Below are 54,728 nucleotides of genomic sequence, written 5' to 3' on the forward strand. Positions count from 1 at the left end.
GGTATAAGCCCGTTGCGATGCTTTGCGCGTTGTTAGCGTATGTGCGCCATCCCAGGATTGATGTCCCATTTCCACGCCGTTAGACGGGGCGAGCTGCATCGCTTTTATCGTGACGAAATTGTCGCCGCAAAGCGTCTTTGCGATTTCCGGCCGCGTAACAATTGCGCATGCTGCGCCATCGGAAACGCCGCAGCAATCGAAGACGCCCAGCGGATAGGCGACCGTCGGCGCGTCAAGAATTTGTTCCATGGTCAGCTTTTTTTGCAGATGCGCCTTTGGATTGAGTACGCCGTTCTCATGGCTCTTCCACGAAACATGCGCCATAGCGCGCTTTAGATCCCGCATATCGATATTGTGTTTCGCCGCATAGGCGGCGGCGAGCTGGGCAAAGGCGCCGGGCGGGGTAAAGCTGGGCTGATAAAGATCCTCGAACGTGCCTTTGGTGCGTTCGGGCAGGCCGGCGAAACCTGTGTCCTTCAGCTTTTCGCAACCCATGGCGAGCGCAATATCACACGCGCCGGCGGCGACAGCATAAGCTGCGCCGCGCAAGGCTTCGGCGCCGGTTGCGCATAAGTTTTCAACTCGGGTCACCGGAATGTTCGGCAAACGCAGATATTGCGACAACGGGTAGGCGGACTTTCCGACATTCTGTTCATCGTAAAAAACGCCAAACCAGCCGGCTTCAATTTGTTCGCGATCGATGCCGGCGTCGCCAAGCGCCTCTTCAAATGCTTCGGTCACGAGGTCTTCCGGGCCCGCATCCCAGCGCTCGCCGAATTTGGTGCAGCCCATGCCGACAATGGCGACCTTATCGCGGATGCCCTCAGCCATGAGCGCCTCCTGGGATAAGTGCGGCTTTCCAGAAGTACCGGTGGAATCCGCGCGACGGATCTTTATCCTTGATCCGGAAATTCATCTGCACAGGCGCGCCGACTGTAACTTCGCCTGTATTGAATCCGGTCATTTCCATGAACACATTACCGCCGCCTTCAAATGAAATATTGCCGTAAATCAATGGCGGCTCGCGCGTGAAAGCGAGCCAGTCTTCGGTGAAAGTTTTGACCTTGGCGCGCCGGTCGGCGAAACGATAGTCGGTTTGCGTATCAAGTTCAGCGCAATCCGGATTAACACACCGCCGTGATTTCGGGAATTGCGGCGTATCGCAGGCTTCGCAAAGCCCGCCGACAAAACCGTAAAGATCGCGGCTTTTCGCAAAGGCGACCGTTTGCGCGGTTCTGTTATCGCGTTCCGCGCGCATGCCCCAGCTGATATCAAGATTGCCTGCGGCGGAAAGAAATTTTGTATAATTGTCTTCGATAATTTTGTCTTCCATGCCTGATGCGAACGAGCCCCGGCATTGCGCATCGTCTATACCGCCAGTGGCGCGCAGCAGAACGGCGTCGCATCCCTGCCCAAAGGCCGTAACGAGAATCCATTCGCCCGGTTTGGCGATATCGAGAACATTCGCCAGCATCAGCAATGGATGCGCTGCGCCGGCGTGACCGCATCCTTCGAACAATGAATCGGCGATGGCGTTTTCTTCAACGCCGGCAGCCGCCGCGACAGCGCGCGCCAGATGCGGGTTAGCGGTGGGCGCGATGAGATGCGAAATATCGCCCGGTTTGACGTTGTGCGATTCCAGGAGCGGCTGCACCGCCGCCGGCGCGTGCCGGGCAAGTCCTGCTTCGCGAAACCATCGCTCTTCGAGCATGTAGTCGAATTCAGACTCTGCCGTGCGATAGTGGTCGACTATATCCGCGTAAATGGTGTGAACGCCGGCAATTTCAGCGATAATATTGTTTTCACCAAGCAGGAACGCGGCGCCGGCGTCGCCGGAAAGCATCTCCATGGGGCTTGCCGGTTTTACCGGCCGGTTATCGGACGCCACAACCAGCGCGTTGCTTTTCCGGTCTTTGCCGGCGGCGATCAGCGCAGACAGCCCCGCACGCTGCGAGCCTGCAAGATCATAACAATGCGTGTCTACAGCAAGGTCGAGCGCAGCCGCGACAACGCCGGCGTTCTGCCGGTCCAGAAACGGCGCCGTCGTGGAGGCGAAACAAAGCGAGGTGGGGATATCTTTGACGCCGGCGAGGCAACGGCGCGCAGATTCGACGCTCATCGTAATCGCGTCCTCGTCCCATGAAGCAAACGCGCGCGCGCCTTTCGCAAGACTTTTCAATGAAGGCTGCGCCCAGCCAATGGAATCGAAAATCGCCTGACGGGATATCCGTTTGCGCGGTATGTGCGCGCCGTAACTGATAATCCCGTAAGCTGACATACGACTAAGGTTCCAATCCGATACTTATTCAGCAGCGTTACGCGCTTGCGGGCGTTCGATATAATTTGAAAGCATCGGCTCGACGCGCGCGGTTTCAGGTACGTTGTTTCGGCCAATACGCCGGTCGAGCTCTTCATGCCAATGGTAAATTCGGCGTTCCTGATAGGACAGCGGAATCCCCTTAAATCCATCGGATTCGACAGAGGCCTGAATTTGCGGCGCAAACTGCGTGTCTTCTTCTAGAATCCGCTCAAAATTATCGAGACGGGTCTCCCAGATTTTTGGCAATGGCCCGTCGCCCCAGTCGGGTGAAAACCAGATGCATTCCAGCGTCATGGTGTTCAAGGTTTTCGGCCAGAATATTATAAACGGCATTCCCGTGGGCGAGGGCGGGCAGACAATGTTCGGATAAATATTATACGAAACATTATTGTCGCGCGCGATCTCGCCGACCGAGTCGAGCTCGGGCAGGCCTGCAGCGCCCGGATCTTTCCATTCAGGCCGGCGGTTCGGCGTTGTCATGCGCGAATGTCCATTGGGCCATAACTCTATATATGTGCCGAGATGGTCCAGAAACCGGTCCACCGTTTGCTGATGGATGGATTTCAGATGATATGTTTCCAGGAAGGCGTCCAGCAGAACCTTTACATTGCAGTTGATTTCATATTCCGCCTTGTTCGCCAGGCGGATCTTGTCCGGTTGAAATTCCGCCATCTGTTCCGCGACAGGACCGAGATAATCCATCAGCGGTTCTGCGTCTTCGTCGCAATTGATAAACACCCAGGCGCCGAAATTCTCACACCGCACGGGTATGAGTCCCAGACATGATTTATCAAAATCCGGGAAATCGCGCGGGTCGCGAATCGCGACGAGATTGCCTTCGTGATCGTAACTCCAGCCATGATATCCGCATACGAACAGGTTTCGCCGTCCTGCGTTGTCCTTGACGAGTGGGCCGCCGCGGTGGCGGCAGGTGTTGTAAAAAGCGCGAACCTTGTCGTCCTTGCCGCGAATGATCAGGATTGGCGAACCGAGCCGCTTCCAGAGAACATAGCTTCCCTTCTCCGGCAGCTCATCCATATGACAGGCGTAAACCCAGCTCTTTTTCCAGAGATACTCCTTTTCAAGCTTGTTGAACTCAGCATCGACGTACCGGGCGGAAGGGACCGGCTTGAGGGCGGGAAAGCCCTCCGGCGGACCGTTTCGCGCCTTCTCATAGTCCATTCCCGCTTTAATTTGTTCGGTCGATTGGGGGTCCATCTGAAGCACCCTTTTCTTTCATTTTTTAGTGAAACCAAGGCTATCACGCACTGCAGGCCATGAAAAGAAAAACAGACATGATTGTTTTTAAATTGGTTTGATCGTAGATTGGCGCCGATCTGGGCGAGATTCGGTTTGATGGCAATTAAGTAATTGAAAATGCTCCACTATTTTAGTTTTCCGTCGCCCAACTGCCTGAAAGCGGCGATCATGCTGGAAGAGTGCGCGCTCACCTATCGTGTTCATCACGTAGATATCTTGTCGGGCGCGCAATTCGACCGCGCGTATCTTCGCCTCAATCCCAACAATAAAGTGCCGGCCCTCGTCGATGAGGCGGCGAATGGCGGCCCGGTCACGCTTTTCGAATCGGGCGCTATTCTGGAATATCTGGCTGAAAAAACCGGGCGGTTTTTTCCTGCAGAGCGCCGGTGGGATGTTAAGACGTGGCTTTACTGGCAAATGGCGGGGCTCGGCCCGATGGCGGGGCAGGCGCATCATTTTCGCGCCTTTGCCGGCGAACATGTTCCATATGCAATTAAGCGTTATACAGACGAAGTGAACCGGTTATACGGCGTGCTCGATCGCCGGCTTGAAAACCGTGATTATATCGCTGATGAACTCTCCATAGCCGATTTCGCCTGCTGGCCGTGGATCAGCCACCATGAGCGCCAGGGGCAGGCGTTGCCGGACTTTCCAAATATAGATCGATGGTATCGCGCGATTGGCGAACGCGAAGGGGTGCAGCGCGCTGTTGCAAAAGGCGCGGAACAGGCGGCGCCGAAAGAAGCCTATAAATTTTTATACGGACAGACCGCGAGTAGCGCGGAGAAGATTTCCAGGGAGAAAAGCGAACCATGACCGATGAGATTTTTTTGCATCACTATGACGCCTCGCCCTTTTCCCAAAAAGCAATAAAGCTGCTGGCGATCAAGCAAGCGCAATGGCGGTCGGTAATCCATCCCATGATTGCGCCGAAACCTGAATTGACCGCGCTCACCGGCGGCTACAGGGGTACGCCGGTCATGCAGATCGGCGCTGATATTTATATTGATGCGCAATTGATTGCAGAAGAACTGGAGCGGCGCCTCCCGTCGCCGACGATTTATCCTGGCGGAAAGGGCCTCGCGCATATGTTGAGCGACTGGGGCGAGGCCTATTTTCGCGCCGGTCTCGATATCGCGATCAGGGAGCTTTCGGGAGACTGGCCGGAGGATTTTTACAAGGATCGCGATCAGGTTTTCCCGGATCTCGATTTTTCAAAAGCGGAGGCGCGTTTCCCTGCGGCTTGCGCAAGATTACGGGCGCAGGCGCGTTTCATTGATGATCAGCTGTCTGACGGGCGCGCCTTTTTGATGGGGGATGCGCCGGGTCTGGCCGATATTCAAAGTTACGTGGTCAACTGGTTTACGCGCGGCGGATTTCCTTTCGTTTCTGATCTGTTTGCGGACTTTGAATACGTAAAGCCTTGGGAAGAGCGGATGGCGGCGCTGGGCGAGGGGGAAAGGCAAGAAACGGAAATTGAAACTGCCTACGACGCCGCAAAAAATGCACGCGCTACTGTAGAAGAAGAAGTCGATATCAACGACCCGCTCGAATTCCGAATCGGCGATACCGTTATCGTTGCGCCGGAAACATCGCAGCGCGGCGCCGCCCGCGGACGGCTGATGCGTCTAACCGCGACAGAAATTGTCATCGCCCCGTCTGAAGCGGCGATCGACGGCATCGCCGTTCATTATCCGCGGCTTGGATATACGATTGCGCATGTTTAAATCACGCTGTCCTTTCGCATGGCGGCCAATGTTTTATCATCATACCCAATCGATTTTAAAATTTCTTCCGTATGCTCTCCAAGTTGCGGCGGCCGCCCCGAAACGCCGGCGTCCAGCGCTGAAAAATCGATAGGCAAATCGGCCACAGGCGCTTCGCGCGGCAAGCCTGGAAAATGCGTGGGTTTGAAAAACGCCATGGCCTGCGCCTGTGGATTATCAAGCGCTTCCTGCATGGTCAGAACGGGGCCTGACGGAACCCCGGCCGCCGCCAGCGCCGCGAGCGCGTCTTCGGTCGTGCGGGTTTTGCACCAATCGGCCATGATTGCGCAAAGCTCGTCACGGGCGTCGCCGCGCGCCTGATCGCCCTGAAGCCGCGGATCATCAACCAGTTCCGGGCGCTCCACCATGGCCGTCCATCGCTTGAAAAGACCATCGCCGACCGTGTGAACCAGAATGTGCCCGTCTTTGGTAGCGAAAACATCCGACGGTCCTGAAGTCTGCACGCGGTTGCCCGTTCCGGCGCGATTGATCTGGGTAACGGCCTGTTCGGCAAGATGTGAATTCATCGCCGCCAGCGCCGTGCCGAGCAGGGTCGTTTCCACATGCTGACCCTCGCCGGTCTTTTCCCGCGCCATCAGCGCCGCCATGACGCCCAGCGCGGAAAATACAGCCGTGGTAAAATCCGCATACGGCGCGCCCGCCTTGACCGGCGCATCCGGCGCGCCGGACAGATACATGGCGCCGGACATGGCTTGGGCGACGCCGTCAAAACCGCCTTTGTCCTTGTCCGGCCCCCTGGCGCCGAAGCCGGTCTGCGTGACCAGAATTGCCTTCGGATTGATTTTTGAAAGCATGCGCCAGTCCAGCCCGAGCTTTTCAAGCGCCTTCGGCGGCAGGTTTGCGCATATTACATCACACTGCGAGGCGAGTTTTTTCAGGGCTTCAAGTCCGTCTGGATGCGAGAGATTAAGGGTAAGCGACTTTTTCCCGCATGCGGTCTGCATGAACAGGCCGCCTTCACCAGGCGCGCCGTCGTCACGCGTGAACAGCGGTGCGATATAGCGGTCTTCGCCGCCGCGCGGGCGCTCCACGCGGATCACTTCCGCGCCGAAATAACCGAGCAGCGTCGCGCAGTAAGGTCCGGCCACATACCGGCCAATATCAAGCACCCGGATCCCTTCCAATAATCGTGTCAAAGCCGCTCTCCAGGTGATGTTTTTTGATGTTTATACTTATCGCAACCACAAAATAAAAACAATCATGTCTGTTTTTCTATTGGCAAAGGCCGCTGCCGCCGATAGTCTGTTTTACAGTGTTGAAACGGGATGAGCGAGCATGGATTTCAGGCTGACGGAAGACCAGATTCAGCTTCGTGAAACGGCGCGGAATTTTGCCCGCGCAGAGTTGCCCGGGATCGCAAAACACTGTGAGGAAAACGCCGAGCCGCCCCCGCACGATCTCATCAAGCGCTATGCGGAAATGGGTTTTCTCGGCGTCAACGTGCCGGCGGAATATGGCGGGCTCGGTCTCGGTAACATAGAGGCGCTCCTGATACTGGAAGAATTTGCAAAGATTTCTTCCGCGGTTGCTTTTCCGATTTTTGAATCCTGCGTTGGTCCTGTTCGCGCCATCGAACATTTCGGTTCGGATGCATTGAAATCCCGCGTTGTGCCCGCCGTCTGCAAAGGTGAGACTGTGGTGGCGATCGCCATGTCTGAGCCGGACGCGGGTTCGGCGCTCACGGATTTGAAGACCAGAGCCGTTCAAAAAGGCGACAAGGTTGTTCTGAACGGCATGAAGCGGTGGTGTTCCGGCGGCGGCCATGCGGATGGTTATGTCGTTTATTGCCGCATGTCAGACGACCCTGGCGCGCGCGGCATCGGCGCCGTTTATGTAGAAAAAGATACGCAAGGCGTCAGTTTCGGACCGCAGGAAAATCTTATGGGTTTTCGCGGCGTGCCCTCGAGCGATATTTTTTTCGACGACGCTGAAATTCCCGCAGAGAACATTGTCGTACCTGCCGGGGGTTTCAAAAAATTGATGGAGGCGTTCGATCTTGAGCGTTGCGGCAATGCAACCATGGCGCTGGGACAAGCCTCCGGCGCGCTTGAGGATGTGCTGGGTTATGTTCAGGAACGCCATCAGTTCGGGAAGCCGATTGTCGATTTTCAGGCCGTCCAGCTGCGTCTCGCCGAAATGCAGATACGGATAGAAGCCGCCCGGCTTTTGATACACCGCGTCGCCTGCAACGCCGAACACGGCTTGCCCAGTATTCTCGATTCGTCGGTCGCCAAATGCTACGCCAATGAAATTGCGCGCGAGGTGACAGGCTCAGCGGTTCAACTGATGGGCGCCTATGGCTATTCGCGTGAGTTCGGCATGGAGCGCCGCATGCGGGACGCATGGGGCTGGGGCATTGCGGGCGGCGCCATCGACATTCAGAAAATCAACATCGCGTCCGCTATGGTCGGGCGGCGTTTCAATCAGCGTAAATAAGGAGCGTGCATGACGGAGGGTTTTGTCAAAGCCGCCAGCGTCAGCGATATCGCGGAAAACGAAAACAAGGCGTTCAAACTTGGCGATGTCGACGTGTTGATCTGCAACACCAAAGAAGGTTTTTTCGCCGTCCAGAACGAATGCACGCACCAGTTGACCGAACTTGAGGGCGGACGGGTCCGCGGCTGTTTCATTTTCTGCCCGTTGCACGGTCAGCGGTTTAACCTGAAAGACGGAACGCCTATCGGCCAGCTGACGGATAAACCGATCAAGACCTATCCGGTGAAAATCGACGGCGACGATATTCTGGTCTGTCCGGAACCGGCTGGCGCCCCTACCGGCGCCGGACCAGGTTAATGCTGCGGCAGGAGAAAACGCACTCATCATGTTGATTGACGAGGCCGTAAAGAAAAACCGCGACGCCGCGAGACGGATCGCTACCGGATTCGCGTTTTTCAAGAACTTCGGACGTCGCGCGAAGCGTATCGCCGGGACGCACCGCTTTCGGCCAGCGCGCGTTTTCCCACGCCACGCCGCATATAAAGTCGACATTTCCGTTTATCTCGTGATCGAGCCGGCGCCAGAGCGCGGCCGTATATATGCCGCTGGCGATCACTTCGCCGAAAGAAGAGTTTTTCGCGGCTTCCGGATCGGCGTGAAACCATTGCGGATCATATTGACGCGCAAAAGCAACCATCTCGTCAAAATCGACCGTGAGTTCAGTCGAGGTCGCCTTTTCGCCGATAACGAGATCTTCAAATTTACGCATGGCCGCATTTGTTCTGTTTAAAGATGAAATATGTTGCGTCTCGAGCATATCAGCAACAGGGAGAAGAAGACAATGAAGAACATGATCGCTATCACTTCAATATTGACCGCCTTGACCGGCGCCGCGTCCGCCAATGACACTATGGATGAAATGATCGGCGCAAGCGTCACCTATACATACGCTGACGGAACAAAAGTGGTCGCGCAGTATAACGCGGACGGAACCTATACGACCGACAGCCTCGGCGGCGGTCAGTGGACCATCGACGGCGATGAGCTTTGCATCACGACGCAAAGCGGGGACACCGGCTGTACGATGCTGGAAAGCGGCCGCGCCGCAGGCGACAGCTGGGAAGCGACGGACGCTTTTGGCAATCCCGTCACGATTGCAATCAATTAAAATGACTGACAAGGCAATTCGCGCGCACTTCATTGCCGGCGGGCAATATCACGATATTGACTACGCCAGACGTACGATCCTCGATTTGCTGAGCGAACACGAGGATCTTCGCGTGAGCGTTGCGCCTGATTATTCATCGCTACATTGCCTTGCGGATTCGGCGTTTCTCGTCACTTACACCTGCAATGTATTGCCGAAGACATCGGAAGTCGCCGCGCTGAAACGGTTTCTTGAGGGCGGCGGGCGGTGGCTGGCGCTGCACGGCACTAACTCAATTCTTGCGCAGAATGAAAAGGGCCGCTGGTACGCGCCCGAAGACGACACGGGGTTCGTTGAATTGCTCGGCAGCCAGTTTGCCGCGCACCCGCCGATCGCGCCTTACGAAGTGAAACGCAGTGATCAGGACGATCCGTTATTGAAAGGCGTTTCAAATTTTGTCGTCGAGGGCGGCGATGAGCTTTACTACATGCGCTTGTTCGGGGAGATCGATGTATTGTTGGAGGCGCAAGCGCAAGGCCCCGCGAAAGGCTTTGTCGAGCGCGACTGGCCGGAAGGGGAAGCGCATCCGGTTTTATACAGAAAGCGCGTCGGAAAAGGCGAAATTCTCTATTTCACGCTCGGTCACCGGCGCGGTCATTATGATATGGCGCCGCTCATCGACTACTACCCGCATCAAGAATTGGGCGCGTGGGAAATCGATCCCTATATCGAAATATTAAAACGCGGCCTGTCCTGGGCGAAAGGCGCGCCTTCGCTACAGGTCTGAACCGGCTTGTTGTGTTGCAAACACAAGCAGGAGATTGCCGGGCATATGATAGTAAAGCCCGTATCCTGAATTCAACACCACATGCCCGTCAGCGACGGCGGCGCCCGGTCCGCTCATGGAGCCGCCGCTTGCGGTCTCGCCTGTGATTGTTTCCACGGGTTTCGTTGTATCATAAGACCACAGGATATCGCCGGTTTCACCGTCATAGGCGCGGAAACGCCCGTCAAGATGGCCGGCAAAAACCGCGCCGGGTATCGCGGTGGCGGCGGCGGATATGCCGGGGTCGCAATATTCACGGCCATTGCAGATGTTATCCGCATGGGCGCGCCAGAGAATGTCGCCGCTCGCCGCATCAATGGCGTGAATACCCGATCCGTTGATGGTTTCATCATACTCGCGGGCGTCGCGGGTGTCCGCCATATCGACAATCGGTACGTATACGGTGGTTCCCTCTGTCGCCATGCCGAAATGTACGCCGCCCTGTGTGCCGCCATGGCCGAGGCGCCGCTCCCACAGAATTTCGCCTGTGTCGATATCGAGACCGTATGTCATGGCGGATTTCTGCCCGATCACGACAATAACGCGTCCATCTTCCAGTGTGACGATCAGCGGCGAGGCGGATAGATCGACATCGGGTCCGTTTTCTTCGGGGCAATTTTCATTGCCCATCATGCAGCCGACATTCCACGCATCGCCCTCGGTGAATTGTGTCTGCCAGATTTTCTTTCCAGACCTGGCGTCAATGGCGAAGACGGCGTCGGAGTTTTCATCCGCGGGGGAGGAATAATTTTCGCCCGAACCCACATAAACGCGGTCGCGCTCCGGATCGTATGTTGGCGATGTCCAGACGGGCGCGCCTGACGGGCCAAGAATCGCCGTGCCGATGGAAGTTTCGTCATGCTGCGCCGGCGGCTCGGGAATGGTGTGGGTTTTCCACTTGATTTCGCCCGTCGCAGGATCGAGGGCGCTGACCGAACCGCGAAACGTGCAGCAGGCGTAATTCGGGTCCGCAGCCGATGTGACTTCCAGCGACGAGACGGGCACAAACAACGCGCCGCCGCCAAGTGTCGGCGAACCTGTAATCGTGGCGTTCGGATGTTCGTCGACCAGCGTGCGCCAGATTTGTTCGCCGGTCATGGCGTCGATGGCGTAGGCGCGGCCGAGAATATCGCCGAAATAAAGGCGCTTTGTTTCCGCATCGGCGACAATAGCCGTTCTGACCTCTGCGTTGGTCTGGAACGTCCATTTCACGCATCCCGTATCGAGATCGAATGCGTAAACCGTTCCGCTTTGACTGCCCACAAAAATAGTATTCCAGCCAATCGCCGGCTGGGAGCGCGCACGCACCGCCGACGGGTAAGCAAACGCCCATTTGAGTTTTAAATCGGAGATATCGTCACGGGTCATACCCGCCGTCTCTGCGGGAATAAATCGCCGCGTATCGTGCCCCCAGCTTTGTTTTGCCGGCGGCGCGCCCTCAAACGCCAGCGCTTCGCTTTCGCATTTCGCCGGCGGGGCGGGGGGCGTGTATGAATCAAGCGCCGTGCGCGTGAGATATTCCGTAATCTGCTCTTTTTCAGTCGTGCTGAGGTGGGAGGCTTGCTGGCTCATAATGCCGTCATCCAGTGACGAAAGAATCGCGTCAGGCGTCATCATTTCGAGCCATACGACCGCCGGCGCCTTTGGAACACGCCCGTCATGACAACTTGCGCAATTGTCTGCAAAGAGCGCGTTGCCGGGATGGGTCGCCGCATCAATGGCGGACCCTGTGCGCGCGACAAATTCATCGGTCGATTTCACGCGCGTTTTAGAGCCGGGCGCTTGTGATGGAGATATAGTCTCGTTCGGCGCGGACATGCCGCCGGGCTGATTGTCGCTTGGGGGTGTTTGCGGATCGGGCTGCTGATTGCCGCACGCGCAAAGTAAAATTGCGATGGTTGCGGCTATGCCGAATTCTATCAGCTTCATAAACGTTCCACCCTTTTATCAACGTTTTGTTCTTTAGCCGGGATTTTTGACCAAGCCCGAAAAAAAATCAATCATGATTGTTTTTATTCTGCGAAAATTATAGAAAACAGAGCGATAGGAGCGCATGAGCGCCGGCGCAAAGGCGATTTGACAAACCGGCGCCGTTGCGCTTTTGCCAAGCTGGAAAAAGGAGATTTGCGTTGAGTGAAAGGGCCGTCATCATCGGCGCCGGCCAGGCGGGAATGCAGGGAGCGGTTTCGTTAAGGCAAGCCGGATTCGAGGGCGATATCGTCCTGCTCGGCGAGGAGACGGCGCCGCCATATCAGCGCCCGCCTCTGTCGAAAGCCTATTTGAAGGGCGAGCTCGATGAAGCGCGGCTGTACTTTCGGCCGCCGGAATTTTTCGCCAAACAGAATATTGAATTGCGTCTGGGCGAGATGGCGACCCGCATCGACAGAGATGCAAAAGCGGTTCATACGCAAAATGATTCGCATCTGTTATATGATAAGCTGCTGATCGCGACGGGCGCCCCGCCGCGCCGGTTGCAAGCTGACGGGTCTGATTTAAAAAACATTCACTATTTGAGAACGCTCGCGCATTCCGACGCATTGCGGCCGGTGTTATCCGTAAAAGGACGGGTGGTGATTATCGGCGCCGGTTATATCGGACTGGAAGTGGCGGCGGTGGCCAGACAGGCCGGCCGCGAGGTTACAGTGCTGGAAATGGCCGACCGGGTGCTGGCGCGCGTCGCGAGCGAGCCCGTATCGGAATTTTATGAAAAGTTACATCGCGACGCCGGCGTCGATTTGCGCCTCGGCGCTGCTGTTGAAAGCTTTGTAGGTGATAAATCCCTTGAGGGCGTCAAGCTGGCTGACGGCGAGATTATCGAATGCGCAGTGGCGCTTGTTGGCATCGGCGCCGCGCCGCAGGCGTCGCTCGCCTCCGAGGCCGGACTGGACGTTGAAAACGGCGTTGTCGTGGATGAACATGCGTGCACGGACGATCCGTCGATCTGGGCGGCTGGCGATTGTACAAACTTTCCGTCGCCGCGTTATAACAGGCGCATGCGGCTGGAATCGGTGCCGAACGCGATCGAACAGGGCAAAGTTGCGGGCGCGAATATGGCTGGCCGCTCACTCGTCTATGATGCGCTGCCCTGGTTCTGGTCCGATCAATACGATGTGAAACTGCAGACGGTGGGATTGTCGGAAGGGTATGACGAACTTGTGCTGCGGGGCGCGCCCGAAACGAAACGCTTCGCGGTCTGGTATCTGAAAGACAACAAGCCGCTGGCGGTCGATGCGATCAATGATCCGGCGTCATTCGCCATGGGCAAACGTCTGATCGATCTCGGGCTGACGGTTGAGCCGGCGGCGCTCGCCGACCCTGCAACCGATCTGAAATCGCTTATTCCCGCCTGAGATCAAGGGTAAAGCCCTCCGGGGTTTCGTGATTTTCATGTTTGTCCCGTTGCAGGCCGGTCAAAAGCGCGCGAAAATGCCTCTGAGGGAACAAGGATTTATTGTGATGTGGAAGCTAACCGTCACGGCGGGGGCCGCGGCGCTTATTGTTGCATGTAGCGCTGAGAACGCTGAATCTCAGGCGCAGGACACAACTGCGACGCCCCGCGTCAGTCTTAAACCGTCGTTGAAACGCAATACGGACCCGTCTGTGGGCCGTGACCTGTTCGTTGCGAAAGGATGCGTTATTTGTCATGCGGTCAACGGTGTTGGCGGTAAAGCTGCGACCCCGCTGGACGCGCAAATTGGTTCGGGGCAGCCGGATTCTCTGGAATTTGCCGCCCGCATGTGGCGCGGCGCGCCTGCGATGATTGAGCTGCAGAAGGCCGAACTTGGTTATACGATTGATCTGAGCGCGGATGAAATCGCCCATCTTGCCGTGTTTGCGTCAGACCGTGAAGCGCAACGCCACTTGACGCCCGATAGCGTACCGGAAGGCGTCGCCGCCGGCTTTCTCGATCAGCGATTCTGGGAAGTGGAAAGCTGGGACGGTTTGAGCCAAGACACTATGCTGAACGAGCCGGTCCCTCCGGCGGATTCACCAGACGACACGAATTAATATTCCGCTTCAGCTTTGTTAAATCTAGTCCGCCAGTGATCTGGCGGCACGCATTTGCGCAATATCAAAACGCCCCGTTTGCAAACGCCTCATCGCGGTTTCAAACCGGCTTGCCGATCTGAAGAGTTTCATATCGTTTGATTGTGGTAGCCGTAACGGGGGACGGATCCGGCTTATCCGCAGGCAATGACGGGGGGCGATGTGAAACATCCGCGTTTTATACTTCAGATTGGCTGCGCAGCGGCGTTCGCGGCCATAAGCGCAGGATGCGCAACTCCGGGCGACGATGAAGAACCGCTGCAAAAGTTCACGGAGATTGACGCAGGCCCGCTCACGACAGACCGCGCAAGCACCGGCGGCGTTTCTTTCGCCGACCTCGATGCGGACGGTGACGCCGATATCATTGTCACCAACGGTTACAATGTGTCAGCGCCGGAGCCGGCCCCGCAGGACAACAAATTTTATGAAAACCGCAGCGGGGTATTCGTCGCCATGAACCCGCCAGGTCTCGCCGACATCAAGGGTTACGGATCCGGCAGTGTCTGGGCCGACTTCGACAATGACGGCGACCTTGACGGTTTTTTATCCAATCAGCGCGATCAGCGGAACTATTACGTGGCGCAGACGCGCCGGCCGGACGGGTCCGCAAACTTTGTTTCTATGGAATCGCCGCCGCTGACGTCAGACGGCGGATGGTCTTATTCCGTCGCCGCCGCCGACGCCGACAATGACGGCTATCTCGATATCTATGTTTCGAATGGCGGGCTCGGCCATTCCGGCGTCAATTATCTATATCGTAATGACGGCGGGGCGCGTTTTGTCAAAATTGAAAACCAGCCGCCCGCGAGCGAGGACCAGCCGAGCGGCGGCGCAGCCTGGGCTGACTACGATAATGACGGCGATCAGGATCTGGTCGTCGCCAACCGCGCCTCGAACGATCCGGCGCTGGGCCGTCTTGCGCTTTATCGAAACGATGGCGGTTTCCGGTTCACGCGCGTCGACAGGCAAGCGCTGGAAGCGGATTCCGACACGCCCATGTCCGTCGCCTGGGGCGATATCGACAATGACGGCGATCTCGATCTTTACGCGGCCAACCTCTACGGGCTCGCCAACAGGCTATATGAAAATCGCGGCGACGGAACCTTCGCCGTGAAGGACGGCGGCGACGCTACGCGCGAGCCGGGTTACAGCTACGCCGCGACTTTCGGCGATCTCGACAATGACGGCGACCTTGACCTGATAGTCGCAAACTGGGGCGCGGTCAGCCAGATTTTCCTGAATGACGGCGAAGGCGCTTTCGAGCGCGCCGCATCCGGTCAATTTCGCTCATCGATCCATCATGGCGCGAGCGTCGCGCTCGCCGATACGGACCTCGACGGCGATCTCGATATTCTCGTCGGCAACTGGCCGAACACGCCGGGCGCCGGTCTTGAAGAAAACGTCCTGATTGAAAACAATTTCGCGCGCGGCGCGTGGCTGCGGGTGGACCTTGCCGGAACGCAGTCGAACCGCTCGGGCGTCGGCGCGCGGCTTGAATTGCGCTACGCGCAGAACGGCGCGCAAAAAATGCAGACCCGCGAAGTCGCCACACAATCAGGCTGGCGCAGCCAGAGCGAGCTTGTGCAGCATTTCGGGCTGGGGCCGGGCGCCGAAGAGATGGAGCTTACCGTCCGGTGGCCCTCCGGCGCGGTGCAGACTGTTCCCGTTGCCGCCGCCAACGCGACGATCCGGGTAACGGAAGCGGCCGGCGCGCCATAGAGCGCGAAAAGCCGCTTAACAGCCCCCAATCCCTGCGGTTTTCGGCCTCACCGGGGCCGAAACGCGTTGCGTTTGACGGCGCAGCTTTCTAGGTTCCGGCCAGCATGACAGCGGGGCCTGCGCGCGTCCCGCACGTTTCAACAAGGAGCAACGCCCATGGCGACGCCTGATTTCCTGCTCGACTGGCTGCCGATCCTGGTTTTCTTCGGGATTGCGACGGCGCTCGCAATCGGTTTTCTCGTCGCGCCGGCGATTATCGCCCCGAACGAGCCGGACCCCGAAAAAGTCTCCACTTATGAATGCGGGTTCAACGCTTTTGACGACGCGCGCATGAAATTCGACGTTCAGTTCTACATTGTCGCGATCCTGTTCATTATCGTCGATCTCGACGTGGCGTTCCTGTTCCCCTGGGCGGTGACGCTGTTCAACCCGGAACTGGGCGCTGACCGGGACTTTCAGATTTTCGCCTTCTGGTCGATGTTCGTGTTTCTTGCGGTTTTCGTCGTGGGCTTCCTTTATGAGTGGAAGAAAGGAGCGCTGGAATGGCGCTAGACCAGTCTAAACTTCCCTATGGCACAGGCGCGCGCGTCGGGGCGCCCGGTTATAACCCGGACGCGAAAGACCCGTTTTTTGGCGAACTGTCCGACCAGCTTGCGGACCGCGGGTTTTTTACCGCGCCCGCGGATGCGCTGATCAACTGGGCGCGCACCGGCTCGCTCATGTGGATGACGTTCGGGCTCGCCTGCTGCGCTGTTGAGATGATGCAGGCGTCCATGCCGCGATACGATCTCGAACGCTTCGGCTTCGCCCCGCGCGCATCCCCGCGCCAGTCCGACGTAATGATCGTGGCGGGAACGCTCACCAACAAAATGGCGCCGGCGCTCAGGAAGGTTTACGACCAGATGCCGAACCCGCGCTATGTCATCTCCATGGGCTCGTGCGCCAATGGCGGCGGTTATTATCATTATTCTTATGCGGTGGTGCGCGGCTGCGACCGCGTCGTGCCGGTGGACATCTACGTGCCGGGCTGCCCACCGACCGCCGAAGCGCTGGTTTACGGGGTTTTGCAATTGCAGAAGAAGATTCGGCGTGAAGGGAGCATTGTTCGGTGAATAGAATGCTCGTTTGGGCGTGCGCTGTAATGGTAATTCTGAGCGCAGTGTTGACGATTTTGTCTCCACTTGGCGGCGTATTGAATGCAACGCCTTCAAAAGGCCAGGGCGATCCACAATTGCTGGCAAGTGCAATTTCAGAAGGCCTAATAGGCATTATACTGGCTTCGCCTTTTATTATCGCTCAACTGGTGTTGGGTGGATGGGCTATCCGTCAACTTCAAAAAACTAAATCCGCAACGAAGAACTCTTCAAATGGCTCAAGCGCATGACTGAAGAACTCAAAGAACTGGGCGAGCACATCGCCGCATCGATTGACGCGGACATTCGCGGCTGGCGCGTTGAATATGGCGAGTTGACGGTGGACGCGCGCGCCGACCGCATCGCGCAGGTGCTGACCTTTCTGCGCGACGACCCGCTGGCGAAATTCCTGGTGCTGATCGACCTGACGGCCGTTGATTACCCCGGCCGCTCAAAACGCTTCGATGTCGTCTATCATCTGCTTTCCATGCACAACAATATGCGCATCCGCATCAAGGCGCAGGTTGCGGAAGATGAATCGATCCCGACCATCACCGGCGTTTACCCATGCGCCGACTGGTTTGAGCGCGAGGCCTTCGACATGTATGGCGTCGTTTTCTCCGGCCATCCGGATTTGCGCCGTATACTGACGGATTACGGGTTCGAAGGCTTCCCATTGCGCAAGGACTTCCCGCTGACCGGCCATGTGGAGGTGCGTTACGATGACGAGCAAAAGCGCGTCGTCTATGAGCCGGTGAAGCTCGTTCAGGAATACCGCAATTTCGATTACCTCAGCCCTTGGGAAGGCGCGCAATATGTGCTGCCCGGCGACGAAAAGGCTGAAGAGAAAGGCGCGTAGAGATGACGGAACAAACCGGACGTTGCCTCTGCGGCTCTGTGAAATTCAGAGCGGCGCCGAAAAAGGCGGAAGTGGGCGTCTGTCACTGTTCCATGTGCCGCAAGAGTTCGGCGGGTCCGTTCTTCGCCATCGATTGCGGCGACACGCTGTCGTTTGAAGATGAAACGACGCTCGGCGTTTACGTATCGTCCGAATGGGCCGAGCGCGGTTTTTGCAATCAATGCGGCTCGACGATTTTCTGGCGGCTGAAAGACGGCTCGGCGAACATCCTCGCCATCGACCTGTTCGACGATCCTGGCGAACTCAAGCTCGACCATGAAGTCTTTATCGATGAAAAGCCGGATTATTATTCCTTCGCGCAAAAAACCCATCAACTGACCGGTAAGCAGGTATTCGAGATGTTCGCCGGGCAACAGGACAACGCATAATGGCTGACGGACAACACCTGACCCCGGAAGATTCAACGTCGGACGCTTCCTCCGAGCGCAACTTCACCATCAATTTCGGGCCGCAGCACCCGGCGGCGCACGGCGTGTTGCGCCTCGTCCTGGAGCTTGACGGCGAAATTGTCGAACGCGTCGATCCGCATATCGGGCTTCTCCATCGCGGCACGGAAAAGCTGATCGAGCACAAGACGTATTTACAGGCGATCCCGTATTTTGACCGGCTGGATTACGTGGCGCCAATGAACCAGGAGCACGCGTTTTGTCTCGCGGCGGAAAAGCTCTTGGGGCTTGAGGTTCCAAAACGCGCGCAGCACATTCGCGTCCTGTTTTCAGAGATCGGGCGCATTCTTTCGCATATCTTGAACGTCACGACGCAGGCGATGGACGTGGGCGCGCTGACGCCGCCGCTCTGGGGTTTTGAAGAGCGCGAAAAGCTGATGGTGTTTTACGAGCGCGCTTCCGGCAGCCGCATGCACGCGGCCTATTTCCGCGTCGGGGGCGTGCATCAGGACTTGCCGCCTGCGCTGATCGACGACATCGACGCCTGGTGCGACCAGTTTCCGGAAAAGATGAAGGACATTGAAACCCTCATCACCGACAACCGCATCTTCAAGCAGCGCAATGTGGATATCGGCGTCGTCACGCGCGAGGAAGCCTTCGCCTGGGGGTTTTCTGGCGTCATGGTGCGCGGCTCCGGCATTCAATGGGATCTGCGCCGGGCGCAGCCATATGAATCCTACGACGAATATGATTTCAAGATTCCCGTGGGCAAAAACGGCGACTGTTACGACCGGTATCTGTGCCGGATGGAGGAGATGTACCAGTCCGTCCACATCATGAAGCAGGCGATTGCGAAATTGCGCGAAACGCCTGGGCCGGTGATGACGACCGACGGCAAGGTAACGCCGCCGCGCCGCGAAAAGATGAAGGGCTCCATGGAGGCGCTGATTCATCATTTTAAACTGTATACGGAAGGCTTTCATGTCCCCGCCGGCGAGGTCTATACGGCGGTCGAGGCGCCGAAGGGCGAGTTCGGCGTCTATCTCGTTTCCGACGGCTCCAACAAACCGTATAAATGCAAGATCCGCGCGCCCGGCTACCCGCACCTCCAGGCCATGGACTGGATGAACCGCGGCCACCTGCTGGCGGACGTCTCCGCGATCCTCGGCTCGCTCGATATTGTGTTTGGTGAAATTGATCGGTAGGCGGCGATATCTTTCTCGATCCTCATCCTGAGGTGCTTTTGCGGAGCAAAAGCCTCGAAGGATGTGCAAGGATTTGGCGCGCCTGCTAAAAACCTGCATTCGCTCTATACAATAAAGACCCCGTCTTTTATCGTTTCTCGGGGATTATTGGAGGGGATTTATGAAACTGTTCGCGGTTATGCTCGCCGCCATCGCCGCGTTCGCCGCCACAACGCAGACGGTTATCGCTGAGGAACCGGAACTTGAAAAGTGGGATGCGGAGCGCCGCGAAACTATGGCCTCGAAAAAATATGAGCGGCAATGCCGGAAATACGCCGAGCGATTTGGAGTTGAGCAGACAGCAGCCGCCCAAATCGGTGAAGAGCCCAAGATCCTCTGCCGTTTTCCTCCCCAATATCCCGGAAAGTGCATGAGAGGCGCGCCGGACGAGAGTTACGTTGATCTTGTTTTTGATGTTTCACCGGACGGCTATACGTTTAATATTCGGCATTCAGGTTCAAACAATGAATGCCTCATCGTTCCAGCGGCAAGTGCGGTCATGCTTTGGCAATATGAATCCAGCGCCGATGGCGCAACCAATCTGCAAGAAACTCTCACCTTCAGATTGAATTAAGCTTAGGCAGGTAGACCAGCCCCCATGAAAGTCCCCTCCGTCACCTGCGGCACGCATGGGAAACAGCCCCAGACATTCGTCTGCGTGCATATCATCGACTCGCTGAAAAAAGGCGAGCCTGTGGGCTTCTGGTGGTCGCGCGGGCCGGATGGCGTGTGGGACGCGGTTTGCGATCAGTGCAACAGTCTCGCGCAGGCAGCGTTCGACAGGCTGGGGCCGGATAATATCGGCGTCATCTGTCTGGGCTGTTTCGAAGACGCCGCGGCGCTCAACGAGGTGGAGCTCGAATAGCGTTTTTCCTCTCCCGTATATGGGTGGCGAGGAATCCCGTGAAGCAGACGGAAAGTGAGGCTACCACCCTCCCTACGCCCTTCGGGGCGCTTCCACCGCAAGCAGGGGAGAAAGTAGCCACCACCATAGCGCGAATCAGCCGCCGAAAAATTCATCAAAAATGTTGAATTCTTCCATATTCGCCAGTGTTGGTGGATAGATATCCACCCCCTCCGGCGCCGGCCTTATGATGCTTCTCACGTTGAAAGGCGGCCTGACACGAACGGCGCCGGCGGGCGTTTCAGGCGCCGGGCGCGATCCCCAAACAGGGCCGTCTTCAATGTCATGCCGCGGGCGGGGCGCTTGTCCCGCGCTGCGGCGGGCTCTTTGACATTGTGGACATGCTGCGCGCGCCGGTCGGCCCCGACACTGGCGAATTCGTCTGGCGCGCGGAGAAAAAAGCGGCCGCCCCCGCAACGGCCCGTTGCGACGCCGCTCGCGCGGCGTCTGCGGCGCGCGGCGCCCTTTCGTTTTGCGGCCAATCGGTTATGTCTTGCGGCCATCACATGCCGATCTGGCGAGGAGAACGACCATGGCGAGCCGACGCCCCGCGAAAGACCAGCCCGCATCCTTTGAGTGGACGCAAGAGAATGAGGACTGGTGCGCCGCGCAGATGAAAAAATATCCGGAAGGCCGCCAGGCGTCCTGCGTCATCCCGTTTTTGTGGCGCGGCCAGAAGCAGGCGGGATGGATCTCCATCCCCATGATGGAGGCGATCGCGCGCCAGCTCGATATGCCTTATATCCGCGTTTACGAGGTCGCGACGTTCTATACGATGTTCAACCTCGCGCCGGTCGGAGAGTTTCACGTGCAGCTTTGCGGCACGACGCCCTGTATGCTGCGCGGCGCGCATGATTTGCGCGAGACCTGCAAGAAAGTCATCGGACCGGAGCATCACGTCTCAGAGGACGGCAAGTTTTCCTGGCTGGAAGTGGAATGCCTCGGCGCCTGCTGCAACGCGCCCATGGTGCAGATTTCAACGAAAACAGGCGATCATTATTACGAGGATCTGACGCCGGAAATTTTCGAAGACCTGCTCGGCAAGCTGCGCCGCGGCGAAGAGGTGAAAATCGGCACCCAGCATCCAAACCGTCACACCTCCGATCCGGAGGGCGAGAATACGACGCTGACGGACGCATCGCTTTATGACGGCTCGGCGGCGCAACCGCTGAAGGAAATTCCGAACGCCAATCCGGCGCCGGCGGAATAAATTTTACAAGAAGGGGAGCGAGAAATGAAAACAATGTTTGCCAGCCTCATTGCGGCTGTAACGCTTGGGCTGTCGCCCGCAATGGCGCAGGAAGACGCGCCAGCCGAAACGTCAGCCGAAGCGCCCGCCGACGCGGAGGGCTGCGAAGATCACGGCGCGCTGACGCGCTATCCGGGCTCTGTCATCGAATGGTGCAAGACGGACAATTATCTGCCGTACAAAATTCCCGTCGGCCCGGTCACGGGCTATCGCGCCATCGGCGATTGGGTCGAGACCGAAGGCCGCGTAACGCGCAATTTTTATTCGTTGAAGGGCGAGCGCACGCACCCGGAAGTCTGGAAGAATTACAAGGACGCGCTGGTCGAAGCCGGGTTCGAGATTATCGCCGAAGGCATGTTTCCCGAAAGCAATGTGAGAGGCGAAATTGGCGGCGGCAACTGGCTCGGCGTCTATTACAGGAACAATGCGTTCGGCAAGCCGGGCGCCGTCAACAAGCTGGTCTCCGGCACGTCGTCGAGCGGCGGCACGGGCGCTGTCTTCGGCAAGAAAGAACGCGCGGAAGATACGATCTATGTGCTGGTCTCGCTGGAGCAGCACTCAAAAGACGAAGTCGCAGCGCTCGTCACGGTGGTTGAAACGAAAGAAGCCGAGAGCGGCCTTGTGGTCGCTAACGCCGAAGCCATGGGCAAGGATATTGAAGAGCTTGGCCGCACGGTCATCGACGGGCTGTTTTTCGATCATGACAAGGCGACGCTGAAAGCGGAATCGAAACCGGCGCTGGACGAAGTTGCGAAACTTCTGGAAACGATGGCGGACAAAAGCTTTTATGTTGTCGGCCACACTGACGCCACGGGAACTTTCGCCTACAACCAGAAACTGTCCGCCGACCGCGCCGCGGCTGTGCGCGACGCCCTGATGCAGGACTACGCCGTCGCTTCGGAAAGGCTGCAGGCCGAAGGCGTCGGCCCCCTGTCGCCCGTATTCACCAATGCCGCCGAAGGCGGGCGCGAGAAAAACCGCCGCGTGGAGCTGGTGGAAAAATAACCGGCGGAGCCGTCGATGGACCCGAATAGGCAAAAAAGACAAGAGGCGATCCGCGCCCTGATCAACATCGCGCTGATGGAAGGCGCGGTGTTGATTATCGTTGTGCTGATCTATCTGCAGACAGAAAACATCACCTATCTTGTGGGCGGCGTCGTCGCCTCGTCGATAATTTTCGCGCCGTTGTTTTACCGCTGGTTCCGCGCCCACGGCCCGGCGTTGAAACCGGCGGCGGAGAAGACGCGCGATGAATGAGAAATCCTTCGGCGGCGGGACGGGAACCGCGCTTGACAATATTCCGCAACCGCCATGCGCCGCTTTTTTGGGCTATGAACTTTTGTCCGTGGACCGCAAAGCGCAGACCATGCGCGTCGGGTTTCAGGGGACGAAAGCCATGCTCAATCCGCGCGGCGGCGTTCAGGGCGGTTTTCTGACGGCAATGCTGGACGACGCCTCCGGCTCCATGGTTGTCGTGCTGACGGACGGCGCGAAAGGTCCGGCGTCGGTCGATATCCACACGCAATATTTCAAACCGGCGGGCGCCGAGCGGCTGATCTGCGAAGCGGAGATCGTTCACATGGGCCGCTCGACCGTATTCACCCGCGCGACGCTCTACAACGAAGCGGGCGAGAAAGTCGCAGCCGCGACCCAGACCGCGCGCCTGCTTGATCTGACGGGGGCGGGATGAGCGAAGAGAAGCGCGAACAAAGCCCGCATTACATTCCGGAGCTGGACCCGGATAGCCCGGAAAGCGGACCCAAGGCGAAGCAGCCGATCATGTGGTTTTTGCTGATTGCAGGGCTTAGCTTGTTGTTTGCAGGCGCGTTCACCTTTATGAGCGGACATGAAAGATTAGGTCTGATCCTTGGCGGGATTGGGCTCCTGCTACTCGCACCTTTTACGCCCGGCATCGGGTGGCCGTAATCGCAGTTAAATGGTTTTATGATGCTCGAAGATAAAGACCGGATATTCACCAATCTTTACGGCCTCCATGACTGGCGGCTGGAAGCGGCTAAAAAGCGCGGCGCCTGGAACGGCACGGCGGATTTGATGGCGCTGGGTCCGGATTGGATTATCCAGCAGGTGAAGGATTCAGGGCTTCGCGGGCGCGGCGGCGCGGGCTTCCCCACGGGCCTCAAATGGTCGTTCATGCCCAAGGAAGTGGGCGAGCGCCCGCATTACCTCATCGTCAACGCCGACGAGTCCGAGCCCGGCACCTGCAAGGACCGGGAGATGATGCGCCACGACCCGCATCTGTTTATCGAAGGGTGCCTGATCGCGTCTTTCGCCATGAAGGCGCACGCCTGTTACATTTATATTCGCGGCGAATATGTGGACGAGCGCAACAACCTTCAGGCCGCGATTGACGAAGCCTATGAAGCGGGACTGCTGGGCCCGAACGCCGCCGGGTCCGGCTGGGACTTCGATCTTTATGTTCATCACGGCGCCGGCGCTTATATCTGCGGCGAGGAGACCGCGCTTTTAGAAAGCCTTGAAGGCAAGAAGGGCCAGCCGCGTTTGAAGCCGCCGTTCCCTGCGGGCGCCGGGCTTTATGGCTGTCCGTCCACGGTAAACAATGTGGAATCGATCGCCGTTGTGCCGACGATTCTCCGGCGCGGCGCCGACTGGTTCCGCAAATTCGGCCGCGACAATAACCACGGCACCAAGGTGTTTTGCATTTCCGGTCACGTCAATCGCCCCTGCAATGTGGAAGAGGCGATGTCGATCTCGCTGAAAGATCTGATCAACACCCATTGCGGCGGCGTCATCGGCGGCTGGGATAATCTGAAAGCCGTCATTCCGGGCGGCTCGTCCGTGCCGCTCATCCCGCGCGAAATCTGCGACGATGTGCTGATGGATTTCGATGCGCTGCGCGATGTGAAATCCGGCCTTGGCACGGCGGCGGTGATCGTCATGGACCAGTCGACGGATATCGTCCGCGCTATCGCCCGCATCAGCTATTTCTACAAGCACGAAAGCTGCGGCCAGTGCACGCCCTGCCGCGAGGGCACCGGCTGGATGTGGCGCGTCCTGGAACGCATGGCGGAAGGCAATTCCACAACGCAGGAAATCGACAAGCTGCTCGACGTCGCCGGACAGGTCGAAGGCCACACCATCTGCGCGCTCGGCGACGCCGCCGCATGGCCGGTGCAGGGACTGATCCGGCATTTCCGCGGCGAGATCGAGGAACGCATCAATAATTACCGCGCCGACCGCGGCCATGTTTCCGTGGCCGGCGTCGCGGCGGAGTAATCACGTTGAGATGGTTTACTTCAGTAAGCCTGTTTTTGACAGTGCTTCTGATCGCGACCGCTCAGCAACCTGCTTGGGCATGCCGATGTTGGGTTGGCAATTCAGAAACGACCGATGAGGAACGACTAGACAGGGCGCGTATTGCTCTAAATCGAGCGCACTTTGCTGTAATTGGACAAATTTTCCCCATTCATTCACTCACCCAATATAGTGACGACGACTTGATATATTCTCCTCGTCGAGGTGCAGCAAAGATTATTGTGGAGAAGGTAATAGTTGGGAATCCGCCGGCAGAAATCATCATTCCTGAACGCCCGCAATCTGGTGATCGAGATGGAGAAGGCCAGTCTTGGAACCTCGGGACCTGCGGAGAGAATTGGGAAGACGGCGAACGGAATTTATGGCTTGTTTTGAAAAATGCTTCCGGCGAGTTCTTTCTTGAGAGTTCATGTGCTCACACACTTGTTCGACGGTGGCTGTACTCTGATTTCTACGTCGAAGTAGATCAATGAGCATCCATCCCGTTATCCGAGAAGCCAGCCCGAACGACGCCGAAACGCTTTCGCGAATCGGAAAGTCCACTTTCATCGAGACGTTCGGCCATCTCTATAAACGGGACGACTTGAACGCGTTTCTCGAAAAATCCCATGACCGGTCCGTCTATGAAAAGCTGATCGCCGACCCGCAGTCGCAGGCCTGGCTGGTTGAACAGGGCGGTGAGACGATTGGTTACGCCAGCGTCGGCCCGTGCGATTTGCCGGCGCCGGACATGCCCGAAAATTCCGGCGAACTGCAGCGCCTTTATCTGCTGGAAAAAGCCCAAGGCGGGGGGACCGGCGCCAAGCTCCTGCAGCTTGCGCTGGACTGGCTCGATGAGCGTTTCGATCATGTTTATCTTAGCGTTTATGCGGAAAACACAGGCGCGCAAAAGCTTTATCAGCGCTGCGGATTTGAAAAAATCGCAGACTATTTTTTTATGGTGGGCGCGCATCCAGACCCTGAATGGATCATGAAGCGGCGCACTTGATTTTGTGTGTTCTCCTAAGGGCTTGTCCAACGTTTCACCCTCATCCTGAGATGCTTTTGCGTAGCGAAAGCCTCGAAGGATATATCGAAGAATCGAAGCGGCCGCACATCGCTCGAGGCTCGATCTAGCGATCTCGCACCTCAGGATGAGGGTTTGTATTTTGGTCAAGCGGTTTAGAAATGCCGATGAAATACGGCTTTCTTGTACGTCGCCAAAAATTTTTTCTTTACAAATTTACACCGAATCAGGGGCAAAAACGCTTGTATCGCAGGCAAACAAGTGATTTTTGTCTGCACTCCGCTTTCGCCGATTATAAAACAAGGAATTTAAAATGGCCGTAAAACGCAAAACAGCGAAGAAGAAAGCGCCGGCGCGCAAGGCGCCCGCCAGAAAAACTGCAGCCAAAAAGACCGCCGCGAAAAAAGCGCCGGCGCGCAAAACCGCTGCAAAGAAAAAAACAGCCAAGAAAGCTTTGCCGGATACGCTTACGCTGAAGCATCTGGCTGCGGAACTTGCTGAAGCGCACGAAATGCCGAAGAAACAATCGGAAGAATTTCTTTCCGACTTCATCGACCGCATGGGCGGCTATCTGAAAAAAGGCAAAAAGCTGCGCATTCCGGGCCTTGGCATCATGCAGGTTCGTCATCGCGCCGCACGCTGGGGCCGCAATCCTGCGACGGGCGAAAAGATTCGCATCAAGGCGTCGAAGAAAGTCGCTTTCCGCGTCGCCAAGGATCTGAAAGAACGCGTTCTTTAAAAACTACAACATAAATGTTGCATATCACGCGCCCGGCTTAGCAAATGTTGCGGCCGGGCGTTTTGTTTCTGTCGGACCTTTAGGCGAGCCTTTTGGCTTCCGGAATTTCGAGCGCAAACTCAAAAACGGCTTTTCATAAAAATAAAAACTCAATCCCGCGACAACGACCGTTCCCGCCAGCGCCAGCGGAAACTCGAACCACAAGGGCGCAAGGCCGGTTTTTTCGATGATGACGCGGGCAATATGCACGCACCACATATGATAAAGATACATGCCGTAGCTCACAGCGCCGATGAACACGATTGGCCGCCATTCCAGCGTTGCGGTTATCGCCGAGCCCGGCTGCAGAACGATGGAAGCGATCCACGCTGTCATCAAGATATGCATCGTCAGGCGGAAAACGCCGGAGATGTCGCTTGCCGGAATGTTCATCAGGACAAGCAACAGCCCGGCGAACACGAATGGCGCGTAGCGAAAGCCTGTAATTTGCGCTGTCAGCCGGAACCAGCGCTCGCGCGCCAGAAGATGCGCCAGCCCGACGCCGAGGAGGATCGGCGTGAACGTCGCATCGAGAATTTCCCGTCTCTGGGAAACGCCCGGACCGAAAACGGAATCGATGGCCGGGTCGAGAACGCCGAAATTGATCAACTGGTTGACGATGAGCGCCGCAATCCAGAAGCCGCCGGCGAGGACAGGCGCCGCCAGCGCCTCGATCAGCGGCCAGATGAGATAAAACTGCTCTTCGGTCGCCAGCGACCAGGTAATCCCCAGATTGTTCGCTTCCGGCTGGATCCAGTTGGAAAGATAGAGCGCGTAGATCGGGAACCCCTCCACCAGGCGCGCCGTATCCGGATCGCCGGGTTTGAAAATTACATAGGCCGCAAGCATGGCGAAGAGGAGGCCGTAATAGGCAGGCATCAGACGCAAAAACCGGCGGGCCCAGAAATTCCGCAGTGAGATGCGCCCGTGTTTTGATTTTTCGCGGATCAGAAGCGTCGTGATCAGGAACCCGCTGAGCACGAAAAAAAGATCGACGCCCGCAAAGCCCCGCGTGAACATCGGCAGGAAATCCGGTCGCACTGAATGATGCCAGACGACGCCGATGATCGCGATGGCGCGCAGCCCGTCCAGACCCGCGAAATATTTTTGCTGCTGAAAGGCGTGGAAATCCTGTTTCACCTCATCCCCCGGAAGGCTGGCGGAATATTACCACGCAGCAAGATTTGCGCCAGCGGCGTGCGGGATTTTCTGCGTGATTGCGGCGCGGACCGGCCGCGGCGGGACAATTGGGCCCCTTGTCTTTGACAAAATCCCCGGTATGTCGGACAGGCAAAGAAATCAGCGCGATCCCTTAGGAAATCCCCCATGGCCGACACACGCACCATCAAGGTCAACAACCGCGAAATCGATGTCCGCTCTGACCTGACGCTGCTTCAGGCCTGTGAGGCGGCGGGCGAAGAGATCCCGCGCTTTTGTTATCATGAGCGCCTTTCGGTCGCCGGCAATTGCCGCATGTGCCTCATCGAAGTGAAGGGCGGTCCGCCCAAGCCCGTCGCGTCCTGCGCCCAGAATGTGAAAGATCTGCGTCCCGGCCCGGAGGGGCAGCCGCCGGAGCTGTTCACCAATACGCCCATGGTGAAAAAGGCGCGCGAGGGCGTGATGGAATTTCTCCTGATCAACCATCCCCTTGACTGTCCGATCTGCGATCAGGGCGGCGAGTGCGATTTGCAGGACCAGGCCATGGCCTATGGCCGCGACGGCTCGCGCTATGAAGAAAACAAGCGCGCCGTTGAAGAAAAATATATGGGCCCGCTGATCAAAACCATCATGACGCGCTGCATCCAGTGCACGCGATGCGTCCGCTTTGCGACGGAGATTGCCGGCGTTGACGATCTCGGGCTCGTCAATCGCGGCGAGGATGCCGAGATCACCACCTATCTCGAAAAGGCGGTGGAGTCGGAACTGACAGGCAATCTCATCGACGTGTGCCCGGTCGGGGCGCTGACCTCCAAACCTTACGCGTTCAATGCACGGCCATGGGAGTTGCGCAAAACGCCGACCATCGACGTTATGGACGCCGTCGGCTCGAACATCCGGGTGGATGCGCGCGGGCGCGAAGTCTTGCGTATTCTGCCGCGCATTCATGAGGGCCTGAACGAAGAATGGATCGCCGACAAATCCCGGTTCATCTGGGACGGGCTCAGACGCCAGCGTCTCGACAAGCCTTATATCCGAAAAGACGGCAAGCTGGCGCCGGCGAGCTGGAACGAGGCGCTTTCGATTGTTGCGGAGAAAATCAAGGCGACGGACAAGAACAAGATTGCGGCGCTTGTGGGCGATCTTGTTCCGGCCGAGGCGGTGAAGGCGCTGAAAGATTTGATGACGGCCATCGGGACGCCGCACATGGATTGCCGTCAGGACGGCGCGAAGATTGGCCATCCTGCGGGAGAAGGGTTCGACAGACGCTCGTATCTCTTCAATACAGGCATTGCGGGACTGGAAGACGCCGACGCGATCTTGCTGATCGGGACCAATCCGCGCGCCGAAGCGCCGATGATCAATGCGCGCATCCGGAAAATCTGGTTGAACAAGCTGGATGTCAAAATCGGCCTGATCGGTGAAGAAAAAGACCTGTCTTACGATTACGACTATCTCGGCGCCGGGCCGGAAACCCTGAGCAGCCTGGCCAAAGGCGAGGGCGCCTTCGCTAATGCGCTAAAAGATGCAAAAAATCCGGCGATTATTGTCGGCATGGGCGCGTTGAAACGCGCTGACGGCGCTGCGGTTTTGAACGCGGCGGCGGCGCTCGCCGATAAAATAGGCGCCATTCGCGGCGACTGGTGCGGCTTTAATGTACTGCACGATGCAGCGGGGCGCGTCGGCGCGCTGGACCTCGGCTTTTTGCCGGGCGAAGCGGGCAAAAATTTCGACGAAATTCTCGAAGCCTGCACTGACCGCGAGATAGAGCTTGTCTATAATCTTGGCGCGGATGAATTTGACCCGGCCCGCCTCAACGGCTCGTTTGTGATCTATCAGGGCAGCCATGGCGATGCGGGCGCGCGGCACGCCGATGTGATCTTGCCGGGCGCGGCTTATACTGAACAGAACGCCATCTATGTGAATACCGAGGGACGCGCGCAGATGTCGGCGCGCGCCTGCTTCCCGCCGGGCGATGCGCGCGAGGACTGGGCGATCATCCGTGCGCTGTCGGACCGCGTTGGCCACACGCTGCCCTATGACGATATGTTCGCGCTGCGTCAGGCGATGTTCGAGGATGCGCCAAGCCTTGGCCGTATCGACCAGATCGGCGGGGCGGAAGACCGTTTCGACGCTTCAGCAGTGGGCGCGGCGGGCGAGATGGACGGGGCTGCGTTTGTCTCCGGCGTTGCCGACTATTATTTGACAAACCCCATCGCGCGCGCGTCGAAAACCATGTCGGAATGTTCCGCAGTTTTGCGCGGGACCAACAAATTGGCGGCGGAGTAGTTCGTTTTTCCCTATACCTTCGAAACGAAATCAAGTTTGCCGTGAAGGTCAGAGATTTATCGCGATATGCGGCGTGTCCCACAAACCATCGAAGCGGAAACCCTCGAACAGATCCGCATGAATATCGCGTTTGAACAGATGATTGTCGCGGTGCTGGCGGGCGCATTTGTCGGCGGCGGATTGACGCTCCTGTTAAAGCTTGCCGATGTTCTGATTGCGGTGGAATTGTCTTTCAACGGATTGATAGGCGTGTTTCTAGATACGCTATTCGTCAGCTTCATGATCTTTCTGATAGGGTTTTTCGCCAGCGTCGCGGTCGGCGCGCCGCTGTTTACGGCGCTCGAAAAACGCAAACGCCGGAATATGTGGCCTTATCTCGCCGCCTCCATGGGCGTGGCGATCGCCGCTTTCATTTTCATTGCGGGCGGTCTGCCTGCGCCCAAAGACGCGACGCTGGCGCGCCTTTCGGCAATATTTATTCCGGCGATCGTCGTCGCCGTTGTATTCGCCCGTCTGATGCAACCGCACTGGCGCGCCGCAGCGCAGCGTGACGCCCGGGCTGAAGAAAATCTCTATCGCCTGCACTGACCGGGCGCAGACAATTGGGGCGGGGTATGGTTAGAATCAATTTCAGCTACGGCCTATAGCAAGCGGCTGCGTCTATTATGCTGGTTTTTGAACTGAACGAATATCATCCGGGGCTCCTGCGCAAGATTGCCGGCCGCTCCGGGCTTAAAGCGCTTCAGGAAATATTTTCCTGGTCGAAGACACGCACCTATACGGACGATACGTACGATTCCGGTTATCTGGAGCCGTGGGTGCAATGGGTTTCTGTCCATACCGGCGCGCCGGCCCGTAAACACGGGATCAAAAATCTCGGCGATGCGCCGTCGCTGTCGTGTCAACAGATATGGGAGCGTTGGAGCGAAGAGGGTAGGGAATCCGTTGTCTGGGGCGTGATGAACGGCGAGCGGCGCCGCGCTGAAAAATGCCGCGCCTTCATGCCCGATCCGTGGACGTTTTCGCAAAAAGCCTATCCCGAAAAATATCAGGACCTGATCGACCTGCCGCGCTATCTGGCGAAAAATTACGTCGATATTTCAAAAATCAAAAGCGCGCGTTCAGGCGCCGCGCTGTTGCGCTCAATGATAAACCACACCTATTGGGCGGACTTTTGCGACAGTATCAAATTGCTGATGCGGGGCCTGCGAAAATTCGGCGGCGCGCAAGTCGTCTTTATCGTCTTTTTTGAACACGTCTCGGCCATGGCGTTTTTGCGCGCAATCGAAGAGACGGAGCCGGAAGAAGCGATTTTGTTCACCAATATGTTCGCGCATGTACAGCATCATTACTGGGAGACGCCGGAAGGCGAGAACTGCCCGCAACTGGAGTTCGCCGCGCGCGCCATAGACGATATCTTGTCAAAGCTCCTGACCCGCGCGCCGGCGGCGCTGCGCGAAAGGTTTTGCGTGATGAACGGGCTGTCGCAAATTTGCACGCATAATGAAAAGCAGTGGTTTTTGCACCGTCAAAAAAACCCTGACGCGTTTGTAAGGTTTCTCGGGCTCAATCCCGTGCAGGTTGAACCGTTAATGACGCATGACGCGCATTTGACGTTCTCCACCGCCGATGAGGCGCGCGAAGCGGCCGGTTTGCTGAAGCGTGTGACGATCGAAGGAAAACCGTTCTTTCATGTTGAAGAGAACAGGGCCAACCCGGCGCAAATTTTTTACCGCCTTGATTTTTTCGACCGCGTGGCGCCGGGCGCGAGTTTTCAGCACGGCGCCCGCAAAAGCCTTTTCCACGAGCACTTCGTGACAATCGTCAAACGAACAGGACGGCATATGCAGAAAGGCGAAGTTATGGCGAACTGGGCCGGCTTGCCGGAAGAATTATACAACCACGAAGTTTTCGCGGCGATGCAAACCCGCGCGGCTGAAGGGCGCGCTTCCGGCGTGAGCGGGCGGGAGGAATTGCGCAACTGATCGTTGGCGCAGAACAACTTCCCATGTCGCGCTTTATCATCCTCATCCCCGCCTATGAGCCAGACGAAACGCTGGTTCATTTTATCGATGATTTGCTTCGCGAGGGCGCGCAGGACGCTGCTTTCGCGGAAATTCTTGTGATTGATGACGGCTCGACAACGCAAGCAGCGCGGGCGGCGTTTGCGAGCCTGAAGACGCACAACCAGGTTAAACTTGTTGCTCACCAGCAAAACATGGGCAAGGGCGCTGCATTAAAAACCGGTTTTCGTGAAATTCATAAAACCGCGCCGGCGGATGTCCGGTTTGTCGTCACCGCCGACGCAGACGGTCAGCATGTCGCACGGGATGTCTTCAAGCTCGCGCGCCAGGCGATCGCATCGGGCGCGCCGAATATCGGTTACCGGAATTTTACCGGCGAGGCGCCGTTGCGCAGCCGTTTCGGCAATCTTGTCACGGCGGCGATCTTCCGGGTCGCGATCGGCCAGCAGGTATACGATACGCAGTCGGGTCTGCGCACATACCGGCGCAGCGACCTGACGCGGCTTTGCGCCATCCCTGCGAACCGGTACGAATTTGAGTTTCATTGTCTTTTTGAAATGGTGAAGAACACCGCCTGCGGTTTTGAACAGATCCCGATAGAAACGGTTTACGAGCCCGGTAATCCGACATCGCACTTTAATCCGTTTCTGGACTCTTTCCGGATCTATGTGGTTTTTTTACGATATGTATCGGTGTCGGCGTTCAGCGGGGCGCTAGATTTTTTATTCTTCACGATCCTGACATTATTTAACCTGCCGACCCTCTGGGCGCTGATCGTCGCCCGCATCGCGACCGCGCCGATTTATTTCTACGGCATGCGCAATATCGTTTTCAAATCGGACGGCGACATTTTACTACAGGCGGCGGGAACCGTTGCGCTTATGGCGCTGCACATCATTTTTCTGTGGCGCTTTATAAACTGGCTGGAAACGAGTTTTGCTGTGAATCCGATCGGGGCGATGCTTGCCGGATTGCTGTTGTTCTACGCGCTGAATTTCCTGGTGCAGAGATACATCATCTATCCCCGACGCCGGCATCGATGACCCTCGACAACAATTGAAAGCATTCAGGCGCCGGCAATCGACGGATCGCGGTCCAATTGCGACGAGGCGACTTCCCTATAACAAGGCAGGCGTGCTACACAGGTAACAACTGGATGGAGGCGTATCATGTTTGAAGTATCAGGCATTGCCGCGGGATTTCTGGCGCTGTCGCTCGCCGGCGGGGCGTTCGCTCATGACGAAGGCGACAAGATCAGCCAGACGCTGGATCTGTCGGGTTTCGACAAAATAAAGATCTCAGGCGTTTATGAACTTGACGTGCGCGTCGGTCCGGAATTTTCAATCGAGCTCACAGGATACGAAGATGAAATGGAGCGCGTTGAAGCCTCCGTCAGAAACGGCGAGTTGCACCTCGGTCATGAAAAGGGGAGCTGGCGCACCCGCCACAAGGACAATGACGATCACGGCGTAGAGGCGGTGATCACCATGCCGTCCCTGACAGGGCTGAAAGTTTCCGGCGTTGTGGACGGACGAATTGCCGGCGTCGATGTCGAGCGCTTCGATATCCAGCTTTCCGGCGTCGGCGATATTCATATTACCGGCGAATGCGGCGCGCTTGACGCTCAGGTTTCCGGCGTTGGCGATCTTGACGCCCGCGAACTTGAATGCCGTATGGCGGACGTGCAGGTTTCCGGCGTCGGCAGCGCAGCCGTTTTCGCCCGCGAAGAGGTGGACGCCAATATTTCCGGCATGGGCGACATTGACGTATTCGGGTCGCCGAACCGGGTGAACAAATCAAGCGGCATGTTCGCGGATATAACCGTCCACTGACGAACAGACTACGGCGAAAACGCCATTGGGGACGCCTTCGGCATAATCGCTGGAGGCGTCTTTTTTAATGACTTTAATGACGCCCTAATTGCGCGATGGCGAAAAGATTTGCGACGGAAAGAGGCGGGGCCGCGCTGTTTCGGCTTCATCAGGCCTGCCGGGAGTGCTATCTTTTGCCGGGGAAAAGGAGGGCGAACCCATGAAAGTATTTTTTGGCGTAATTATCGGGCTGGCGCTGGCGATCGGCGTTGCGGTTGCCGCTGCTTATTATGCGTTTGGCGGCATTGGCGATCTGGGCGGCCGTGATAAATCAAATGACGTTATGCGAACGATTGACGTGACCGGCTTTGACCGCATCGACATCGCCGGCGTTTATGAGATCGACGTCACGGTTGGCGGCGATTATTCGGTGCAAATATCCGGCGCGCCGTCGGAGATGGAAAAACTCGACGCATCCGTTTCGAACGGCGAGCTGGTGCTCGATCAGGACCGCTCGAAAAAAACCAAACGCAGCTGGCGAAACACCGGCCTGACCGCCGTGATCATACTGCCGTCGCTTTCCGCGATTGACATTGCCGGCGTCGCCGACGCGACGGTGCGCGGCGTCGAGGGCGATGAATTCCGGGTCGATTTGTCAGGCGTCGGCGATATCGACGTTTCCGGAACATGCGGCCGGCTTGATGCGGATGTATCAGGCGTCGGCGAACTCAACGCGCGCGCGCTTGAGTGCCGTGATGTAGACGTCGAGGTTTCCGGCATTGGCGAAGCGAAAGTGTACGCCAGCCAGTCGGTGGACGCCGCCGTCAACGGGATCGGGTCGATTTCAGTTTACGGCTCGCCGGAAAATGTCGACAAGAGTTCGACATTTCTGTCGTCGATTTCCGTAAAATAGGTCGAACGGGCGCTGCGCCGGGCCAATCCGCGACCGATTGGCCCGCATTTCACCCGTGACTAAACGCGCGGTCTGGATTAAGACGCGGCCCCATGGAAGAGATCTGGATGAATCTGGTCACGCGCCCCACCGATCAGGGCTGGGGCTGGTGGCTCGCCTCGACGGCGGCCGGGGCGCTGGCGATCCTCGTCACGCTCTTACTGGCGCAGGCGTTCTTGATGTATTTCGACCGCAAGGTCTGGGCCGCCGTGCAGATGCGCAAGGGACCGAATGTGGTTGGCCCGTTCGGATTGCTGCAGTCCTTCGCGGACCTTTTGAAATTCGTTTTCAAGGAAATTGTCATTCCGGCGGGGGTCAACAAGGTTGTCTTCATTCTCGCGCCGATCATCACCTTCGTGCTGGCGCTGGTCGGCTGGGCGGTGATCCCGGTGGGGCCTGGGCTTGTCGGCGCCGACATCAATGTCGGCATCCTCTACCTTTTCGCGATTTCCTCGCTCGGCGTTTACGGCGTCATCATGGGCGGCTGGGCGTCCAATTCGAAATATTCGTTTCTCGGCGCCATCAGATCGGCGGCGCAGATGATTTCCTACGAAGTCGCCATCGGCTTCGTTATCATTACCGTTTTGTTGCTGGTCGGATCGCTGAACCTGTCCGACATCGTGATCAGCCAGGCCCGAGCCGGCGGCGGTTTCTGGCACTGGAACTTCATCCCGCTTTTCCCGATGTTTGTGGTTTTCTTTATCGCGGCGCTGGCGGAGACAAACCGGCCGCCTTTCGATCTGCCTGAAGCGGAATCGGAACTCGTCGCGGGCTATCAGGTTGAGTATTCATCAACCCTCTTCCTCATGTTCATGATCGGGGAGCTCGCCAATATCGTGCTCATGTGCGCCATGTTGACGGTCCTGTTCTTTGGCGGCTGGCATTCGCCGATCCCGTGGGAGCCGCTGATGTGGGGCCCGATGCCCGTCATCTGGTTCATGCTGAAGATCGTTTTCTTCTTCTTCATGTTCGCCATGGTGAAGGCGATCGTGCCGCGTTACCGCTACGATCAGCTCATGCGCATCGGCTGGAAGATTTTTCTGCCGCTCTGTCTCGCCTGGGTGGTGCTGGTTTCCGGCGTCCTCTTGATGTTCCCCGGCGCCGTTGAGTATCTGCAAAGCTGGAGGACTTAAATCCCATGTCGCGCATTGCACAGGCGATCAAAGGTTTTGCGCTCGCTGATTTTGTCGGCGCATTTTTCCTGGCGATGAAATACTATTTCCGCCCGAAACCGACCCTGAATTATCCTTTTGAGAAAGGGCCGCTGTCACCGCGCTTTCGCGGCGAACACGCCCTGCGGCGTTATCCGAACGGCGAGGAGCGCTGTATCGCCTGCAAGCTGTGCGAGGCGATCTGTCCGGCCCAGGCCATCACGATTGAGGCTGAGCCCCGTGACGACGGCTCGCGCCGCACTACGCGCTATGACATCGACATGACGAAATGCATCTATTGCGGTTTCTGCGAAGAGGCGTGCCCCGTCGATGCGATTGTCGAGGGACCGAATTTCGAATTCGCCACGGAAACGCGCGAAGAGCTGTTCTACGACAAGGACCGCCTGCTTGCGAATGGCGACCGCTGGGAGCGGGAGATCGCCCGCAATCTGGAGCTTGACGCGCCGTACCGGTAAGCCGGGGCGCCGTATGACCCGGCGCTGGGGAAAAGCCATTGAAAATCCGCTGATTTGCGGCCTTTCGCCCTTTGCAAAGCTGCTCCAATGCCTCTAAAAGCCGCTCAAGCCTTACCGCGCCGGTGAGTCGCATTGTTTTGACCGGGCGGGCGATCTTAAAGCGCCATTCGGCGCGTTTTTTTAACGAGTCGATCCCGGTTCAGGACTTTCGCGCTGTAGATCAATCATGACGTTCGCCGCATTCGCCTTTTATCTTTTCGCATTCGCCGCCGTCGCTTCCGGGCTGATGGTCGTTGCGTCGAAAAATCCTGTGCATTCGGTGCTGTTCCTCATTTCGGCGTTCATCGCGGCGGCCGGCCTATTTGTGCTCATGGGCGCGGAATATCTCGCCATGGTGCTGGTGGTTGTCTATGTGGGCGCGGTCGCGGTTTTGTTCCTGTTCGTGGTGATGATGCTCGACGTCGATTTCGTCGAGATGAAGCAGGGTTTCCTGCAATATCTGCCCATCGGCGGCGCGCTGGCGGCGATCGTGGTGTTCGAACTCATCATGGTGGTCGCCGTCTGGGCGTTTCCTTCCGATGCAGAATTTGCGCGCGCGCATCCCGCGCCCACGGCGGTGCAGACCGTGGCCTCGCCCAACGGGCCGAATAATATCGAATCGCTGGGGCTGATCCTTTACACCGACTACGTCCATTATTTTCAGATCGCGGGCATGGTGCTGCTGGTCGCGATGATCGGCGCGATCATCCTCACCTTCCGGACGCGCGAAGGCGTCAAGAAGCAGGACCCGGCGAAACAGGTGGGCCGCAAACGCGAAGACGGCTACGAGCTTGTGGACATCAAGCCGGGGCAGGGCTTGTCATGAGGGGGCTGAACTAAAATGCTCGATATCGGCCTTGGACATTATCTTTCCGTCGCGGCGATCCTGTTCGCTATCGGCATGGCGGGCATTTTTCTGAACCGCAAGAATGTTATCGTTATCCTTATGTCGATCGAGCTGATGCTTCTCGCCGTGAACATCAATCTCGTGGCGTTCTCGCAGTTTCTCGGCGATCTCACCGGGCAGGTTTTCGCGTTCATGGTTTTGACTGTCGCAGCGGCGGAAGCCGCCGTCGGCCTTGCCGTGCTCGTCGCCTTTTTCCGCAATCGCGGCGACATCGCTGTCGATGAAGCAAACGTTATGAAGAATTAGAGGCATGGCGGTAATGGAAATCACAACCTTCATCCTGAGGAGCTCATTTCCTTCGTCCTTCGAGACGCGTGCTGCGCACGCCCTCAGGATGAAGGAAATGGACGTCTCGAAGGATGGGCGTCAAGACAAACAGCGCTAGGGGAAGAGCACGCAATATGGACGCGCTTGTCGTTTTACTGCCGCTGTTCGGCGCCATGCTGGCGATGCCGGTGGGCCGTCTCGCCGGTTATCGTGCGGCGGAATTTCTAACGACCGGCCTGTTGCTGGTCGCGGCGATCATCTCATGGTTTTTGTTTTTCGACGTGGCGCTCGGCGGCAATGCGCGCACCATAGAGCTGTTCACATGGATTGCATCCGGCGGCTTCGAGGCGAAATGGGCGGTGCGGCTCGACACGCTGTCGGCGGTGATGCTGGTCGTCGTGAATTCTGTCTCTTTCCTCGTTCACTGGTATTCCATGGGCTACATGAAGGACTACGGCGAGCAGTCGCGGTTTTTCGCCTATCTCTCGCTTTTTACATTCGCCATGCTAACCCTGGTGACGGCGGATAATTTCCTGCAGCTCTTCTTTGGCTGGGAGGGCGTTGGCCTTGCGTCCTATTTGCTGATCGGTTTCTGGTTCAAAAAGAAATCGGCGAACGACGCGGCTATCAAGGCGTTTGTGGTCAACCGCGTAGGCGATTTCGGTTTCGCCCTCGGCATCATGGCCGTTTACTATGTCTTCGGGTCCATACAGTTCGATGAAGTCTTCCAGGCGGTGGCGACGAACGCCATGGTGACGCCATGGAACGCGGGCGCCGGCGCGCCGATCCAGGAACTCACCATCAACTTCCTCGACAATGACTGGCACGCGTTGACGGTGATATCGGTGCTTTTGTTCATCGGCGCCATGGGCAAGTCGGCGCAGTTCCTCCTGCACACTTGGCTGCCCGACGCCATGGAAGGCCCGACGCCGGTCTCCGCGCTGATCCACGCCGCGACCATGGTGACGGCGGGCGTTTTTCTGGTTTGCCGCTGCTCGGTATTTTTCGAATATGCGCCGGGCGCCGCTGCGCTGGTAACAATGGTTGGCGCGGTCACGGCTTTCTTCGCCGCGACCGTCGGTTTGTTGCAGGACGACATTAAAAAGATCGTCGCCTATTCCACCTGTTCACAGCTTGGTTACATGTTTTTCGCAGCGGGCGTCGGCGCCTATGACGCGGCGATGTTCCACCTGTTCACGCATGCGTTTTTCAAGGCTTTGTTGTTCCTCGGGTCCGGCGCCGTCATCATCGGCATGCATCACGAGCAGGACATCAAGAAAATGGGCGGCGTGAAATCGCTCATGCCGTTCACGCATATTCTGATGGTGATCGGCACGATCGCGATTACCGGCGTCGGCATACCGGGCTTTTATCTGTTCGGCGCGCCGTTCGGTACGGCGGGTTTTGTGTCAAAAGATATCGTGCTCGAAGGCGCTTGGCATGCTGGCCATCTTGGGCGAACTTTCGGCAATTTCGCATTTGTAATGGGATTGCTCGCCGCCGTCATGACGGCGTTCTATTCCTGGCGGCTGATCTTTCTTACCTTCTGGGGACCGTCCCGCGCGCCGGAACATATCCGCAAACACCCGCACGCCGTGCCGGATACCATGATGATGCCGCTGGTGCCGCTCGCTATTGGCGCTCTATTTGCTGGTATGGCGTTTTATCCGAACTTTGTTGGCAAGGGGTCCGATCAATTCTGGAATGGCGCGCTTTACACTGCGGAAGCGCATCATGGCGATGAGGCATCTGATCATGGCGATGCGCCTTATGCGGAGGAAGGCGCCGCTGCGCAAGGTTACGGCGACCTGGCGGCGGGCGATCAAGACGCTGACGAGGCCTATAGCGGTTCTGAAGACGATAAAATTCCAATGTGGGTTCTGTGGTCGCCCTTCATCGCCATGCTCATCGGCACATTCTCGGCGGGCTGGCATTACCTGCGCGGCGATCCGTTAAAGCCGGGCCTGTTGCGCCCCGGCGGCATGATCTACGCGTTCCTCAAGAACAAGTGGTATTTTGACGAGATATACGACTTCATCATCGTGAAGCCCGCGCTCGCCATCGGCCGCTTCCTGTGGAAGGACGGCGACGGCAAGACCATTGACGGCATGGGGCCTGACGGCATTTCCGCCGCCGTCGCCTCGGGCGCGCGGCGCATGGTCAAACTGCAGAGCGGCTATCTTTATCATTACGCCTTCGCCATGCTGGTGGGCATTGCGATACTCGTGACCTTCATCCTTATTCGCGCCGGGGGCGGCCAATAATGACCGAGAGTTTTGCAAACCAGCCCTGGCTGACGCTCGTCACCTTCACGCCGCTGATCGGCGCCCTGTGCATCATGCTGCGCCGGGCGATGCTGAAAACGAATGACGACGGCTCCGTCAGCGACGACGAACAGGCGCAAATGGACAATGTGGCCCGCTGGGTCGCCATGGTGTTCGCGGCTGGAACCTTTCTTGTCTCGCTGTTCGTCTATGCGCTCTACGATCCGTCCATCGCCGGCTACCAGCTGGTGGAAGAATTCGCCTGGGTCGGGTCCGGCATTCAATATAAAATGGGCGTCGACGGGATCTCGATCCTGTTCGTTCTGCTGACGACCTTCATCATGCCGATCTGCGTGCTGGCGTCGTGGCATTCCATCAAAACCCGTGTCGCCGACTACATGATTGCGTTTCTGATTCTGGAAACGCTGATGATCGGCGTTTTCTGCGCGCTTGACCTGTTCCTCTTCTATTTCTTCTTTGAAGGCAGCCTGATCCCGATGTTCTTGATCATCGGCGTATGGGGCTCGAAAGGCACGAAAGAATTCGCCGGCGTATCCATGCCGAGCCGGGTTTACGCCGCGATCAAGTTTTTCCTCTATACGCTGCTTGGATCGCTGCTTCTGCTCATCGCCATGGCCTGGATGTATGCTGAAGCCGGCACGACCGACATTCCGACATTGCAGCAATTCGACTTTCCGGCGGGCGCGCAAAAATGGCTCTGGCTTGCGTTCTTCGCCTCTTTCGCCGTGAAGATGCCCATGTGGCCGGTGCACACCTGGCTGCCTGACGCACACGTTCAGGCGCCCACGGCGGGTTCCGTTGTGCTGGCGGCGATCCTCTTGAAGATGGGCGGCTACGGATTTTTACGCTTCTCGCTGCCGATGTTCCCGATTGCGAGCGCCGATTTCGCGCCGCTGATTTACGCGTTGTCGATCATCGCCATTATCTACACCTCGCTGGTGGCGCTGGCGCAGGAGGATATGAAAAAGCTCATCGCTTATTCTTCCGTTGCGCATATGGGTTTCGTGACCATGGGGATATTCACCGGCACGAAGCAGGGAATAGAGGGCGGCCTTTTCCAGATGCTGTCACACGGATTTATTTCCGGCGCGCTCTTTTTATGCGTCGGCGTCGTCTATGACCGCATGCATACGCGTGAAATCGCAGCCTATGGCGGCCTCGTGCACCGCATGCCGCTTTACGCTTTCCTGTTTCTGTTTTTCACGCTCGGCAATGTCGGCCTGCCGGGGACAAGCGGGTTCGTGGGTGAGATTCTCGCCATGACCGGCGCGTTCAAGGTCAATTCGTGGATCGCGTTTTTCGCCGCCTTCGGCGTCATACTCTCGGCGGCCTATGCGCTGCGTCTTTACCGTCAGGTGATCTATGGGGATCTCACCAAGGAAGCGCTGATGACAATACCGGATGTTGACCGGCGCGAGCTTGGCATGCTGGTTGTCCTGATGGCCTTCGCCCTGTTCCTCGGGTTTAATCCGGGTCCGGCGCTTTCGGTGTTCTCGCCGGCGGTCGATCTCCTGATCGATAATTACAACACGGCCCTCGGCCAGACGGGAGGGGCGTAATGGGCCTTTTTGAAACCCTTTCTTTCGCCTGGCCGGAACTTGCGCTCGCAATCGGCGCCATGGTTTTGTTGATCACCGGCGTTTTTCTCGGCGATGAATCGTCGGGCAAAATTTCGATTGCGTCGGTGGTCCTGCTCGCGATTGCCGGCGTGCTCGTTGTGTTTTCGCCGGCCGGCGCACAGGACGCCTCGCTTTTTGACGGCGCCTTCGCCATCGACGGGTTTGCGCGGTTCTGTAAAATCCTGATTTTCGGCGCCGCCGCTTTTGCAATCCTGATGTCCGACCGCTTTCTCGCCGGCGAAAAGCTCGGCCGGTTCGAATATCCGGTGCTGATCGTACTCGCCGCCTTCGGCATGTCGCTGATGGTGTCGGCGACGGATCTCATCTCGCTTTACATGGGGATAGAAACGCAAAGTCTCGCGCTTTACATTCTCGCCGCCTTTAACCGCGACAGCCGCCGCTCCACCGAAGCAGGCCTGAAATATTTCGTGCTGGGCGCGCTTTCATCCGGTCTTTTGCTCTACGGCGCATCACTGGTTTACGGATTTACGGGCACGACGACATTCGAAGGGATCGCCCGCGTCGCGGCTTCAACCGACCAGAACACCGGCCTCGTTATCGGTCTTGTGTTCATGATTTCGGGGCTTGCCTTCAAGATTTCCGCCGCGCCGTTCCATATGTGGACGCCTGACGTCTATGAAGGCGCGCCAACGCCGGTGACGGCGTTTTTCGCGGCCGCGCCAAAGCTTGCCGCCATGGCGCTGTTCGCGCGCGTGCTGACGAGTTCCTTTCCGGGCGTTGTCGATGACTGGCGTCCGGTCATCGCCCTTATCGCGATCGCCTCCATGGCGGTCGGGGCGTTCTCGGCTATCCCGCAAACCAACATCAAGCGCCTGATGGCGTATTCCTCCATCGGCCATATGGGCTATGCGCTGATCGGTCTCGCCGCCGGCACATCGCAAGGGGTTTCGTCGGTGCTGATCTACATGGCGATTTATATCGTCATGACCATCGGGACTTTTGCGGTGATCCTGATGATGCGCCGTCGCGGCGGCATGAGCGAGAATATTTCCGACCTCGCAGGGCTCTCGCGCACCAATATGCCGATGGCGCTGATTTTGACGGTGCTGCTGTTCTCTCTCGCCGGCGTGCCGCCGACCGCGGGCTTCTTCGGCAAGTGGTTCGTGTTTTTTGCAGCCGTCGAAGCCGATCTGATCTGGCTTGCGGTCGCAGGCGTCGTCGCCAGCGCGATTTCGGCGTTTTATTATCTGCGTATCGTGTGGTTCATGTGGTTTGACGAGCCCGCGCCGGTTTTCGAACGCGACGCCGGTCCGGTCCTGACCATCGCCGCCTGGGGATCGGCGGTGCTGATGTTCCCGCTGCTGACGATTTTTATCGGCCCCTTGACGCAGGCGGCAGGGCGCGCAGCCGCGTCCCTGTTTTAAGTGACGAGGCTCGCCTCCGGCGCCGATCTGCAACTTTTCGACACGCTCGATTCCACAAGCCTTGAGGCGAAACGCCGTATCGAGGCCGGCGAAAACGGGCCGCGCTGGATCGTCGCGCTCACACAGACAGCCGGCTACGGCCGGCGCGGGCGCCGGTGGGAACAGCGGACTGGCGATTTTGCAGGCACGCTGTTTTTCAAACCGGAAATTGACGGCGAAGCGCTGGGGCAGGTGTCTTTCATCGTCGCTCTGGCGCTGGCGGCTGTGCTGGAAAATCATGTTCCACCGGAGAAAATCAGCCTGAAATGGCCGAACGATATCCTGACCGGCGGCAAAAAATGCGCCGGCGTCTTGCTTGAAAAATTAAGCGCGCATCTCGCGATTGGCGTCGGCGTCAATATTGTAACGGCGCCGGCGGATACGCCGTATCAAACGGCCAGGCTGCTGGATTATGCAGATACAGCGCCCGAGCCAGCGCCCGAACCGGCGGATTTCGCCGCGGCGCTCGATGCGCATTTCTGGCCGCTTTACGAGGCGTGGCGCGCTCGCGGTTTCGCGCCGGTGCGGGAGGCGTGGCTGGCGCGCGCTGCGGGCCTTGGCCGGGAAATCACGGTGCGCCTGCCGAACCAAACTCTGACAGGCGTTTTCGACGGCCTCGATGCGTCCGGCGCGCTGGTGTTGCGCTCGGGCGGCCAAAAGCGGACAATTGCTGCGGGCGAAGTTTTTTTCGCGCCGGAAGAAAAGAAATAGAAACGGAACGGCTCCAATGCTGCTCGCTATCGATGTCGGCAACACCAACTCGGTCATCGCGCTGTTTAAAGGCGATGAACCGGCGGCGCAGTGGCGCTCGTCGACGTCGACAGTCCGAACGGCGGATGAATACGCCGTCTGGCTGTCGCAACTCATGGAGTTTCACGGCTACAAGTTGTCCGACATCTCAAGCTGCATCATTTCCACCGTGGTGCCGCAATCGCTGTTTCATTTACGCAATCTCTCGCGGCGGTATTTTGATTGCGAACCTTTTGTTATTGGCCACGACAATATTCCGGGCGTTGAGGTGCGCATCGCCAAGCCTTCCGAAGCGGGCGCCGACCGGCTGGTGAACGCCGTCGGCGCGTACACGGCGCATGGCGGGCCGCTGGTCGTCGTTGACTCAGGGACTGCGACGAATTTCGATATCGTTGCGGATGACGGCGCGTTTGAAGGCGGCGTCATCGCGCCCGGCATCAACCTTTCCATGCAGGCGCTGCACGAGGCCGCCGCCCGGCTGCCGCGCATCGCCATCGAAAAGCCGCCCAAAGTTATCGGCACGGATACGGTGGGCGCCATGCAGACAGGCGTATTCTGGGGCTATATCGGCCTGATCGAAGGGCTGGTGGCGCGCATTAAATCAGAATACGGAAAACCGATGCGCGTCGTTGCGACAGGGGGCATCGCATCTCTTTTTGAAGGACAGACGGATGCGATCGACATCTTCGATCATGACCTGACCATCCGGGGACTTTTGGAAATTTCGAAACGCCTGAAGGACGCAAGCTGATGTCGCGCAAGGAGCTTGTCTTTCTCCCGCTCGGCGGGTCCGGCGAGATCGGCATGAACATGAACCTCTACGGGTTCGGATCGGCCGCCAACCGGCAATGGGTAATGATCGATTGCGGCGTGATGTTCGGCGACCTTTCCACGCCGGGCGTCGATCTGATTTGTCCGGACCCGTCCTATATTCTGGAGGAAAAAGAAGCGCTGCACGGGCTTTTGCTGACCCATGGCCATGAAGATCATATCGGCGCCGTCGCGCTGCTTGCGCCGAAGCTCGGCTGCCCGATCTATGCAACGTCCTTCACGGCGGCGCTGGTGGAACGCAAGCTCGCCGAATACGGGGAAACGGGCGTGGAGTTGAACGTGATCGATATGAATGCGCGCTTCAAGCTTGGGCCCTTCGACATTGAATATGTCACGCTTACCCATTCCATTCCGGAACCGAGCGGCGTGATCTTGCGCACAGGGCTTGGAACGATTTTGCATACCGGCGACTGGAAACTCGACGCAACGCCGTCGCTCGGTCCCGTGACCGACAGCGACACCATCAAGCAACTGGGAGATGACGGGCTTCTCGCCATGGTGTGCGATTCAACGAACGTGCTTTCATCGGGCGAATCCGGATCGGAAACCGCTGTCAGGACATCGCTGACGAAGCTGATCGCGGAACAGGAAGGCCGCGTCGCGGTGACCACCTTCGCCTCCAACGTTTCAAGGGTCGTTTCAATCTGCGAGGCCGCCGCCGCCGCCGACCGCAGCGTCTGCCTGCTCGGCCGGTCCATGCTGCGCATCGTCGAAGCGGCGCGGGAGACGGGTCTCCTGCCGGAGGGTTTGTCTTTTGTCGAGCCTAAGGACGCCGGACACTTGCCGCGAGAACATGTGCTTTATCTGTGCACAGGCTCGCAGGGCGAGCCGCGCGCGGCGCTCTCGCGCATCGCCCGTAACGATCACCGGGACCTCACCCTGTCGGAAGGCGATACGGTGATCTTTTCGTCAAAAATTATTCCGGGCAATGACCGGGAAATTTACAATTTGCAGAACGACCTTGTTGAGCTGGGCGTCAAGATCATCACCGAGAAAGACGAGTTCGTGCATGTTTCCGGCCATCCCTGCCGCGAAGAGTTGCGCTCCATGTATGAATGGGCCCGCCCGCAGATTGCGATCCCTGTGCACGGTGAAGCGCGTCATCTGGAAGAGCACGCTGAATTCGCCATTGAACTTGGCGCAGAAAAATCCTTTGCGCCGCGCAACGGCGATCTCATTCGCGTTGCGCCTGACGGGCCGGAACGCATTGACCAGGTTCCTGCGGGGCGCATGTATCTTGACGGCGACGTTCTGCTGCCGGACGGCGCGGCCCCCATGCGCGAGCGTCGCAAACTCTCCTACGCTGGCGTGCTGGCCGTTTCGCTGGCTTTCGACAGAAAAGGCGAGCTTTGCGATGTTGTCGCCGCAGACGGTGCTGGCGTCGTTTGGGAGGAGGGCGCCGGTTCGCAAGATCCCGCGGGCGACCTCGCCGATGAAATAGAGGACGCCGTGACCGACATGCCGAAAGCCAAACGCAAGGATGACGAGGCCGTGGCGCTGGCGGTCAAGCGCGCCGTACGCGTCTATTTCGACGAGGTGTGGGGCAAGCGGCCCGTTATCATCACGCATATATTAAGGCTGGATTCATGAACCCCGCCGGCGCGATCGTTATTTACATTATCTGGTGGTGGGTCGCCTTTCTGGCGGTGCTGCCCCGCGAAGTGGAGGGGCGCTGGGAGCGTCCCGACGACGGCGTTAAGGGCGCCGATCCCGGCGCGCCGGCCGAGCCTAAGATCAAAAAGAAAATGTGGCTGGCGACGAAAGTCTCTGGCGTTCTCTGGCTCGTGACGGTCGCGATTATCCTCAGCGGCGTTTTCAATTTCCGCGATTAAAGTCGTTTAAATTAACGTTTACGCCGAAAATAGATTACCGCGCCAATCATCAAAATGATGAACAGGAGAACAATCGCTGGATTTACCTGGCTGGCAAAGAACGTGCTCATAAAGCGCCATAGCTGCTTGCTAGGCAGATGTAAGGGTTCTTGGATGGCTTTCCAAGCGGGACATCTTACAGCTTCATCATCTCTTGCGTTCGTTTATGGGCTGGCTTAGCAACATGATTATCCAGACTTTCTAACGGCTTTGACCGCCAAATCCGGAAGGGGTTCATGTCTGAAATTGCGCCCGCCGAGAACGAAACGCGCCCCGACGGCACGCCGCCGGAGGAAGATGGTCAGTTTGCGGACGACCAGACGCTATCGCCTGAGTTCGTTCGTTCCATAGAAGACGCCATAGATGCGGAAGACCTGGAAGCTTATGAAGGCCTGACCCGGGAAATGCATCCGGCCGACATCGCCGACCTGTTCGGTCTGTTGCGCGAGGATGAGCGCGATTCCCTGATCGCCCTGCTCGGTGGCGCGATACCGTCTGAGGTGCTGGCGGAACTCGATGAAGACTTGCGCGAGGATGTTATCGACGCCATGGAGCCGGCGAAGGTCGCCGAAGCTGTCATGGAACTCGATACGGATGACGCGGCGTTCGTGCTTGAGGATCTCGACGAGGAAAAGCAGGCGGAAATTCTGGCGCTCGCGCCTATCGAAGACCGGCTTGCCCTGCGCGCCGCGCTCGATTTCGAGGAGGATAGCGCCGGCCGCCTTATGCAGCGCGAGTTTTTCGCGTCGCCCGCTTTCTGGACGGTAGGCCAGATTATCGACCGGCTTCGCGGCACAGAAGAATTGCCGGACAGGTTTTACGAGGTGTTCGTCGTTGATCCGTCTTTCAAGCCGATCGGCTCCGTCCCGCTGTCGACGCTGTTAAAGTCGAAGCGCGAGACGGTGATCCAGGACATCATGACCAGCCGGGACATGCGCAAGGTGCCGGTGACCATGGATCAGGAAGAAGTCGCCTATCTTTTCGAGCAGTACAATCTCATCTCCGCGCCGGTAGTTGACGACGCCGAACGCCTCATCGGCATGGTGACGGTGGACGATGTGGTTGAAACCGTGCGCGAGGAAACCCACGAGGACATGCTGGCGCTGGGCGGCGTCGAGGCTGATACGGGGCTATCGGATTCCGTCGTCGAAACCGTGCGTTCGCGCTTTTCCTGGCTCGCGATCAATCTGTGCACCGCGATCCTCGCCTCGCTGGTGATCGCCATGTTCGACGCCGCCATCGGTCAGATTGTTGCGCTGGCGGTATTGATGCCGATCGTTGCGTCCATGGGCGGCAACGCCGGAACGCAAACCCTGACAGTCGTTGTGCGCTCGCTGGCGACAAAAGACCTGACCGCCACCAATGCGGCGCGGATTGTCTTTCGCGAAGCGCTGGTCGGTTTTCTCAACGGCGTAATCTTCGCGGTGATTATGGGGGCCTTGGCGGGCGTTTGGTATTTCGCCAGCGGCTGGGGCTCACAGGCGGACGCCGCGAACCTCGCCGTCGTTGTGGGCGTCGCGATGGTGATCAATCTTCTGGCGGCTGGTCTCGCCGGCATCCTCATTCCCATCGGATTACAGCGCGCCGGGGCCGACCCGGCGGTCTCGTCCGCCGTCTTTGTCACGACCGTTACGGATATTGTCGGCTTTTTCGTCTTTCTCGGTCTCGCCGCCGCCGTTCTTCTGCCGGCGGCGGGATAGGGATCAGCGAAGGCGGAGCGCCCTTCGCCGATACAGCCAGTAAACGCTGGCGGCGATCATCAGCAGAAAGAGGATGCCGGGTTCGGGCGCATCGACCGGCGGCTCGGTGGGCGGTTCGCAATCCTCATCCGTGTCTTCATCGCAGGGCGGAATGACCGGCGGGATTGTCACCGGCGGCGGAAACACGGGCGGCGATGTCGGCGGCGGCGTGAACACCGGCGTATCCGGCGGAAAGACCGGCGTCAGCGGCGTCGGCGGTGGCGGACCCCGCCTCGGTTCTACTGGCGTTACCGGGTTATATCCGGCGAGCCGAAGAGGAACCGGGCGGGGTGCTAAAAAGAATCGGCGGCGGCCCTCCTCTGGCCTTCGCCTTCGCCGCAGCAGCCGCAATTGACGACAATATCGTTGCGAATATCGCCGACCGCGCGCGCATACCACGCTGAGAATTCTTCCTCGGACATGGCTGACGAGCCGTTTTTCCCGCCAATGCCGCCTGTCAGCACGATCGCGACCGCAATGATTGCGGCGGCGATGATATTCGTGATCCCGTTACCCAACATAAACACCTCTGACGCCCCCGCCTGTTTACTATACCCGAATACACCCCGTTTGGCGCTTGGATCCGGCAAATGGGCCCTGCGGGGCATTCCACCCAAGTCTTGTGCCAGAATCGAGCGCTTGCGGGTGTCGGCCCGCCATTAAAAAACGCAAAAAATTCAATGGAGTACTCATTTTTCCCCCAAGGGCGTCACAATCGGCGTCTGGATGGATGCGGGGTATTCGACCCAAACTGTGCCGTTTTGGCGCCGCTGATCGCGGAAATACGCCCAGGCGCACAGCCAGTCTACCAAAATCAGCGCGTCCATGTTAGGAATCATTAACGATATTCGTCGGGGGAAGCTGCGCGAAGAGCGGAATGCGGCGGGGCCGCCGGAGAATATCGACGAGAGTGAGCGTCGTGTGGGTGATGCGTGAATTAGAGGGGTAGTGCGGGTCTGATGCGGACGGGAGAGACCGGTCTTAATCTGATTAAGGGTTACGAGGGCCTTCGCATGTCGGCGCATTATGCGCCTACAGAGCAATGGTCGGTGGGCTATGGCCATACGGATACGGCGCGCCATGGCATGAGCGTAACCGAGGGCGATGCGGAGCGTCTTTTAAAAGACGATGTCCGGCCGATTGAAAATCTGATCGGTGATACGGTGCGCGCGCCGCTCAATCAGAACGAACATGACGCCCTTGTCTCGCTTATCTTCAATATCGGCGAGGACAACTGGCGGCGCTCCACGGTGCTGCGCAAGTTGAACGCGGGCGACAAGATCGGCGCCGCCAACGCTTTCGAATTATGGAATAAAGCGTTCGTCAACAATGAACTCGCAACGCTGGACGGCCTTGTCAGGCGGCGCGCTGCGGAAAAGTCTCTCTTCCTGATGCCGACGGACGCAGCGCTTGTTGTTCCGTCATCGGACGTTTTGCCGGCGGCGGAGTGTGAGCCTGAATTCGTGTCGGACCGTGTGCTGAATGCAAAACCGCTCGTCGACTTTGAGAAGTTCAAGGACGATTCGAAAAGGGAGCTTGCCCCGGAAGAGCGCGCGGCGCGCACGCGCGCGCTATTCGCCGCGACGCAGGCGTTATCCGGCGATCCGTCCAAAATGATCATCTCGCGCGCCGAAGAGCGCGCCGATATGGGCGTGACCATCGGCGCCCTGCTGGCGGGGCTGCTGGCCTTTGTGATGACGGGCGTCGGCGTGATACTGCTTATCGGGCAGGAAGCGCCGGGCATCGCTGAAGCGCTGGGTCTTTCCTATGACCGCTTTGCAACACTGTTCGAGAATTTACCGGTCTGGCTTTCAGCGATCGGCGCGGCCATGTGTTATTTCATACTTTATATCCTGGTGAAACGCAGCGCCCGCCATGACCTCAAACGCCAGCGGGCGCGCGACCTGGCGAGAATGCGCGTTGCGGAATAGCGAATTTTTCGCGCCGGTTCGTGTTAGCAATTCGCTATGACGCTTCATCTTGTCAAACTTTGCGCCGGCGCGGACGGCCTGGAAGATTTGGTTGCGCGCATCGATTATCGCGTGCGTGCGAACGCTGACGCCGGGCGCGGTCGCGTACACGATCATTTGACGCGCATGCATCCGCGTCGCGAAAAAGAATTGCTGACGGGCGGTTCGATTTACTGGGTGATCAAGGGCGTTATTCTGGCGCGCCAGCGCATTATCGGGTTCGAACGGCGCACCGGAAGCGATCAGATTGAACGAACCGCCATTCTCCTCGATCCGGATTATGTGCGGACCGCGCCCGCGCCGCGCCGGGCGTTTCAGGGATGGCGATATTTGCCCGGAGACGATGCGCCTTCCGATCTGAAAAAGCGCCGGAACAAAAATGCGCCGCCGCCGGAACTGACGCTCAAACTGGCAGAATTGGGGTTATTGTGATGGTTGCCATACGACCGATAATCATGGGTGCGGGCGCTGTTGGCGCCGCGGCGACAGCGTTTGTCGCGCAACAGCAAATTGGCGGCGATGGCGCACCCGAGGCGGGGGCCGGCAACGGCTATGAAATCTGTCTGAAAACCGAAATGCCGTTGTTCTCCGGCGCCGGGAAGGGATGTTACGGCGGGCGGGAGTTATCAGCGCTTCTTGATAACCCTGTGCTGGATCTGCAGGGCGAGGCCGTCCAGATGAGCATGACCCATCCCACCGATACAAGCGTGGCGCCGCAAACTTGCCGAACCTGCAGGGATTATCGCGAGATGAATTTCGACGGCTGGTTTGCGCCCAACAGCCGCGAAATGCGCCGCGAAGGATATTTTGTGCGGGCCTGCGGCGCGCTGGCGGCGATGATGAACGCGCAAGCGCCCTCGCGCAGTTTTTTCTCTGACGGATCGCCGACGGCGGAAGAGGTTGCGGGTCTGAAAGGTGTTTTGCGCATTGGGGAAGTCAAGGATGAGGCGGACCGCGTCGTTGTCTCGCAGCCCGGCGATTACCAGTGGCGGGTCGCGGCGGATTCGCGGTTTGTCGAAATGCAGGAACTGGCGAATGCTGATTTCGATAATGACGGTATGGAAGAAGTCCTCGTGTTTCTGGCGGGGGGAACCGAAGGCGGCACCGCCTTGTTCTATGACGTAGGATTAATGCAAAAAGACGCCGCAGACGCGGATTTAACCTATGCGCCGCTTTCATTTGACCAGAGAAACGCAGGCGGCGCAGCCCGATAGGCGCGGCGCGCTGAAAAGGCCTACGCGCGACGAGGCCCGGCAAATATTCGCGATAATCAACCCGCCCGGCCCGTTAAAGCTTGGACGCGCGCGATTGGGCGACTATCATCGCAGTGATTCTGAATATCCCATAAGCGGCCCTTCAGTTTTTAAGTACCGGAATTCCGGGGCCGAAGAGGGCTTGCCGAAGGATCATGTCTTGATGTCTTTATCCATGTAGCATTCAGAGCCGGAGACGCTTTATGACGCTGACACTGAGATCTGATCGCCGCCTGATGAGGGGCGGGCGCGATGCTTTAAATCAGCTCTTGGGGAAAAACAGGCGAGTGCAAAAAAAATCAGCAATGTCTTCCATGGGCCGGGGTTTTGGCGTCCTTTCCGCGTTTTGCCTGCTTTCGGCCTGCGCAACCTTCAGCGGCGCTGATGAAGATGTTGCCCCTGCCGTCAGCGAAACGGAAACAGCGGCGCAAACCATGAAAGTCGCAGCGCTGGAGGCGGAAGTCGCGCGGCTGCAATCTCAAAACGCCCGTCTCGCCAACGAAGTTCTCGCCATGCAGCGCGAACGCGACCGGACCGCGGCTGCGGCGCAAGCGATGGCGGATGATGAAGCCGATGCGGCGGCGCAGGCGTCCCTGCCGCCGGCGCCTGAAATCGTCGATGATAAAAAAGAAACATCGACTGCGGTGGTTGACGACGCGGCGTCGCCAGCGCTTGAGCAATCCGACGTGCCGGTCCAGACCGCGCCAAGACTCGTACAGCCGACATTTGCATCGAACGAAACTGTATTCGAGAACGAGGCGGACAGCGAGATTGTAACCGAAAGCGTGTTGTTTGGCGTTCATCTCGCCTCTTACCGGAAGATGGACGAGGCCCGCGCCGGCTGGCGCCAGTTGCAGCGGCAAAACCCCGATGAACTGGGCCTTCTGGAGCCTCGTGTCGAAACTATTCAGGTTAAGGACAAAGGATTGTTTTTGCGTCTCATCGGCGGCGGTTTTTCTGAGCGGGACAAGGCCATCTCCCTTTGCGCGCAATTAAAAACCAGGGGCATGTTCTGTTCGGTGGAAAGTTTTGAGGGCGAGCGCCTTTCACTGGCTGAAACCGACAGCTGATTTACTCGCCTTCCAGCGGCGGCTCCAGATCATAAGCGCGTTCGTCGAAAACAATATCCTCATACTCGCCGCCGCCTTCATAGCGCACCACCAGCTCGCCCGCGTTCAGGGCGACAAATCCAAACGGCACGGAAACTTTACGCAATGGCGCGTCCGTGAAACCGGCGACATTTTCCCTGACGCCCAACTGGTGCGTCTGGTCGCCGCCTTCCGGCGTATAGTCGACGACAATTCGTCCGTATGTTGAATTATCGCCCTGCGGTTCGATAGCGGTTTCGAGTTGCAACAGGCCGTCTTCATCGCGCAGTAATCGCGTTTCAGCGATTTTGGCTTTCGCCTTGCCGCCGTTTCGCAATATGACCGGCGCGGAAACGCCAAGCCCGACATCCACCTGCAGGCCGCTGCTGCTCGCTTTTCGGATAGGGGTTCGCGACGCTTCGGTTTCAACAAGCAGGTGCGAGCGGCGTTCGCCCTTCGGTATTTTCACGCCCTCGCGCAAGCGGATTTCGATCTGCATGCGCGCGCCCGGTTTCAACCGGAAGCTGGCCGGTGAAACGATGAGGTAGGGCGCGGCGCTCAACGCAGTGCGCGCCTCCGGCGTCGCGGCCGCATAGCCGGTCTCGGTCGCCGTCAGGTCTATCCATCCGACCCGGCCGTCGATGATCCGGTCCGAGGGATTTGAGACCGTGAATACGGCGTGGGGGTTGTCTTTACTTAGCACGTGGCGAAGCGGATAAAGTCCCATATCGGCATTGGCCGGTGATGCGAACATCGCCAGAGTGCAGATGAAAACAGCGAGAACGCCGACATTTTTGACTATCGCCATAGAAACCAGAATCGTCTCACAATCGAAACTAGCGGGAGATGGTTTCTCATCGGTATGCAAAATTCATGAAATCCGGCGAAACAGCCGCCGGGAGCGAACGTTTCTATGACCCATGTAATTGTACTCGGAAATGAAAAGGGCGGGTCGGGCAAGTCCACCACCGCTATGCATCTTGTGGTGGCGCTATTGCGTTCCGGACACAAGGTCGGGGCGGTAGATCTCGATCTGCGCCAGGGAAGCCTGAAGCGATATATCGAAAACCGCAGAAAGTTCTGTGAAATCAAGGGAAAAGAGCTGCTTTTTCCGGTTGAGGTAGATGTTGAGCCGTCCGCCCTCGACAGCCGCGCCGAGAGCCAGGCGAAAGAAACCGAAAATCTGAAATCCGCGCTGCAATCGCTTGAAGGGTGCGATTTTGTGGTTATCGACTGCCCTGGGGCCAATACGCATTTGTCCCGTCTGGCGCATCTGCATGCGGACACTATCGTCACGCCGCTGAACGACAGTTTCGTCGATTTTGATTTGCTGGCGCGGATCGACCCTGAGACGGGGCGGGTTACCGGGCCCAGCCTTTACAGTGAAATGGTCTGGACTGCGCGCAAGCAGCGGGCGATGACCGGCGTGCCGGGCGGTATTGACTGGGTGGTGATGCGAAACCGGCTATCCGCCACGCGCGCGCGCAACAAAAAGAATATGGGCGACAAGCTGGAAGAGCTCTCCTCGCGCATCGGCTTCCGGCTTGCCCGGGGGTTTGGCGACCGGGTGATCTATCGCGAGCTTTTTCCCATAGGCCTGACTCTGCTCGATCTTGGCGGCGTGGATTCGCCGGTGCGTCTGACCACCATGAGCCATGTGACGGCGCGGCTTGAAATCCGCTCGCTCGTTGCGTCTCTTAATCTGCCGGAAACGCAAAAAGCGGACGAAGCCGACAAGGCCGCTGCCGCCTGAGCGCACAATTGCATTTGAATATTTTCCACAAGCCGTCCGGAGCAGTTTAGACTGTCTTCCATGTGGACTGGATTTATCACCCTTGTCGTCGCCGCCGTTGCAGCCGGATGGCTCTTGTTTCGCCTCGCAGGCAATCAGGAGGGCGACGGGCGCAAATCCGTTGCGATCCTGAAAATAGTCGTGTTGCTGGCGCTGACGGCGGCGCTTTTCGCCGCGAAATTATGGCCGCTTGCTTTCATGGTGCTGGTTGGCGCAGGCGGCGTGATGGCGATCGAATCATGGCGCGCCGGACAAACGCAAGAGGACAATCCGCCGCCCGGTTCCGCCCCGGCGCCGGCGAAACGCATGAGCGAGGAAGAAGCGTTGTCGGTGCTGGGACTTGACGCCGATCCGGACGCGCCGTCGGTGCGGGCCGCTCATCGCAGATTGATTTCGCAACTTCATCCCGACAAAGGCGGTACGGATTATCTGGCGGCGAAAATCAACGAAGCGCGGGACTATTTGCTCGCGCGTATCAGCGAAGACTAGTTTTAAGCGGCGCCCTTCGCCCGCGCGCCGCCGCGGCCGGCAAACTCCTGCTCGTCGATGACGCAATTGCGCCCGGCGTCTTTCGCCG

The 54,728-nt window shown here is 58.1% G+C and carries 62 protein-coding genes (2 of these 62 cut by a window edge); 50 read left to right on the forward strand and 12 right to left on the reverse strand.

Going from position 1 to position 54,728, the window contains the following annotated elements; genetic code table 11:
• The 3 genes in view from ACQK2Q_RS01000 to ACQK2Q_RS01010 are tightly spaced (at most 24 nt apart) and all read right to left on the reverse strand, a layout consistent with a single transcriptional unit that may run on beyond the window.
• Positions 1-831, reverse strand: partial view of an acetyl-CoA acetyltransferase gene (locus ACQK2Q_RS01000; protein ID WP_425407894.1) — the 5' portion only. Its footprint begins 369 nt before the window's first position; only the first 831 of its 1,200 coding nucleotides appear in the window; it begins with the start codon at positions 829-831; the stop codon falls past the left edge of the window.
• A complete protein-coding gene (locus ACQK2Q_RS01005) occupies positions 824-2,278 on the reverse strand; it encodes a 3-oxoacyl-[acyl-carrier-protein] synthase III C-terminal domain-containing protein (protein WP_425407895.1) in 1,455 nt (484 codons plus the stop codon). Before ACQK2Q_RS01005 ends, ACQK2Q_RS01000 begins: the two co-directional genes overlap by 8 nt.
• Positions 2,279-2,302: 24 nt before the next feature.
• Positions 2,303-3,538, reverse strand: coding sequence for an aromatic ring-hydroxylating oxygenase subunit alpha (locus tag ACQK2Q_RS01010; protein WP_425407896.1), 1,236 nt, complete (start codon positions 3,536-3,538; stop codon positions 2,303-2,305).
• Between the two features lie 159 nt (positions 3,539-3,697).
• Between ACQK2Q_RS01010 and ACQK2Q_RS01015 the strand changes: the two genes are divergently transcribed.
• Entirely contained in the window at positions 3,698-4,396 is a 699-nt protein-coding gene (locus ACQK2Q_RS01015) for a glutathione S-transferase family protein (protein ID WP_425407897.1), read from the forward strand.
• Positions 4,393-5,307, forward strand: coding sequence for a glutathione S-transferase family protein (locus tag ACQK2Q_RS01020; RefSeq protein ID WP_425407898.1), 915 nt, complete (start codon positions 4,393-4,395; stop codon positions 5,305-5,307). The genes ACQK2Q_RS01015 and ACQK2Q_RS01020 overlap by 4 nt, the downstream gene beginning before the upstream one ends.
• Here ACQK2Q_RS01020 and ACQK2Q_RS01025 read toward each other — a convergent pair.
• Positions 5,304-6,503 (reverse strand): CaiB/BaiF CoA transferase family protein, encoded by a 1,200-nt coding sequence (locus ACQK2Q_RS01025; RefSeq protein ID WP_425407899.1) that lies wholly within the window; start codon positions 6,501-6,503, stop codon positions 5,304-5,306. The genes ACQK2Q_RS01020 and ACQK2Q_RS01025 overlap by 4 nt on opposite strands.
• Positions 6,504-6,642: 139 nt before the next feature.
• On the opposite strand from ACQK2Q_RS01025, the gene ACQK2Q_RS01030 reads away from it, so the two are divergent.
• Both ACQK2Q_RS01030 and ACQK2Q_RS01035 read left to right on the forward strand, forming a co-directional pair.
• Positions 6,643-7,803: an acyl-CoA dehydrogenase family protein gene (locus tag ACQK2Q_RS01030; RefSeq protein WP_425407900.1), complete on the forward strand. Its 1,161-nt coding sequence runs from the start codon at positions 6,643-6,645 to the stop codon at positions 7,801-7,803.
• Between the two features lie 9 nt (positions 7,804-7,812).
• Positions 7,813-8,160, forward strand: a complete 348-nt coding sequence (locus ACQK2Q_RS01035; protein ID WP_425407901.1) for a Rieske (2Fe-2S) protein — start codon at positions 7,813-7,815, stop codon at positions 8,158-8,160.
• Here the strand turns inward: ACQK2Q_RS01035 and ACQK2Q_RS01040 are convergent.
• Positions 8,138-8,572: a MaoC family dehydratase gene (locus ACQK2Q_RS01040; RefSeq protein ID WP_425407902.1), complete on the reverse strand. Its 435-nt coding sequence runs from the start codon at positions 8,570-8,572 to the stop codon at positions 8,138-8,140. The genes ACQK2Q_RS01035 and ACQK2Q_RS01040 overlap by 23 nt on opposite strands.
• A gap of 72 nt (positions 8,573-8,644) precedes the next feature.
• Here ACQK2Q_RS01040 and ACQK2Q_RS01045 point away from each other — a divergent pair, with 72 nt between their 5' ends.
• Together ACQK2Q_RS01045 and ACQK2Q_RS01050 are read left to right on the forward strand one after the other, a co-directional pair.
• A complete protein-coding gene (locus ACQK2Q_RS01045) occupies positions 8,645-8,971 on the forward strand; it encodes a hypothetical protein (RefSeq protein ID WP_425407903.1) in 327 nt (108 codons plus the stop codon).
• 1 nt (position 8,972) lies between these two features.
• Positions 8,973-9,737 (forward strand): ThuA domain-containing protein, encoded by a 765-nt coding sequence (locus ACQK2Q_RS01050; RefSeq protein WP_425407904.1) that lies wholly within the window; start codon positions 8,973-8,975, stop codon positions 9,735-9,737.
• Here ACQK2Q_RS01050 and ACQK2Q_RS01055 read toward each other — a convergent pair.
• Positions 9,726-11,705, reverse strand: a complete 1,980-nt coding sequence (locus ACQK2Q_RS01055; protein WP_425407905.1) for a PQQ-binding-like beta-propeller repeat protein — start codon at positions 11,703-11,705, stop codon at positions 9,726-9,728. The genes ACQK2Q_RS01050 and ACQK2Q_RS01055 overlap by 12 nt on opposite strands.
• A 200-nt stretch (positions 11,706-11,905) precedes the next feature.
• Here ACQK2Q_RS01055 and ACQK2Q_RS01060 point away from each other — a divergent pair, with 200 nt between their 5' ends.
• The 20 genes from ACQK2Q_RS01060 (at position 11,906) to ACQK2Q_RS01155 (ending at position 26,416) form a co-directional block, all read left to right on the forward strand.
• A complete protein-coding gene (locus tag ACQK2Q_RS01060; protein ID WP_425407906.1) occupies positions 11,906-13,126 on the forward strand; it encodes an NAD(P)/FAD-dependent oxidoreductase in 1,221 nt (406 codons plus the stop codon).
• Between the two features lie 106 nt (positions 13,127-13,232).
• Positions 13,233-13,784 (forward strand): hypothetical protein, encoded by a 552-nt coding sequence (locus ACQK2Q_RS01065; RefSeq protein WP_425407907.1) that lies wholly within the window; start codon positions 13,233-13,235, stop codon positions 13,782-13,784.
• A gap of 201 nt (positions 13,785-13,985) precedes the next feature.
• Complete coding sequence (locus tag ACQK2Q_RS01070; protein ID WP_425407908.1) at positions 13,986-15,542, forward strand: CRTAC1 family protein; 1,557 nt, start codon at positions 13,986-13,988, stop codon at positions 15,540-15,542.
• 156 nt (positions 15,543-15,698) lie between these two features.
• Positions 15,699-16,094, forward strand: coding sequence for an NADH-quinone oxidoreductase subunit A (gene ndhC / locus ACQK2Q_RS01075; RefSeq protein ID WP_425407909.1), 396 nt, complete (start codon positions 15,699-15,701; stop codon positions 16,092-16,094).
• Positions 16,085-16,654 (forward strand): NuoB/complex I 20 kDa subunit family protein, encoded by a 570-nt coding sequence (locus tag ACQK2Q_RS01080; protein ID WP_425407910.1) that lies wholly within the window; start codon positions 16,085-16,087, stop codon positions 16,652-16,654. The genes ndhC and ACQK2Q_RS01080 overlap by 10 nt, the downstream gene beginning before the upstream one ends.
• Complete coding sequence (locus tag ACQK2Q_RS01085) at positions 16,651-16,926, forward strand: hypothetical protein (RefSeq protein ID WP_425407911.1); 276 nt, start codon at positions 16,651-16,653, stop codon at positions 16,924-16,926. The genes ACQK2Q_RS01080 and ACQK2Q_RS01085 overlap by 4 nt, the downstream gene beginning before the upstream one ends.
• A complete protein-coding gene (locus tag ACQK2Q_RS01090) occupies positions 16,923-17,534 on the forward strand; it encodes an NADH-quinone oxidoreductase subunit C (RefSeq protein ID WP_425407912.1) in 612 nt (203 codons plus the stop codon). Before ACQK2Q_RS01085 ends, ACQK2Q_RS01090 begins: the two co-directional genes overlap by 4 nt.
• A gap of 2 nt (positions 17,535-17,536) precedes the next feature.
• Entirely contained in the window at positions 17,537-17,962 is a 426-nt protein-coding gene (locus ACQK2Q_RS01095) for a GFA family protein (protein ID WP_425407913.1), read from the forward strand.
• Positions 17,962-19,185, forward strand: coding sequence for an NADH-quinone oxidoreductase subunit D (locus ACQK2Q_RS01100; RefSeq protein ID WP_425407914.1), 1,224 nt, complete (start codon positions 17,962-17,964; stop codon positions 19,183-19,185). Before ACQK2Q_RS01095 ends, ACQK2Q_RS01100 begins: the two co-directional genes overlap by 1 nt.
• Before the next feature lie 160 nt (positions 19,186-19,345).
• Positions 19,346-19,798, forward strand: coding sequence for a hypothetical protein (locus tag ACQK2Q_RS01105; protein WP_425407915.1), 453 nt, complete (start codon positions 19,346-19,348; stop codon positions 19,796-19,798).
• A gap of 24 nt (positions 19,799-19,822) precedes the next feature.
• Positions 19,823-20,089, forward strand: a complete 267-nt coding sequence (locus tag ACQK2Q_RS01110; RefSeq protein ID WP_425407916.1) for a hypothetical protein — start codon at positions 19,823-19,825, stop codon at positions 20,087-20,089.
• Between the two features lie 571 nt (positions 20,090-20,660).
• Positions 20,661-21,338 (forward strand): NADH-quinone oxidoreductase subunit NuoE, encoded by a 678-nt coding sequence (gene nuoE / locus ACQK2Q_RS01115; RefSeq protein ID WP_425407917.1) that lies wholly within the window; start codon positions 20,661-20,663, stop codon positions 21,336-21,338.
• 24 nt (positions 21,339-21,362) lie between these two features.
• Complete coding sequence (locus ACQK2Q_RS01120) at positions 21,363-22,382, forward strand: OmpA family protein (protein WP_425407918.1); 1,020 nt, start codon at positions 21,363-21,365, stop codon at positions 22,380-22,382.
• A 15-nt stretch (positions 22,383-22,397) separates the two neighbouring features.
• Positions 22,398-22,634: a hypothetical protein gene (locus ACQK2Q_RS01125; protein WP_425407919.1), complete on the forward strand. Its 237-nt coding sequence runs from the start codon at positions 22,398-22,400 to the stop codon at positions 22,632-22,634.
• On the forward strand, positions 22,627-23,067 hold the full coding sequence (locus tag ACQK2Q_RS01130; protein WP_425407920.1) for a PaaI family thioesterase: 441 nt from the start codon (positions 22,627-22,629) through the stop codon (positions 23,065-23,067). The genes ACQK2Q_RS01125 and ACQK2Q_RS01130 overlap by 8 nt, the downstream gene beginning before the upstream one ends.
• Complete coding sequence (locus ACQK2Q_RS01135) at positions 23,064-23,303, forward strand: hypothetical protein (protein WP_425407921.1); 240 nt, start codon at positions 23,064-23,066, stop codon at positions 23,301-23,303. Before ACQK2Q_RS01130 ends, ACQK2Q_RS01135 begins: the two co-directional genes overlap by 4 nt.
• Positions 23,304-23,324: 21 nt before the next feature.
• The gene (nuoF, locus tag ACQK2Q_RS01140; RefSeq protein ID WP_425407922.1) at positions 23,325-24,632 is read left to right on the forward strand and encodes an NADH-quinone oxidoreductase subunit NuoF; all 1,308 of its coding nucleotides are present in this window, start codon (positions 23,325-23,327) and stop codon (positions 24,630-24,632) included.
• A gap of 5 nt (positions 24,633-24,637) precedes the next feature.
• Complete coding sequence (locus ACQK2Q_RS01145) at positions 24,638-25,144, forward strand: hypothetical protein (RefSeq protein ID WP_425407923.1); 507 nt, start codon at positions 24,638-24,640, stop codon at positions 25,142-25,144.
• Positions 25,141-25,659, forward strand: coding sequence for an N-acetyltransferase family protein (locus ACQK2Q_RS01150; RefSeq protein WP_425407924.1), 519 nt, complete (start codon positions 25,141-25,143; stop codon positions 25,657-25,659). Before ACQK2Q_RS01145 ends, ACQK2Q_RS01150 begins: the two co-directional genes overlap by 4 nt.
• Before the next feature lie 331 nt (positions 25,660-25,990).
• Positions 25,991-26,416 (forward strand): HU family DNA-binding protein, encoded by a 426-nt coding sequence (locus tag ACQK2Q_RS01155; RefSeq protein ID WP_425407925.1) that lies wholly within the window; start codon positions 25,991-25,993, stop codon positions 26,414-26,416.
• A gap of 24 nt (positions 26,417-26,440) precedes the next feature.
• Here ACQK2Q_RS01155 and ACQK2Q_RS01160 read toward each other — a convergent pair whose 3' ends face one another.
• A complete protein-coding gene (locus ACQK2Q_RS01160; protein WP_425407926.1) occupies positions 26,441-27,595 on the reverse strand; it encodes an acyltransferase family protein in 1,155 nt (384 codons plus the stop codon).
• A gap of 186 nt (positions 27,596-27,781) precedes the next feature.
• Between ACQK2Q_RS01160 and nuoG the strand changes: the two genes are divergently transcribed.
• The 18 genes from nuoG (at position 27,782) to mgtE (ending at position 48,009) form a co-directional block, all read left to right on the forward strand.
• Positions 27,782-29,902 carry an NADH-quinone oxidoreductase subunit NuoG gene (nuoG, locus tag ACQK2Q_RS01165; protein WP_425407927.1) on the forward strand — a complete coding sequence of 707 codons (2,121 nt, stop codon included), beginning with the start codon at positions 27,782-27,784 and terminating at the stop codon, positions 29,900-29,902.
• Between the two features lie 66 nt (positions 29,903-29,968).
• Positions 29,969-30,490, forward strand: a complete 522-nt coding sequence (locus tag ACQK2Q_RS01170; RefSeq protein WP_425407928.1) for a hypothetical protein — start codon at positions 29,969-29,971, stop codon at positions 30,488-30,490.
• A gap of 77 nt (positions 30,491-30,567) precedes the next feature.
• Positions 30,568-31,887 (forward strand): hypothetical protein, encoded by a 1,320-nt coding sequence (locus ACQK2Q_RS01175; RefSeq protein ID WP_425407929.1) that lies wholly within the window; start codon positions 30,568-30,570, stop codon positions 31,885-31,887.
• Between the two features lie 23 nt (positions 31,888-31,910).
• The gene (locus ACQK2Q_RS01180; RefSeq protein ID WP_425407930.1) at positions 31,911-32,969 is read left to right on the forward strand and encodes a glycosyltransferase; all 1,059 of its coding nucleotides are present in this window, start codon (positions 31,911-31,913) and stop codon (positions 32,967-32,969) included.
• A 126-nt stretch (positions 32,970-33,095) separates the two neighbouring features.
• Positions 33,096-33,758: a head GIN domain-containing protein gene (locus ACQK2Q_RS01185; protein ID WP_425407931.1), complete on the forward strand. Its 663-nt coding sequence runs from the start codon at positions 33,096-33,098 to the stop codon at positions 33,756-33,758.
• Between the two features lie 199 nt (positions 33,759-33,957).
• A complete protein-coding gene (locus ACQK2Q_RS01190; RefSeq protein WP_425407932.1) occupies positions 33,958-34,650 on the forward strand; it encodes a head GIN domain-containing protein in 693 nt (230 codons plus the stop codon).
• 92 nt (positions 34,651-34,742) lie between these two features.
• Positions 34,743-35,822, forward strand: a complete 1,080-nt coding sequence (nuoH, locus tag ACQK2Q_RS01195) for an NADH-quinone oxidoreductase subunit NuoH (RefSeq protein WP_425407933.1) — start codon at positions 34,743-34,745, stop codon at positions 35,820-35,822.
• A 5-nt stretch (positions 35,823-35,827) separates the two neighbouring features.
• Positions 35,828-36,316, forward strand: coding sequence for an NADH-quinone oxidoreductase subunit NuoI (gene nuoI / locus ACQK2Q_RS01200; protein WP_425407934.1), 489 nt, complete (start codon positions 35,828-35,830; stop codon positions 36,314-36,316).
• A 226-nt stretch (positions 36,317-36,542) separates the two neighbouring features.
• On the forward strand, positions 36,543-37,181 hold the full coding sequence (locus tag ACQK2Q_RS01205; protein ID WP_425407935.1) for an NADH-quinone oxidoreductase subunit J: 639 nt from the start codon (positions 36,543-36,545) through the stop codon (positions 37,179-37,181).
• A 15-nt stretch (positions 37,182-37,196) separates the two neighbouring features.
• The gene (nuoK, locus tag ACQK2Q_RS01210; RefSeq protein WP_425407936.1) at positions 37,197-37,508 is read left to right on the forward strand and encodes an NADH-quinone oxidoreductase subunit NuoK; all 312 of its coding nucleotides are present in this window, start codon (positions 37,197-37,199) and stop codon (positions 37,506-37,508) included.
• Between the two features lie 155 nt (positions 37,509-37,663).
• Positions 37,664-39,793 carry an NADH-quinone oxidoreductase subunit L gene (gene nuoL / locus ACQK2Q_RS01215; RefSeq protein ID WP_425407937.1) on the forward strand — a complete coding sequence of 710 codons (2,130 nt, stop codon included), beginning with the start codon at positions 37,664-37,666 and terminating at the stop codon, positions 39,791-39,793.
• Positions 39,793-41,373: an NADH-quinone oxidoreductase subunit M gene (locus tag ACQK2Q_RS01220; protein ID WP_425407938.1), complete on the forward strand. Its 1,581-nt coding sequence runs from the start codon at positions 39,793-39,795 to the stop codon at positions 41,371-41,373. The genes nuoL and ACQK2Q_RS01220 overlap by 1 nt, the downstream gene beginning before the upstream one ends.
• Positions 41,373-42,818, forward strand: a complete 1,446-nt coding sequence (gene nuoN, locus ACQK2Q_RS01225; protein WP_425407939.1) for an NADH-quinone oxidoreductase subunit NuoN — start codon at positions 41,373-41,375, stop codon at positions 42,816-42,818. The genes ACQK2Q_RS01220 and nuoN overlap by 1 nt, the downstream gene beginning before the upstream one ends.
• Positions 42,819-43,568 carry a biotin--[acetyl-CoA-carboxylase] ligase gene (locus ACQK2Q_RS01230; protein WP_425407940.1) on the forward strand — a complete coding sequence of 250 codons (750 nt, stop codon included), beginning with the start codon at positions 42,819-42,821 and terminating at the stop codon, positions 43,566-43,568. It begins immediately after the preceding gene.
• A gap of 16 nt (positions 43,569-43,584) precedes the next feature.
• Positions 43,585-44,358 (forward strand): type III pantothenate kinase, encoded by a 774-nt coding sequence (locus tag ACQK2Q_RS01235; protein WP_425407941.1) that lies wholly within the window; start codon positions 43,585-43,587, stop codon positions 44,356-44,358.
• Positions 44,358-46,028 (forward strand): ribonuclease J, encoded by a 1,671-nt coding sequence (locus ACQK2Q_RS01240; protein ID WP_425407942.1) that lies wholly within the window; start codon positions 44,358-44,360, stop codon positions 46,026-46,028. The genes ACQK2Q_RS01235 and ACQK2Q_RS01240 overlap by 1 nt, the downstream gene beginning before the upstream one ends.
• The gene (locus tag ACQK2Q_RS01245; RefSeq protein WP_425407943.1) at positions 46,025-46,270 is read left to right on the forward strand and encodes a DUF1467 family protein; all 246 of its coding nucleotides are present in this window, start codon (positions 46,025-46,027) and stop codon (positions 46,268-46,270) included. The genes ACQK2Q_RS01240 and ACQK2Q_RS01245 overlap by 4 nt, the downstream gene beginning before the upstream one ends.
• A gap of 275 nt (positions 46,271-46,545) precedes the next feature.
• Positions 46,546-48,009, forward strand: a complete 1,464-nt coding sequence (gene mgtE / locus ACQK2Q_RS01250; RefSeq protein WP_425407944.1) for a magnesium transporter — start codon at positions 46,546-46,548, stop codon at positions 48,007-48,009.
• A gap of 3 nt (positions 48,010-48,012) precedes the next feature.
• On the opposite strand, the gene ACQK2Q_RS01255 is transcribed toward mgtE, so the two are convergent.
• From ACQK2Q_RS01255 to ACQK2Q_RS01265, 3 genes are all read right to left on the reverse strand, one after another.
• Positions 48,013-48,225 (reverse strand): PEP-CTERM sorting domain-containing protein, encoded by a 213-nt coding sequence (locus tag ACQK2Q_RS01255; RefSeq protein ID WP_425407945.1) that lies wholly within the window; start codon positions 48,223-48,225, stop codon positions 48,013-48,015.
• A gap of 116 nt (positions 48,226-48,341) precedes the next feature.
• Positions 48,342-48,569 carry a hypothetical protein gene (locus ACQK2Q_RS01260; RefSeq protein WP_425407946.1) on the reverse strand — a complete coding sequence of 76 codons (228 nt, stop codon included), beginning with the start codon at positions 48,567-48,569 and terminating at the stop codon, positions 48,342-48,344.
• Between the two features lie 168 nt (positions 48,570-48,737).
• Positions 48,738-48,875 (reverse strand): hypothetical protein, encoded by a 138-nt coding sequence (locus ACQK2Q_RS01265; protein ID WP_425407947.1) that lies wholly within the window; start codon positions 48,873-48,875, stop codon positions 48,738-48,740.
• A gap of 132 nt (positions 48,876-49,007) precedes the next feature.
• On the opposite strand from ACQK2Q_RS01265, the gene ACQK2Q_RS01270 reads away from it, so the two are divergent.
• From ACQK2Q_RS01270 to ACQK2Q_RS01285, 4 genes are all read left to right on the forward strand, one after another.
• Entirely contained in the window at positions 49,008-49,979 is a 972-nt protein-coding gene (locus ACQK2Q_RS01270; RefSeq protein ID WP_425407948.1) for a lysozyme, read from the forward strand.
• A 36-nt stretch (positions 49,980-50,015) separates the two neighbouring features.
• Positions 50,016-50,450, forward strand: a complete 435-nt coding sequence (locus ACQK2Q_RS01275) for a DUF1489 family protein (RefSeq protein WP_425407949.1) — start codon at positions 50,016-50,018, stop codon at positions 50,448-50,450.
• The gene (locus ACQK2Q_RS01280) at positions 50,450-51,232 is read left to right on the forward strand and encodes a hypothetical protein (RefSeq protein WP_425407950.1); all 783 of its coding nucleotides are present in this window, start codon (positions 50,450-50,452) and stop codon (positions 51,230-51,232) included. The genes ACQK2Q_RS01275 and ACQK2Q_RS01280 overlap by 1 nt, the downstream gene beginning before the upstream one ends.
• Positions 51,233-51,558: 326 nt before the next feature.
• Positions 51,559-52,341, forward strand: a complete 783-nt coding sequence (locus tag ACQK2Q_RS01285) for an SPOR domain-containing protein (RefSeq protein WP_425407951.1) — start codon at positions 51,559-51,561, stop codon at positions 52,339-52,341.
• A gap of 1 nt (position 52,342) precedes the next feature.
• Here the strand turns inward: ACQK2Q_RS01285 and ACQK2Q_RS01290 are convergent, their stop codons facing one another.
• Positions 52,343-53,167 carry a hypothetical protein gene (locus tag ACQK2Q_RS01290; RefSeq protein WP_425407952.1) on the reverse strand — a complete coding sequence of 275 codons (825 nt, stop codon included), beginning with the start codon at positions 53,165-53,167 and terminating at the stop codon, positions 52,343-52,345.
• 105 nt (positions 53,168-53,272) lie between these two features.
• Between ACQK2Q_RS01290 and ACQK2Q_RS01295 the strand changes: the two genes are divergently transcribed.
• Positions 53,273-54,112 carry a division plane positioning ATPase MipZ gene (locus ACQK2Q_RS01295; protein WP_425407953.1) on the forward strand — a complete coding sequence of 280 codons (840 nt, stop codon included), beginning with the start codon at positions 53,273-53,275 and terminating at the stop codon, positions 54,110-54,112.
• A 60-nt stretch (positions 54,113-54,172) separates the two neighbouring features.
• On the forward strand, positions 54,173-54,640 hold the full coding sequence (locus tag ACQK2Q_RS01300; protein ID WP_425407954.1) for a molecular chaperone DnaJ: 468 nt from the start codon (positions 54,173-54,175) through the stop codon (positions 54,638-54,640).
• 2 nt (positions 54,641-54,642) lie between these two features.
• Here the strand turns inward: ACQK2Q_RS01300 and ACQK2Q_RS01305 are convergent, their stop codons facing one another.
• Positions 54,643-54,728: the final stretch of a GGDEF domain-containing protein gene (locus ACQK2Q_RS01305; protein WP_425407955.1), read on the reverse strand. The gene runs 979 nt beyond the window's last position; the window shows 86 of its 1,065 coding nt (coding positions 980-1,065); its start codon lies beyond the right edge, outside the window — the gene reads right to left on this strand; it ends in the stop codon at positions 54,643-54,645.

It is taken from the genome of Hyphococcus sp., from assembly GCF_965228385.1.
Classification (GTDB): domain Bacteria; phylum Pseudomonadota; class Alphaproteobacteria; order Caulobacterales; family Parvularculaceae; genus Hyphococcus.

What these genes read in the sequence shown, in the direction of transcription:
- ACQK2Q_RS01005 (WP_425407895.1), bottom strand. Translation starts at nt 2,278, where the DNA reads ATGTCAGCTTACGGGATTATCAGTTACGGCGCGCACATACCGCGCAAA.
- ACQK2Q_RS01010 (WP_425407896.1), bottom strand. Translation starts at nt 3,538, where the DNA reads ATGGACCCCCAATCGACCGAACAAATTAAAGCGGGAATGGACTATGAG.
- ACQK2Q_RS01015 (WP_425407897.1), top strand. Translation starts at nt 3,698, where the DNA reads ATGCTCCACTATTTTAGTTTTCCGTCGCCCAACTGCCTGAAAGCGGCG.
- ACQK2Q_RS01020 (WP_425407898.1), top strand. Translation starts at nt 4,393, where the DNA reads ATGACCGATGAGATTTTTTTGCATCACTATGACGCCTCGCCCTTTTCC.
- ACQK2Q_RS01030 (WP_425407900.1), top strand. Translation starts at nt 6,643, where the DNA reads ATGGATTTCAGGCTGACGGAAGACCAGATTCAGCTTCGTGAAACGGCG.
- ACQK2Q_RS01035 (WP_425407901.1), top strand. Translation starts at nt 7,813, where the DNA reads ATGACGGAGGGTTTTGTCAAAGCCGCCAGCGTCAGCGATATCGCGGAA.
- ACQK2Q_RS01040 (WP_425407902.1), bottom strand. Translation starts at nt 8,572, where the DNA reads ATGCGTAAATTTGAAGATCTCGTTATCGGCGAAAAGGCGACCTCGACT.
- ACQK2Q_RS01045 (WP_425407903.1), top strand. Translation starts at nt 8,645, where the DNA reads ATGAAGAACATGATCGCTATCACTTCAATATTGACCGCCTTGACCGGC.
- ACQK2Q_RS01050 (WP_425407904.1), top strand. Translation starts at nt 8,973, where the DNA reads ATGACTGACAAGGCAATTCGCGCGCACTTCATTGCCGGCGGGCAATAT.
- ACQK2Q_RS01055 (WP_425407905.1), bottom strand. Translation starts at nt 11,705, where the DNA reads ATGAAGCTGATAGAATTCGGCATAGCCGCAACCATCGCAATTTTACTT.
- ACQK2Q_RS01065 (WP_425407907.1), top strand. Translation starts at nt 13,233, where the DNA reads ATGTGGAAGCTAACCGTCACGGCGGGGGCCGCGGCGCTTATTGTTGCA.
- ndhC (WP_425407909.1), top strand. Translation starts at nt 15,699, where the DNA reads ATGGCGACGCCTGATTTCCTGCTCGACTGGCTGCCGATCCTGGTTTTC.
- ACQK2Q_RS01080 (WP_425407910.1), top strand. Translation starts at nt 16,085, where the DNA reads ATGGCGCTAGACCAGTCTAAACTTCCCTATGGCACAGGCGCGCGCGTC.
- ACQK2Q_RS01090 (WP_425407912.1), top strand. Translation starts at nt 16,923, where the DNA reads ATGACTGAAGAACTCAAAGAACTGGGCGAGCACATCGCCGCATCGATT.
- ACQK2Q_RS01095 (WP_425407913.1), top strand. Translation starts at nt 17,537, where the DNA reads ATGACGGAACAAACCGGACGTTGCCTCTGCGGCTCTGTGAAATTCAGA.
- ACQK2Q_RS01100 (WP_425407914.1), top strand. Translation starts at nt 17,962, where the DNA reads ATGGCTGACGGACAACACCTGACCCCGGAAGATTCAACGTCGGACGCT.
- ACQK2Q_RS01105 (WP_425407915.1), top strand. Translation starts at nt 19,346, where the DNA reads ATGAAACTGTTCGCGGTTATGCTCGCCGCCATCGCCGCGTTCGCCGCC.
- ACQK2Q_RS01110 (WP_425407916.1), top strand. Translation starts at nt 19,823, where the DNA reads ATGAAAGTCCCCTCCGTCACCTGCGGCACGCATGGGAAACAGCCCCAG.
- nuoE (WP_425407917.1), top strand. Translation starts at nt 20,661, where the DNA reads ATGGCGAGCCGACGCCCCGCGAAAGACCAGCCCGCATCCTTTGAGTGG.
- ACQK2Q_RS01120 (WP_425407918.1), top strand. Translation starts at nt 21,363, where the DNA reads ATGAAAACAATGTTTGCCAGCCTCATTGCGGCTGTAACGCTTGGGCTG.
- ACQK2Q_RS01125 (WP_425407919.1), top strand. Translation starts at nt 22,398, where the DNA reads ATGGACCCGAATAGGCAAAAAAGACAAGAGGCGATCCGCGCCCTGATC.
- ACQK2Q_RS01130 (WP_425407920.1), top strand. Translation starts at nt 22,627, where the DNA reads ATGAATGAGAAATCCTTCGGCGGCGGGACGGGAACCGCGCTTGACAAT.
- ACQK2Q_RS01135 (WP_425407921.1), top strand. Translation starts at nt 23,064, where the DNA reads ATGAGCGAAGAGAAGCGCGAACAAAGCCCGCATTACATTCCGGAGCTG.
- nuoF (WP_425407922.1), top strand. Translation starts at nt 23,325, where the DNA reads ATGCTCGAAGATAAAGACCGGATATTCACCAATCTTTACGGCCTCCAT.
- ACQK2Q_RS01150 (WP_425407924.1), top strand. Translation starts at nt 25,141, where the DNA reads ATGAGCATCCATCCCGTTATCCGAGAAGCCAGCCCGAACGACGCCGAA.
- ACQK2Q_RS01155 (WP_425407925.1), top strand. Translation starts at nt 25,991, where the DNA reads ATGGCCGTAAAACGCAAAACAGCGAAGAAGAAAGCGCCGGCGCGCAAG.
- nuoG (WP_425407927.1), top strand. Translation starts at nt 27,782, where the DNA reads ATGGCCGACACACGCACCATCAAGGTCAACAACCGCGAAATCGATGTC.
- ACQK2Q_RS01170 (WP_425407928.1), top strand. Translation starts at nt 29,969, where the DNA reads ATGCGGCGTGTCCCACAAACCATCGAAGCGGAAACCCTCGAACAGATC.
- ACQK2Q_RS01175 (WP_425407929.1), top strand. Translation starts at nt 30,568, where the DNA reads ATGCTGGTTTTTGAACTGAACGAATATCATCCGGGGCTCCTGCGCAAG.
- ACQK2Q_RS01180 (WP_425407930.1), top strand. Translation starts at nt 31,911, where the DNA reads ATGTCGCGCTTTATCATCCTCATCCCCGCCTATGAGCCAGACGAAACG.
- ACQK2Q_RS01185 (WP_425407931.1), top strand. Translation starts at nt 33,096, where the DNA reads ATGTTTGAAGTATCAGGCATTGCCGCGGGATTTCTGGCGCTGTCGCTC.
- ACQK2Q_RS01190 (WP_425407932.1), top strand. Translation starts at nt 33,958, where the DNA reads ATGAAAGTATTTTTTGGCGTAATTATCGGGCTGGCGCTGGCGATCGGC.
- nuoH (WP_425407933.1), top strand. Translation starts at nt 34,743, where the DNA reads ATGGAAGAGATCTGGATGAATCTGGTCACGCGCCCCACCGATCAGGGC.
- nuoI (WP_425407934.1), top strand. Translation starts at nt 35,828, where the DNA reads ATGTCGCGCATTGCACAGGCGATCAAAGGTTTTGCGCTCGCTGATTTT.
- ACQK2Q_RS01205 (WP_425407935.1), top strand. Translation starts at nt 36,543, where the DNA reads ATGACGTTCGCCGCATTCGCCTTTTATCTTTTCGCATTCGCCGCCGTC.
- nuoK (WP_425407936.1), top strand. Translation starts at nt 37,197, where the DNA reads ATGCTCGATATCGGCCTTGGACATTATCTTTCCGTCGCGGCGATCCTG.
- nuoL (WP_425407937.1), top strand. Translation starts at nt 37,664, where the DNA reads ATGGACGCGCTTGTCGTTTTACTGCCGCTGTTCGGCGCCATGCTGGCG.
- ACQK2Q_RS01220 (WP_425407938.1), top strand. Translation starts at nt 39,793, where the DNA reads ATGACCGAGAGTTTTGCAAACCAGCCCTGGCTGACGCTCGTCACCTTC.
- nuoN (WP_425407939.1), top strand. Translation starts at nt 41,373, where the DNA reads ATGGGCCTTTTTGAAACCCTTTCTTTCGCCTGGCCGGAACTTGCGCTC.
- ACQK2Q_RS01235 (WP_425407941.1), top strand. Translation starts at nt 43,585, where the DNA reads ATGCTGCTCGCTATCGATGTCGGCAACACCAACTCGGTCATCGCGCTG.
- ACQK2Q_RS01240 (WP_425407942.1), top strand. Translation starts at nt 44,358, where the DNA reads ATGTCGCGCAAGGAGCTTGTCTTTCTCCCGCTCGGCGGGTCCGGCGAG.
- ACQK2Q_RS01245 (WP_425407943.1), top strand. Translation starts at nt 46,025, where the DNA reads ATGAACCCCGCCGGCGCGATCGTTATTTACATTATCTGGTGGTGGGTC.
- mgtE (WP_425407944.1), top strand. Translation starts at nt 46,546, where the DNA reads ATGTCTGAAATTGCGCCCGCCGAGAACGAAACGCGCCCCGACGGCACG.
- ACQK2Q_RS01260 (WP_425407946.1), bottom strand. Translation starts at nt 48,569, where the DNA reads ATGTTGGGTAACGGGATCACGAATATCATCGCCGCCGCAATCATTGCG.
- ACQK2Q_RS01265 (WP_425407947.1), bottom strand. Translation starts at nt 48,875, where the DNA reads ATGGACGCGCTGATTTTGGTAGACTGGCTGTGCGCCTGGGCGTATTTC.
- ACQK2Q_RS01270 (WP_425407948.1), top strand. Translation starts at nt 49,008, where the DNA reads ATGCGGACGGGAGAGACCGGTCTTAATCTGATTAAGGGTTACGAGGGC.
- ACQK2Q_RS01275 (WP_425407949.1), top strand. Translation starts at nt 50,016, where the DNA reads ATGACGCTTCATCTTGTCAAACTTTGCGCCGGCGCGGACGGCCTGGAA.
- ACQK2Q_RS01280 (WP_425407950.1), top strand. Translation starts at nt 50,450, where the DNA reads ATGGTTGCCATACGACCGATAATCATGGGTGCGGGCGCTGTTGGCGCC.
- ACQK2Q_RS01290 (WP_425407952.1), bottom strand. Translation starts at nt 53,167, where the DNA reads ATGGCGATAGTCAAAAATGTCGGCGTTCTCGCTGTTTTCATCTGCACT.
- ACQK2Q_RS01295 (WP_425407953.1), top strand. Translation starts at nt 53,273, where the DNA reads ATGACCCATGTAATTGTACTCGGAAATGAAAAGGGCGGGTCGGGCAAG.
- ACQK2Q_RS01300 (WP_425407954.1), top strand. Translation starts at nt 54,173, where the DNA reads ATGTGGACTGGATTTATCACCCTTGTCGTCGCCGCCGTTGCAGCCGGA.